This is a genomic window from Natranaerobius trueperi (assembly GCF_002216005.1).
GTDB lineage: Bacteria > Bacillota > Natranaerobiia > Natranaerobiales > Natranaerobiaceae > Natranaerobius_A > Natranaerobius_A trueperi.
The window spans coordinates 115,343-173,013 of record NZ_NIQC01000001.1; the positions used below are offsets into that span (position 1 = coordinate 115,343).

Below are 57,671 nucleotides of genomic sequence, written 5' to 3' on the forward strand. Positions count from 1 at the left end.
CCCTAATAAAAGTTGCACCAATAGTAATAACTTCAGGTTCTTGAGTAAAAAAGCTCATAATTTGAGGAGCAAATATAAAACTTATTCCTGCTATAGTAGCCATAACAATAGAACCTACTTTACTAGCTGTCCAACCACTTTTCTCTGCTCTATCAGGATTACTAGCTCCTAAGTTCATACCCACTAAAGTTGTAGTTGCTTGACCTATAGCTAAACCTGGCATAATAGCAAATTGGTTAACTTTCATCCCTATCGGAAAAGCTGCAGCTGCAAAACCTCCAGCTGCAGTTCTTGTTATCATACTAACTAATAATAATGTACTGATATTTCTACTTACACCTTGGAATGCAGTTGGTGTACCAATACGTAACATTTCTTTCATTTCAGGGATTGAAAGTCTAAAAACTGATTTGAATGTTAATTTAATAGCATACCTATTACTGTTTAGTGCCATCACTCCAAGGGAAGTACCGACAAACCTACTAATTACACTTGCAATCGCTGCACCTCTTACACCTAATTCAGGGAAAATCCAAACACCATAGATTAACAAAAAGTTACCTAATAAATTAACTATATTAACGATAGTGTTTATATAAAGGGGGGTTTTAGTATCACCAGCACCTTGGAAAATAGCTTTACACATAAAGTTACCTAAAAAGAAAACTATACCTGTAAAGAAGATTTGCATATACGGTAACCCAAGGGCTAAAACCTCAGGTTCAGCACCTAATATAAGTAATAAAGTTCTAGAGCTTAAGATTCCTAAAGGAGTCATCACCATTGCAAATAAAATCACAAGCATCATTGCTTGGCCTGCAGCACTCTCAGCTTCTTCAGTATTTCTTTCTCCTAATTTACGTGCAACAACTGCAGTAGCTCCGGCAGAAACAGCTAAAATCATCACTAAAATAATCATTATAACTTGCCTGCCGATCCCTACAGCTGCTATAGCTTCATGGCCTAATCCACTAACCATTCTAAGATCAGCCATACCCATAAATACATGTAATAGTGATTGAATAACAATTGGCCAAGCTAAATACCATACTCCACGTAAAATGTTTCCATGTAGTAATTTTTGTTCGCGAGAGATGCTTGGTTTAGGCAAAATTTTATCCCCCTTAAAATTTCAGGATGCTAATATAGCCATGAAACAAGTCTTCATGTAAAAAAATTAGACCCGATGTACGGGTCTAAAAATCGAATTCTTCAGGATCTTCTCGTAGGTCTAATCCTTCTCTCAAGTTTGTTGTTGCTTTATCAAGACTTCGTTTTATCATAGCTCTAAACAACGGATGTTTTCTAACACTTGAAATATCTCCATCACCTATTTTTAGTAAAGCATATACCACAGTTCGATATCTTTTAGATAATCCTCTTTTTTTATAAAAATCAGCTGTTAATAGTAAATTGCGTTTATAGAAATCTAAATTTGGTATAATCAAATGTTCGATTAACTTATTATGAATATTTTCTACTTCTTCTTGTGTGGCTATTGGTACAATATAGCCTTCACCATCTTTAGGTATATGAGTAACCTTAGACATCAATTCATAAACATATGGATGATGTAAAAACCAATTTTGAAAATCATAATACTCTGCTAACTTTTCTAGTTCTTTATCTAACCCTTTTTCATGTAAAACCCTTTGTAAGACGTCTTCATCTATTTTTGGTGTATACCCTTCTTCTTTTAACCACTCATCTGGCATGCACTGTCTCCAAAAACCAAACTCTGGTGGTTTAGATTTTTTCGAAGCATTCGTTATATAAAGCGCATCACAAAAAATAGATCTAGCATAATCAGTATCAACAGTGACTAGAGTATTATCAGATCTAAATTCTTTTAGCAAGTCATTATACATTTTAGTTGTAATTTTAAAATGACCCCAACAATCCCGAATACCACCTGAAGTATTTATCAAGTAATTAGCTACTAAAAGACCTTTACCTTCCCATCTTCTTGCAAAAAACACTAGTCTATTCCCAAAACCATCAATTTGAGAAACTGCTCCTTGATAAACTTCACCTAATTTATCTAAAACATTTTCTGTTTTTTGTTGTTTATTTTCTACACCTCTTAAAGTTAATCTATTAATCTGACGTTCAATGTTTTCTTTAAGAAATTGTCTATCTGGTTCAGCAAGTAACTCCTGTAGAGCTTCTTTACTTTCTGGATACTTTAACTCTCCAAGGGTAGAAACGGCCTTCGGTGCCAAACTTGCATCATCTGATAAAGCTACAGCTTTTAAAAAAGGTACTAGTAAAACATCATTTTCATAGACTGCATCTTCAAACATAGCATCTTGTGTAGCTACAGATAATTCAGTTAATTCAGTTAGGACTTGAGGTATAATTTCTGTGTTGTTCTTAAGTTGTTTATATAATGATTTCCTAGCATCTCTAATAGCTCTATCAGGATTATTAAAGATATCATTATATGAAAAGACTTCTGGCTTTAACCCGTGAAAATCCATTACTTTTAAAATATAGTTTTTATTTCTATCAGGTATCTTTGGATCAAATAACATGTTGAGTAATTTGTCTCCTAATTTCGAGCTATCTTCCATCATCATTAATATTTGACCTAAAAGGGACGCTTCTTTACTTGCTGCATTTCTTAATCTATCTGCAACAACAGGAAAAACATGTTTTTCTAATTTATTTAAATGCTCCATTATATTTTCTAGCCCTTCTTTACTGGTGCTATCATCATCTGTGATTTTGTCAATTAGCCTCTGCACTTCATACCTGTGCAAAAAGGTGTAATCGACTTTATCATGATTTGGTTGTTCTTGAAAAGATTGAGTGTTAGTCATAGTTTCTTCCTCTCCTTAAAATCAGACTTCCATGTTTAATTTTATACCTTCTCAAAAAAGATATCAATAGCCAATATAACGAGTATAGAAAGCTTTCGCTTCTTGTTGTGATTCAGCATTTTTCACCATTGCCCGACCATTTTTAAATAGTACAAGTTCTTTTCCTTCAGTCTTAAAGCTCAAATTAAATGGTGTTAGCCTTACTTCACCTAAAGGGGCTAATGTATCTTTTATTTTTTTTAAATTTAAGCCCATTTCAATACGAGGAAAAATCTGTACAGAACCTTCTCCGCACATGGTAGTTATCTCTGAACGACCTTTACCACGTAAGAATTCATAATCACTTAGTTCACATGTAGGACATCCGCTACGCCGTGAAATATCTATATTGTTATATGAATTATACCATAAATCAATACTAATTAGGCCTTGTTTTACATAATTTGATTGTAATAATATCTTCAATCCTTCTACTGTTTCATAATTACCAATAATACCTGTTGTAGCAGAAAGAACCCCGGCTGTTTCACAAGTAGGTTTACCATCAGCTGAAGGAAGATCTTCAATCACACATCTAAGACATGGGGTCTTATTTGGAATAACTGGCATCATCATCCCAGTAGTACCTATAGCGGCTCCATAAATCCAAGGGATATTTTGTTCATGGGAAAAATCATTTAATAAAAATCTAATTTCAAAATTATCAGTAGCATCTATTATTAGATCCACACCATCTAATATATTATAGATATTTTGATGATTAAGATCATCTATTACCTCTGTTAACTCTATCTCTTGATTAACTTGAGCTAAAAATCTTTTGGCAGCAGCCACTTTAGGAATTCGATCCAATACATCTTGTTCTGTAAAAATTATCTGTCTTTGTAAGTTAGATAATTCTACAAAATCTCTATCAATTAACACCAAATGCCCTATCCCGGCTCTTGCTAAATTATTTGCTATCACTGTTCCTAATGCCCCTAGACCAACAACCGCTACTTTACTATTAAGTAACTTCTCTTGGCCCTTTGTACCGATCTCAGGCATAATATATTGACGTGAGTATCGCTTCATGGCTAACCTCTCCTCATTAGACTTAATTTAAATGTACTATAGGGATTTAAGGTTGTCAAACTACATTTCACTTTACATAAATTGGCTCACTCATTTAGCTTGAACCATGCTATAATAGAATTTGTAATATATTAAAACTATGGAGGTGACTATTATGGATCCAATAAGTCACGTTGTTGTTAACAGTGCTTTTTATTCAGCTGTAAGCCAAGATAGTATTTCATTAGATAACCCAACCTTCTTAGCAACTACAATTGGGTCTTTAATCCCCGACGGTGACGGCATATTACAAATTTTCGGTGATATACCATATTTAAAACACCATAGAGGGGCTAGTCACTCCATACTCGGAGCAATCATATTATCTGCTTTAACTGCTTTGCCTTTATCTTTGTTGTTTTCATATAACTATCTATCCTTGTTTGGGTTTACTCTTTTAGGAGTGGGTAGTCACCTATTTCTAGACTGGTGTAACTCCTATGGTATTAAACTCTTATGGCCTATATCACCAAAAATGTATAGTTGTAACCTATTAATATTGATTGAACCTATCTTGATCTTGTTATCCATCACAAGTATATTAGGTTTTTCATATGATTATTTCTTTTTGGCTTGGGGCTCAATTGCGTTTATGGGAGTATATTTAATTAGTCGATACCTATCTCGTATTAACTTCGGTAATTATCTTTTTTCTTATTTTCAAGATAAAAATATTAATAAAATGGTTGTGTTACCCGCTTCAAAAAGCTTTTTTCACTGGGACTTTATTGTAGAGACTGACTATATAGTTTATGTTGGACAAGCACCTATCTTTCGTAGAGCTGTACGAATTAAAGAAAAACTATCTAAGAGAATTGAAGAAGAAATCGAGAATTCATTAATAAACAAAGCTCTAAATAGTAAAATAGGAAAACTTTTTCAAGAGTTTACACCACACTATTTAGTAAAACACCATAAAACTTCTGATAATAAACATTTAATTACTTTTATAGACCTTAGATATCATATCGGTGAAAGATTTTTACACCATGCAACTGTAAAATGTCACAACCAAGGTATGATAGAAGAAGAATTATTTCAACCGTATCATCCTAACCGTAAGGTTTACATGGAATAACCCGGTTCTAGAGTAAAAACTCAGACCGGGTTATTTTTATTCATATTGAACCTGTGTTCCATGAGGAATTAGGTTTACCCAAGTTTGACCTGGCTTAATATTTAATGGCTCTTCAGTATTGGCATTATAAAATTCTGTTTCGCTTCTGTGACTATCTTTTTCCCATGTGATTGGAATTTTCTTACCTTCTGATAAATAAACACCTTCCCCTTTACCTATTAAACCAAGTCTTAAACGACCAACATCATCAATAACCTCAGAGGTTACAAACTGAAAGATAAGATTATCTGCAACAACCTGCTTTTGGTCATGTTTATCAATATGTTTTTCTCCATTAACATACCTATAATAGCCGTCTTCTTTATACTTATATTCCACCCTGTTGTAATTACTATTATAGATAACAGTGACATTTTCTGTAGATCCTACACCTTCTAACTTATCAAATATATCTTCTTCTTGATAATCTACAAACTCTGATCTTTCTCCAACTGATCTGTATCCACGATCATTAGCTGCTTTTTGTATATTTTCTAATGTTGTATATGTATTATGAGGTGCACTACGTTCATCAGATCTCCAAAAAGCTCCTCCAGCTCCAAATTCATCAATGTTTGCCATACGATGTTCATTTATTTTGTTAATTACAGGTTGATATCCACCTACATGGGCATAAATAGAGTCATGTTCTAATCCTAATGTAATAAAATAAAATCTAGCTGATCGTACAGGACCAATATTTCCTTCATAATCTTTATTAAAAACTCCAAACAACCTACTTAACCCACCCTCTGCGGGGGCTTCATATACAACACAAGCTGCATTTATACCTGATTGTGGCCTTTCATTACTTGAGTTTCCTAATGTTACTGTTATAGGCCTATCTAAATTTTCATCTTTTTCATCAATAGGACTTCCACAATAAGAACATCTACTTATCTCTTCTACAACTTCCTTTTCATCTTGTTCTTCTTTTTCTTGACTGATAGTTTCATCATCTCTAGAAGGATCTACTGGTTCATCTTCTGAAAAAAACATATAACCAAAGGTAGTTATTAGTACTAATATAGCAACAGATATAATTATTGGTTTTGTTTTAACTGTTACCTTTTTTCTTCTTTTCCTTGTCAATTTCATCACCCTTTCTATTAGTTATAGGACCGGCTACTACACTATTATGTTGATAACTTTTAAAATTATTTTAAAATACTTCATTTGTATTAATTCAATAACATAAATACAAATTCCTGTTTTAAGTCATATCTTGACATAAACAAACAAAAAACCGGAGACATTTTGTCCCCGGTAAATTACTAATTACTAGCTAAAGCACTTAAAGCCATAGAAATCATTTTAGTTCTAACACTATCAGCCCTTGATGTTAATACTACTGGTACCTTTGCACCTAAAACAATACCTGCCATTGTACCACCTGATAAAAATGTAATGGACTTTCCAAAAATATTGCCACTCACTATATCTGGTACCAATAAAATATCTGCCTTTCCTGCAACAGGCCCAGTAATACCTTTATGTTCTGCTGCCTGTTCATCGATCGCGTTATCTAATGCCAAAGGACCATCAACAAGTGCACCTTTAATTTGACCACGATCTTGCATTTTTGAAAGTTTAGCACCATCTAAAGTCTCTTCCATTTTTGGGTTCACTGTCTCTACAGCAGCTAAAACAGCTGCCTTGGGCTCTTTTATACCTAAAGCTTTAAGAAAGTCAATTGAATTTTCTAGTATTTGTTGTTTTTCACTAAAAGAAGGTTTGGGATTAATTCCCCCATCTGTCATAAATAAGATCCTAGGATATGATGGAATATCAAAAGCTCCTAAATGACTTAATACCCTACCTGTCCTAAGACCATACTCTTCATGTAATACTTCTTTTAAGAAATCTTTAGTAGAAACTAATCCCTTCATAAGAAAATCAGCTCTACCTTGAGAAACTTCTTTAACAGCACATTCTGCTGCTTTTCTAGATGAAGAAGCTGATATAATATTAATACCTTTAGAAGAATCAATAGCCAACTCTTTTAGTAGTGATTGTATCTTCTCTTTATCGCCAATTAATGTAAACTCAAGATTCAACCCTTCTTCTTTTGCTGACTTAACAGCTTCTAGTACATGTTTATCTTCAGCCGAAGCAATACTTAACCTTTTTTTACCCATATTACGAGCTTTACTTATAATTTCTGAAAAATCACTAAAACTCATAGTACACCTTCCTTTCATAACTATTAATAAACTTGTGCTTCTTCTTTTCTAGTTAGTACTCGAAGAGCTCCTAATGCCAAGGCTTCTAATTCTCTTTCTCCTGGTACAACTTTAACAGGGGCTAAAAATTCAACACGGCGTTTTATCTTACCTGAAATATAGGATGAATTAGCCATTCCTCCAGTTATAACAATAGCATCAACTTCACCTTCTAAAACTGTGGCCATCGCTCCCACTTCTTTTGCCACTTGATAGCTCATTGCATCTAGGACTAATTTAGCTCTTTCTTCTCCTTTTTTAGCTTTTTCTTCTACTAAAACTACATCCTTTGTTCCCATATATGAGTATATGCCACCTTCTTTAACTACCTTTTTTACCATTTCTTCTTCTGAATATTTACCCGAATAGCACAATCTTACTAACTGATATGCTGGTAATGTACCAGTTCTTTCAGTAGCAAATGGTCCTTCATTATTAGCATTATTAACATCAACCATTTGACCTTTTTTATGAGGTGCAACTGATATTCCACTACCTAAATGACAAACTATTAAGTTAGCATCAAAATAGGACTTACTCATCTCTTCTGCTACTTCTCTTGCAACTGATTTCATATTTAAAGTATGAGACTGACTGATTCTCTCTAGTTCTTTCATGCCAGATAACCTTGCCACTTCATCAAACTCATCAACAGCCACTGGATCAACTATATAAGCTGGTATATTCAACTCACTTCTAAGACTATCAGCCATTATAGCTCCTAGATTAGAAGCATGCTCACCAAATCGCGCATTTTTAAGGTCTTCTACCATTTTTTCATTAACTTCAAATGTTCCACCTGGGATAGGCTTTAAAAGCCCCCCTCTAGCTACAACAGCATCTAGATCATGAAGATTCCAACCACCTTCTGTTACAGCATCTCTTACATGACCTAGCCGATATTCAAATTGATCAGCTAGCTTGTCATATTTACTTAATTCTTCACTGTTGTGGCGAACTGTTTTTTCAAGTTGAGAATCTTTGCCATCATAGAGTGCTATTTTAGTTGATGTTGAACCTGGATTTATAACTAATATTTTCATAATCAGTCCCCCTTAGACCATTCTTTAGTTAGCCAACAAAGTTTGATTGTAATTGTTGTACGGTATTAATCCTATCTTCAACTAACTTATCAGCAGCCTCTTCAGGTGTAATATTATCTTTTCTAGAGATTTCATACACATTAAGAAGAATATCATAGATACGCTCTGTTTTCTTTCTAATTCTATCCTTATTATGTCCACCAATCTCATCAGATACTTGAATCAATCCACCTGCATTTACAATATAATCAGGTGCAAATAAAATACCTTTATCAAATAACATACGTCCATGTTTTTCTTCTTTCAACTGATTATTAGCTGCTCCAGCAATTACTTGACAGTTTAATTTTTCAACAGTAAAGTCGTTAATTACAGCACCAAGTGCATTTGGACTAAAGATATCACATTCAAAATCATAGATAGCGTCTGGCTCAACCACTTCTACAGATCCATGCTTATCTTGTACTTCTTTAATGTTATCTTTACTAATATCTGTAACAACAACTTCTGCGCCTTCATCAATTAAAAAGTCCACTAAAACTTTACCTACTTTACCTAGACCTTGTATTGCTACCTTCTTACCTTTTAGACTATCACTTGAAAACTTTTCTCTAGCACTAGCTTTAATACCCATTAATGTTCCAAAAGCTGTATTTATAGCTGAATTTCCACTTCCACCAAATTCTTCAGGAAGTCCTACTACATAGTCTGATTCTCTATAACAATTTACAAAATCATCTGGCATAGTCCCAACATCTGTGCCAGTATAATAACGTCCTTTTAAAGTTTCAACAAATCTACCTAATGAGCGAAACATTCCTTCAGTTTTTTCTTCTGGGTCACCGATAACTACAGCTTTTCCACCACCAAAATCTACACCAGAAATTCCACATTTGTAAGTCATACCTTTAGATAGCCGTAATACATCTTCAAGTGCTTCTTCTTCACTTTCATAAGGTAGCATTCTACAACCACCTAAAGCAGGACCTAATGTAGTATCATGAATGGCTATTATAGATTTAAGACCAGTTGTTTTATCATAATTGAAAATAATTTGTTCATGATCATGTTTTTCCATTTCCTCAAAAACTTTTTTACTCATTAGAAATTCCTCCTTTTATTTAATTTAAATAATTCCCACAATTCAAACAATTTACAAGGTTCCTTGGTATGGAACACCGTTCCGAGAAAAACTTAAAAAAATTTATCATGAATTAATTATCTCCTCATGCCTATCAGGTGTAATTCTTGAAGTAGGACCTGATATACTAATAGCAGCAACTACTTCATTATCTCGAGAAAAAACTGGCACTGCAAAACAACTCAGACCTTTTTCTAATTCTTCTCTATCAATAGCATAACCAACTTCCTTAATTTTTTCTAGTTCTGTTTTTAAGTCGTCTTTTTTTGTTATAGTTGTGTCAGTAAATCTTTGTATGTTACTTTTAAATAGATTATTAGTAGTATCTGGGGAAGAATAAGCAAGAAGTACTTTACCTACACCAGAACAATGAGCTGGTGTTGTTGAGCCTATTGGTGGTGAAAAAGTTAGTAAGTGGTTTGTTTTAACTTTTTCTAAAACTACAACTTCAGGTTTTTCGCTTTCGTCTAGAATTGCTAGATGGATAGTTTCGTGCCATTGTTCAGATAATTCTTTCAAATAAGGGTAAGAAAGTTCTGTTAAAACTAACTTGTTTTGATACAACATACCAAGTGAAAAGTTTTTAACTCCTAACCAGTACTTTTGAGTGATTGGATTTTGATAGACAAAACCTTTTTCTTTTAAAGTGTCTAGCAACCTATGAGTTGTACTTTTATACACCCCTAATTTTTTACTAATTTGACTTACTCCAAGTTCTTGTTTATGCTCTAAAAACAAACTTAGTAAATCTAGTGATCTAGATACTGATTTGATTAGCTCTTTTTTAGGTTTTTCTTTTTCCATTTTTAAATCACCTTCCACTCATAAAATTATTTCTACGTGTATTCAATTATTCCTTTTAAAATAATTTTCTTTCCCCACTATGAGAGTTATAATTAATATTAAATAATTTTTTAAAGGATGGTTAACATGACTAAGATTTTAATAATCGAAGATGAACAGGGATTATCGAAAGTTTTAAATGCTTATCTTTCTAATGAAGGATACCGTGTAAAAACTGTCTCTGACGGAAAAACAGGTCTCACTGAATTTACCAATTGGGACCCTGATTTAGTAGTTTTAGATTTAATGCTACCTTATTTATCAGGTGAAGAGGTAGCAAAAAGTATTAGACTGAAAAAAGACACACCTATTATAATGCTAACTGCAAAAGGAAAAGAAGATGATCGAGTATATGGTCTTGGGATAGGTGCTGATGATTATCTTGTAAAACCTTTTAGTCAAAAAGAGCTTTTAGCTAGAATTAAGGCTATTTTAAGAAGAAAAGAACAATCTTCTAATAGAACACAACAAGATATTATTACAGTTAATAATTTATCAATTAATACTATTATTCATAAGATCTATTTAAATGATGAAGAATTAGTAGTTACACCAACCGAATACCATCTATTAAAGATATTTATGACTCACCCAAACCGGGTGTTCTCTCGTGAACATTTAGTTGAGATAATTTTTGGTTATATGTGGGAAAGTGAACATGATCCAAGAACTATAGATGCTCATATCAAAAATCTACGAAAAAAAATTGAACCCGATCCTAAAAAGCCTTCCTTTATCAAAACGGTACACGGACTTGGATATAAGTTTGGTGGAGTTAAAAATGAATAGGTTATTCTCTAGGCTATTACTAGGTTTTGCAGGAGTTTCTCTTGGCATTATTCTCTTTTTTGGTATCCTAACATCTTATAGTTTAAATTATCAGTTTAGTGAATACCTAAAAGATGTTAGACATGATGAACACCAAGGAGTTATCACACTTTTAAGAGATTACTATCTTGAAAACAACACTTTCGAAGGAATTTCAGCTCCATTAAATAATGTAGCACATTCTTCTGAAATGGAATTTCTACTATATATAGATAATGATTTGATTAACTCTACACTTGAAGATGGTCATCGTGGACCAAATCGTAGAAATAACGGAGGACATAGAAGACAACAACAAGACCAAAATGAAATCAATTTAGAAGAAATGACTACCTATACTTATCCGATAGAAGTAGATAACAATACTGTTGGAGAGTTAGAAATTGTCCATCAGTATCAAGTAACTGGTTTATTTAGACCTTTTGAGCATGCATTTAAAGAATCAGTTTTTAATAACATGATTATTTCTGGAATTATTACTTTACTCCTTGCTTTATTAATAAGCTTTTTAATTTCAGTATCAATATCTAAACCTATAAAAAAACTAACAAATTCAGTATACAATATGGGTACAGGGGACTTCAGTAAACGAGCTGAATTAGTTGGGCCACAAGAGATTAAAGATTTAGCACATCAATTTAACAAAATGGTTAGTAACCTAGAGGAGATGGACTTTTTAAAGACAAAATTTACTGCTGACATATCTCATGAATTAAGAAACCCATTAGCTTCTTTAAAAAGTTATGTTGAAGCTTTTCAAGATGAAATACTTCCTCCATCTAAAGAAAATCTACAAGCTGTATCTTATGAGATAAATCGCTTACAAAAGCTTATTGATGACCTCCATGAATTAGCTTTATTAGAAAGTAAAGAACAAGAGATTACCATGGAATATGTAAATTTAAATGATATTTTAAAAAAATTAAAATCGAGTGTGTTACCTAAAGCTAAAAACCAAAATATAAACTTTATAACTTCAGGACCTAATATCGAAGTTTGGTCAAATCCAGACATTCTACTTCATATCTTAGAAAACCTAGTAATAAATGCATTAGCAAATACACCATCTAATGGTGAAGTTATTGTCAGCTGGTATAAAAATAAAGACAATATTGAGGTTATTGTTAAAGACACAGGATCTGGTATAGAAAAAGAAAAACTTTTCTATATCTTTGAACGCTTTTATAGAAAAGAACCTGATCGCTCCCGAACTAGTACTAATTATACTTCAGGTAGTGGTTTAGGACTATCTTTAGTTAAAGAATGGGTAAAAAAGATTAATGGTGCAATATCTGTTGAAAGCGAATCAGGTATAGGTACTATCTTTACAATCTCACTTAAATCTTAAATATCTAATGATAGTTCATCATCACTCTCATCTTGATATGGTTCTAAATACTTTATTTCAGTTTTTTGAATAGACTCTTCAATTAATTCATCTACTGGTAATTTACTTTCTTCCCGCTCCGTATGAAGAAGTCTGGGGCGGGTTTTTGGATTTTTAGGTAAAAATAAAGTACAACAATCATCATAAGGCCTTATTGAGATATCATATGTTCCGATTTGTTCAGCAAGTTTCATAATTTCTTTTTTATCCATACCTGCAAGTGGCCTTAGAATAGGTAAGTTTACACCTTGACTTACAACATACATACTCTCTAAAGTTTGACTTGCTACCTGTCCTACGTTTTCTCCAGTTATTAAAGTTAGAGCACCTTCTTTTTCGGCCATTTTATTTGCTATTCTAAACATAAACCTTCTCATTACAGTAATTCTCATACTTTCTTCACATTTTTCTTGTATTGCTTTTTGAATTTCAGTAAAGTGATTAACATATAGTTTCATTCTTCCTCCATAATTAGAAACAACTTGAGCTAACTCTTCTACTTTTTTTAAAGACCGTTCACTTGTAAAAGGATAGCTATGAAAATGAAGTCCAACTACCTCAATCCCACGCTTCATAGCAAGCCAACTAGCAACAGGACTATCTATTCCTCCAGATAGTAATGATATACCTTTACCTGTAGAACTAACAGGTAGTCCACCTGGACCTTCTAATTTTTCACAGAAAACAAAAGTTCCACCTTCTCTTACTTCTACAAAAAGTGTTAGTTCTGGTTTCTTTACATCAACTTTCAAACCATTAACATTTTTTAAAATATGAGCTCCTAACTCTTTACTTAGTTCCATGGAGTTTTTAGGAAAAGTTTTATCAGCACGTCTACAGTCTACCTTAAAAGTTACAGTCCGATCTTTTAAAGCATTTTTTACGACTTGTAAAGCTGTTTCTCTAATTATTTCTAAATCTGATTTTACTTTCATTGCTGGACTTACTGAAACAATACCAAATACTTTAGTTATTCTATCTGAAACCTCTTTTAATTGATCCTCTTTACCATTTAGAGGGACAAATAGTCTTCCTTGAGACTTTTCAATTTTTTTAGTATCTATGTTTTTTAAAGTTTCTTCCATATTTCTAATTAGTAGATTTTCAAATTGAGATCTATTTTTACCTTTTAAGCCAATCTCACCATATCGCACTAATAAGTAATTATACAAAAGACTCACCTCCCATAACTTTTAAGTTCATTATAAGTTTTTATTATTTGTTCTGTGGCATACTCCAATTCTTTTTCAGTTGTTTTATATGAAAAACTAAGCCTAATAGCTCCTGATACATATCTTTTTGAAGTACTCATAGCCAGAAGTACTTGACTTTCACTATCTTTATTTGAAGAACAGGCAGATCCTGTTGATACGTATACACCTTTTTGTTCTAATCCATGAACTATAACCTCACCATTAATATCAGGAAAGGCAATTGCTAGGATATGAGGAGCAGATTTATCTGTTTTTTTAGGGTCTGGTCCTAATACCAATAATTCATCTCCTAATTGTTCTTTTAATTGTTTGTAAGCTTTTAATTTATATTCTGTTATTTTCTCAAACTGGTTTTTATTCTTAATAGCTTTTTCTAGAGCTTTACCTAGACCAACTATACCTTGAACATTTTCTGTTCCTGGTCTAATGTCTCGTTCTTGTCCACCACCGATTAACTGTGGAGTAATCATTGTATCAGGTGATATATATAATCCTCCAATTCCTTTTGGACCATGAAATTTATGAGCACTAACAGATAGTAAATGAACACCCCACTTTTCTGGATCGAGATCAATCTTTCCAATAGCTTGGACAGCATCAGTGTGAAATACTATGTTATAGCCTGATTCTCTTATAACCTTACCAAGTTCAGCTATTGGTTGCATAGTTCCTACTTCATTATTTACTGTTTGAACACTAACTAGTGTAGTATTCTTAGTTAGTTCAGATTGTAAATCTCTAGGATCTACCCTACCATTTTCATCAACTGGTAAATAACTAACTCGATAACCTTCAGCTTCAAGCTGTTTAAATACTTCAATAACCGAAGGGTGTTCTACTTGACTTGTAATTAAATGATCTCCCATACGTTTTTTTCTATATGCAGTTCCACGAATGGCCAAGTTATTAGCCTCTGTTCCACCTGAGGTAAAAATAAAATCTCCATTTTGTGACTTAACTACTTTTTTCATAAATTTACGTACCTTTTGTACATTATCTTCAGCATTAACTCCAAAACTATGTAATGAACTAGGATTACCAAATTTTTCGGTCATCACTTTATAAATAATATCAGCTACTTCTTTATCAACTTGAGTTGTAGCACTATTATCTAAATAAACTTGCATGATAAAAACCCCTTATATTTATAATTCATTATCTAATTATACAATAAAATTCATAAAATAAAAAATAAAATAATTGAATTTAATTCTCTTTAATGAAAAAAATAAGAAGTGAAATAATAATATTAAAAGATTGAGTAATAATATGTTTTACCGCAGGGGTTGTTGCTAGTATTTTCTTAATATTCCAGGTTATAGTTAATACACCTTTTACTCTGACTTAAAACAAATATACCCTATTAGATTTAATACAGCTTTTTCAAACTTATTGGTGCATCTATGCTCTCATAGCAGTACTTAAATGAATTAATAATAAGATAAAAATTGAATAAAGGAGACCTCTTAGGTCTCCTTTATCTATGTTAGCTCTTTTTTTGCACTTAAAGGCCAATCTGGTCGGGATAGAATTGCTCTTCCTATACCTACAAAATCTATTTTTTCTTCTTCAACAACTTTATTTGCATACTCAGGTGAAGTAATACCTCCTGCTACTATAACAGGTTTAGTTAAATTCTGATTTATCTCTTTTGCTACAGTAACAAAATAACCTTCAGTATTTTTTGATCCGCGATAACCACCGAGTCCACCAGATATATCTATAATATCTACTCCTAGCCTTACAAGTTCTTTTGCTATCCAGATTGCATCAGGGGTAGTTAAACCTTTTTCAAATTGATCTACGGCTCCTAAACGATATAACAAGAGTTTATCTTGTACTACTTCACGTATATCCTGAGCTATTTCAAATGATAATCTAGCACGGTTTTCTCTAGAGCCACCATATTTATCTTGTCTATGGTTAGTTAAAGGTGAATTAAATTGGTTCAGTAAATAACCATGAGCACCATGTATTTCTACACCATCAAACCCTGCCTTCATGGCCCTTTCTGCAGCCTTTATGAAATCTGTTTTTATTTCAGAAATCTCACCAATAGAAAGTTTTTTAGAATTTATTTCTTCCTTTCCTGGAATAGATATACCTGAAGGGGAAAAGGGCTTACACCTATGATAAGCTTCACACCCTGCATGACTCAGTTGAATTATAGCTACTGTTCCTGTACTTTTAATAGCAGACGCTAAACTAGATAGACCATCAATCATACTATCTTCTGCTATAGAAAGTTGTCTTTTACTAAATCTACCAGCCTCTGAAATGAAAGCATGCTCTACTATCACTCCACCAAGTCCTTCTTTAGCACGTTCATAATAATAATTAATCGTTTTATCAGTGACTTCTCCAGTAGGAGTAGCCTTTTCACTTGCCATAGGTGGCATAATAATTCTATTTTTAAATCTATAATTCCTTACTTTTTTTGAAGTAAAGAGCCCAGACATGTTTTCTCCCCCCAACCCAAAGTATATAAATTTGGTCACATGATAATTTTATCACAAGAAGTTTGTGTAGTATATTATATTGACCAAAAAATTCTCCTTTCATAATATATAATACCCGCTATGACTAGAGCATTTACTAAACTCTATGTTTTTCTAATTCAGATTGAAAATCTCCAGCCAGTTTTTTCAATTGTTCATTATAACTACTCATCTCTTTTATTCTATCAGAGTATTCACTAACATTTGAACTCATTTCTTGTGAAGCGGCACTATTTTCTTGTGCAATTGAAGCTAATGAATTTATACTTTCGAATACTTGGTTCATATTTTCAGTTTCCTTTGATAAACTTTCAACCATATCCGCTATTTTATCAGTTACTTCATTAATATGATTAGTTGCATTTCCTGTTTCATCAGCAGTATTCTGTAAAGTATTGGAACTTTTTTCTAAACGAGAAAATTGATCAGTTATATTATTAACTAATATATCCACTTCACTCACAAAATTTCGTAGATTATCACTAATAGTTGAAACAGCTTTACCGGAATTTTCGGCAAGTTTTCTTACTTCATTTGCTACAACAGCAAACCCTCTACCATGTTCACCTGCTCTAGCTGCTTCTATAGAAGCATTAAGTGCTAGTAAATTTGTTTGTTTTGCTATTTCTTCAACAGTAGTTACTATCTGTAGCATATCTTCTACTTTTTGTGCTAGCTCTTTACCTTGAGTATCAATTCCAGCAAATTGTTCTCTAATATTATCAATCTCTTTTGAAACACCAGTAACATCTCCATGAGCTGTTTTTAGGTTACTAACTGCATTTTCTAATAATTTTTTATCTTCAAGTTCTTCATCTGCTATTTTTTGAATGTTTTCTACATTAGTTTGTAAACTACTAACAGAGTTCTCCGTTTCTTCAGCTTGATGCATTGCCCCTTCAGATACTTCTTGAACCATAATTGATATTTCACCTGAAAGTTCCTTCATTTTTTCTCCGACATCTCCAAAACGCTCTGCAAACTTGTACAAATCATCAGTTCCACCTTTTAAGAATAACAGATCTGTTTTAATATTATTCTTAGCATCAAATATTTGTTCTGCAACTGTTTCTAAATTATCCCGTGTAGAGAGTCTAGTACTTTGAGAGAAATTTAGGTTTTTTAATTTTTCTATTTCTTTTGTTAATGTTTTTATAGGTGCTAACACAATTTTAGCAGCTAGATATATAACTAAAAAACTGATTGCTAAAATTATTAAAAGTTTTGGTTGAAAACCAGTTAATAATCCTACAGTAGTAGTTATAATAATACTACTTGCTGCAGAAATTTTACTTGCCATACCTTTAAAAATACCTAATGATAATACTTTACTTATCGAATATTTTTTCGTCCCTCCAACACTTTTTTCAGTTTTAATGATAACCTCTACATATTTTTTATCTTCTGATGTTTCATCTCTTTCTAATTCTTCTAGTTCAATTTTTTCATTAAAAAGATCTCCTACACCTTCCACTAATCCTAAAAAATAATCAAATAAACCTCTATGAGACACATATCTTAATTTAATAGTATTAGGTGCTAACTCTTCAGATTTTAACCCTGGAGGGTTAGCACCTTTTATCATTTTAGTTAACTGTCTATGTACTTCATCCATCATCATTAAAAATTCTTTAGCAGAGTTTTGAGCAAAATAAGATGGAAAATATTTTTTAAAAGACCATAGATTGTTTCTTCCCATTGCCCGAAAAACTTCTTGGCTACTTTTTCCTTCTAGTTCAGCTACTTTTTCTACTATACCACGTGCCTGATCATCTGACACGTCCATAGTGGGAGTGATAATTTCTTCACCATCCCATCCCATATCAGTAAGTACTTTAGCCACCTTATCTTCTCCAAATAGTTCTTTTAAACTATTAATCCATACTAAAACAACAGTCCCTTTCATACCCTTTCATACCCTTTCATACCCTTTCATACCCTTTCATACCCTTTCATACCCTTTCATACCCTTTCATACCCTTTCATACCCTTTCATACCCTTTCATAAATTTTACCTCCATTCTATCTTATTCACAATTATTACTTCTACAGAATCTATCTAATACCTGTTTCTTTTTAAAAATGATAATTATTTCTAAAAAGAAACAGCTTGGCTAACAGCCAAGTAATTATAATTTAAAATTTACTTAATTTTATTTTCGACTAATTCTTAAAACTTGAAATCGCATTAATAAGTGATTTATCAGCCAAATACCGACTAATCCCGTTAAAGCACCTACACTATCTATGATTACATCAACTACACTTCCACTACGTGTTGGGACAAAAGTTTGATATGTTTCATCAATAATAGCAAACCCCACTGTAAATATAAAAGCTTTTATCATGTTTAAGTTATTAACTGATACGAGTGTTTTATTAATAGCTCGATACATCAATATTTGAAGACCAGCATACCCAATCAAATGACCTAATTTAAGTGGAACTGGAAAATAATCGAGAAAAAAACTTCCGGACTGTTGTCCGGAAAGAAATAGTATTATTCCAATATAAATTAACACTGGTATATAATACTTTATAAAGTCTACCATCTTTTCTGAGGGTAGCATATAATACGCTCCTTATAAATTCTTTATACTATATTCTATATACTATATTCTATCCCTACCGAAAGCGATTTATCACTTGTATGAATAAATCTTTTGCAACTCCTATTTCCTCAACATTTAATAATTTAGAAACAATTAAATACACAGTCCCACCTGTTAATGTTGGTATAATCAACTTAAAAATCGGTATATCTGGTATGATCCATAAGGTAAGGTACATAGTTCCAATCATTCCCAGTACAGCTAGAAATATTCGTCCACTATTGTGAGCAAAAGTCACAAATCCAAAAGGTCCAATTAACCTTCGAACACCTATAAATAATAACGTAGTACCAGCTGTCATAGATAAGCTAGTAGCAAGGGCTAACCCCCCATGTCCTAAAGGACCGATAAGTAAGAAGTTAAATAGCAAATTAACAACCACCATACCCATTGCAACTCTCATAGGGGTTTTAGTATCTTGAAAGGAATAAAATACCCTACTTAATATTTCACGTAGTGATATTGAAAGCATTCCAAAAGAATAAAAAAGTAATGCGAATGCAGTACGTTGTGTTGCAAGGGTATCAAATTGGCCTCTTTCAAAAAGTACTCTAATTATAGGTTCACGCAGTACAATAGCTCCTGCCATCATTGGTAATACTAAAAAAACAATACTAGAAAGTCCAGTTATCATCAGTTCTTTTAATCTATACATATTTTTTTTCGTTACACATTCACTAAATGAAGGATACAAAACAGTAGCAACAGCCATAACAAATATTCCATGTGGTAAAGTATAAACTTTAGATGCATAGTTTAGAGCTGAAATACTACCTTCATCTAGATTAGAAGCTAACATCCTATCAACAAGTTTATTTAATTGTAACACCATATTTCCAAATAAAATTGGTGCCATTAGATATAAGCTTCTTTTTACAAAAGGGTGAGATAAGTTTAGTTTTGTAATCAATGGTGCCTTTAGAGAAATTGCTTTTGGTAGTAGTACAAAAAAATTCATCGAAAATCCAAGAAGTGTTCCAAAACTAACTATTTCAATTCCAAATCTAGAACCTAATACTAAAATAAAGAACATGATAATTATATTTTGATAAATCCCTACAGACACTGGGATAAAAAATTCATTATGAGAATGTAAAATTCCTTTTAAAACACCACCAGCTGCTAAGAAAATTATGACGGGAAGCATAATTCTTGTAAGTAAAATAGAAAGTTCTCTTACTTCACCTGTAAATCCAGGTGAGATTACAGAAACAATCTCTGGAGTAAATAATAAACCAAAACCTACAATGGCAGTACTTACAGCCACCATAATCTTAAAAAAGGTCCCTACAAAAGTACTTAACTCTTGTTTTTTATCTAATCTAGCTTCTGTATATAACGGTATAAAAGTTGTCGCTATAGAAGCTCCAATTGAAGCAAATAACATTTGTGGTATCACAATTGCAATTAAATATGCGTCTGTTTCAAAGGTAGCACCGAACTCTCTAGCAAGTGCCATTTCACGAAAAAAACCAAACATTTTACTTAATACAGACACTAAAGTTATAGTACTTGCTGCTTTAATAGCTTGTCCTCTTTTCAAAAATCCTCACTCTCCCGCTTATTATATAGAATCTATGATTTTTCTGATTTCTTGTTCTTCTCTAATTAATGCATAATAATGTACTTTTCTAAGAACTTCTTTTAACCAGGGACCTGAAGATTTATTAACTTTTCTCATGATTTTATCTCCACTATACTCTTTCTTAATATTAGCATATAGTCTAGTCAATTCTTCAAATATGGCTAAATCTCTCCTTAGCCCTTGTATAAAAGAAGTTTTACCTACAACAATTCTACCAACAAAATTACCTAAAAGAAAGTATTTTAATAACTTTTCATCACGTATCGTCACTAATTCTAAAGCATATAGTTCTTTTTTTGTCAGTTCTTTATGAGTTGAGTGAAATCCTCGATAAAATTGTTTCATAAAATTGAGAAATTTACTAGATACGGGATATACTTGTTTTAGGGTATGAAGATTTAAATTTAGAGTAGATAAAAACACTAAAGCCATGATTAAATCTTTATTAGAAATATCACTAAAATACTCTTTAAAAGGCTTAGAGGTAATTAATTTATTAATTTCTTTTGATGATCTTTGTATTTTATAAAAATCAGAGTTAAAACCATCTTCAAATATTGGTAGTTTATAACATACACCTTCATCATTTAATTTATAAAAAAACTCTAGGATCTTTTCAATATCTTTTTCTTTACTTATAACTCCCTCTATTTCTTGAAAAATACGTTCTTTTGAAACCTGAGAAAAATCAATTCTACTTTTCTGTAAAAGCGAATAAAAATGATCTGATAATATAAAACCATCAACTTGAAACCTAAATCCTCTAAGAACTCTAATTGGATCCTTTTTAAATATTATATCACTAACAGGTATAATTTGCTTTTCTTTTAAGGCAGATAAACCATTAAAAGGATCAATTATTATATTATCACTAAGTCCCTCACTGAAAAAATCCTTTAAAAATACCGCCATAGCATTAATGGTAAAATCTCTTTTAGCTAGGTCTTTTTTAATATCATCATCTACTAATAATGTAATTTCAACCATCGTACTATTAGTATCCTGCCCTAATTGTAATTGATAAACACCCCTTTTTACATCTAACGGGAAAAAAGTAATTTCTTTATTATTTAAAACCTCAATCACTTTTTTATGATTTTTTTTACAAAAAGCTAAATCTATATCTGATGGTGTCCTACTGCTAAGAATATCTCGAATTGTTCCACCTACTAAATATCCATTTTCAAGTATATCCTCACTTATTATTTCTTTTAACATAACTAACCCCTTCAAAAAAAAGCCTCCTTCAGAATTTCCCAGGAAATGAACTATGTGAAATCTCGTACCATTAAATAAAGGATTCACCTTCATCTTTTCCTAATAGGGTACCCAACTTATCTCTATCCTGTTTCCAAAGTTCATATGGGATTGGTAGAGTACATGCATAATATTTATGTTTATTTAGATATGATAATAATTCTTTAATTACTTGATAAAAATCAATCTTTTCAAGCTGTTCAAGTAACACCATGCAATTTACAAAAAAAGTAACTTCTTTGTCAAAGTTTTCGGTATTTTCTCCTATAAATGCTACCTCACCTTTAACATTTAATAAAAACCGATCTTTATCATCTATATTTTCAAACTGTGGGTTGGTTAACTCAGCAAAAGTAAAACCTTCCTGAAAGAATAATTCTCTACTAGTTTTATCTATTTGATTAGTAAACATTTCTTCTCTAATATCAAAGGTAGTGGTTATATTATGTGGTAGATCCTGATAATAAAAAATCATCCATCTAGAATGAAAATAAAAACCATGTTTTTCACCTACTTTTTGTGCTGGGTAATTATCTAAGTTTGTTACAAACCTAACAATATTTGCTCCTTCATAATTAGCTCTTTCTGTTAACCTACCAGTTAACTCACCACCAGCGCCTAAATTATGATAATCAGGTCTTACTCTCATGCCAGCTAACCAAGCTTGATTAGAAGTCTGAAATTTTAATAGACAACAAGCAACTATCTTATTACTTTCTTCTAATAAATATAATCCACCACGTCCCATTGTTAACCACCTATCAATAACATATGGTAGATAGTCATGATTAAAGTTATCACTAATTGACAATATTTCTTCTTTATCCTCTAATTGTGCTTTTCTAAAGTTATAAGATACTTTTTTCATAATTTCCCCCAATTAAAAATAGTTGAACAGGAATTCTCTTTTGTGAACAGAATATTAAATATATAACATAGTACGGAGTGATTTAATATGGTTAACATTTTTCAAAATACAACACCAACACAAAGGTTGAAACTCACTTCTTTAACAGATAAAGTAAAAGATTTTTTTCGTCCGGGTTCTATAGTACGTGCACAAGTTGTAAAATCTGAGGGTAATAAAGTTGTACTTAATTTAAATAACAACCTATTGCAAGTAAAATCCGAAATACCTTTAAAAGAAGGTCTTTGGATCTCAGGTAAAGTTCATACTGAACCTTTTGGTAGTACTTATCTAAAACTACTAGAAGACCCAAAAGAACTTATGATAGCTGAAAAAACAGAGCAGTTCATAAAACAACATAACTTTTCTAATGAAAGTCTTACAAAAGGCTTAGTTCAGACTGTACTGACATTAGGAGAAAATCCAACCTCACAGTTAATCACAGAATTAGAAAGCTACTTTACTTCAAATATGTTTGAAACAAATGATTTACAGGAAATAGCTTTTTTACACTTAAACCGTCTTCCTATAACTAAAAAAACTATTATGATGGCAAAAAAGATCCTAAATATTCAAGAAAATCAATTACCAAGTGAACTTTTTTTAATACCCGCACCAGAAATTACAGAAGATAATAGTTTTGATACATCTATTATGAAGGCATCTTTAGATAACTTATTTAAAATATTTTTTTCAAGTAGTAAAGAACAATCCACAACAATTTCTGATAACCTAAATACTGAACCCTTTGAACTACTAGAACTTACTAGAGCATTAAATGCTACTAATAATACTAATCAGTTTTGGGGATTTTTCTTACTACAAAGCGAACAACAAAAAACCCCAGGGGAATTTTATTTACAAAAGTTTAAAGAAAAAAACTCGAGTTACTATAAAAATCAATCTAAAAAACAAGATATTACTTTAGGTATTAGTATAACTCCTAATAATTTGGGACCTTTAGTTATCCGCGCCCATTTTCAAGATAAAGTTATTTCATTCCAAATAGCTTGTGAAAAAGATACAACCCAAGCTTTGATACAAAACAATCTTTCTTTTTTAAAGGATAGGTTACAAAAATCTAAATTAACCATTGCAAAAATAGATGTAGATAAAATAGACTTTTCTTATCAATCATACCAAACTGAACTTGCTAAAACACCACTTAAACCCCATGGTAATTTTGATTACTTAATTTAATGGAGGTATTTTATGTCTAATAAAACTAATAAAGCAACTGCATTAAAATATGATCCTGATAAAAATTTAGCCCCACAAATAGTTGCTTCAGGAGATGGTTATATTGCAGATGAAATTATAAAAATTGCTGAACACGAAGGTGTATTTATCCATAAAGACCCAAAACTAATTAATACCCTCTCTAAACTAAACCTATATCAGGAAATTCCTGAAGAGTTATATCAAGGAGTAGCTGAAATTTTAGCATTTATACATAAATTAGAAACACAAAGTTCTCTCTCTGAAGAGTAATTTTTGGTATTATTAAATTATTACAGATTGCATATTAATTATAAAGAGGGGGGGCCTAATATGAAATATATAATTATATTAACAATTCTTGTTTCAGGTCTCTTATTATTTACAGGCTTTATAGTCGAAGAAGATAAGGCTGAAATAGCTTTTTCAAAAGAACTTAAAAGTATTGAATCTGAAGTTTATACCTTTCAAGTTAATAATAAAACAGTACAAACATCAGATAGTGAGTTTCAATTGTCAGTAGAACCTTTTATAAAAGACCAAGAATTATATATATCAGTCTTTGACTTAGTTGATCTTATAAATAGGAGTATTTATTATGATGATCACATAATAGTAAAAGCTAAAAACAAGGAGTTTAGTTTTGATAGAGATACAAAGTTTATTCGACCATCAGATATATTTAAAATGTTAAACTATAGTGAAAATAAAAGTGGTGATCAAATTACTTTTTCAAAAAATGATGACGTTTCCTTTAATAAAATAGAAAAACATGATTTACCAACCATTAAAGAATCAGGTATTAAAACTAAAACTCAGGATGGTAATAACAAATTAGTAGTAATTACAAGTCGTGGTGAAAAATCAACTGGTGGATATAGCACCGAAATAACACAAGTTACAACTTTACCTTATGATGATAAAACTTTATTAGTTATAGCAAAAACAGAAGATCCTGATGATGATAAAATTCTACCTCAAGTAATTACTTATCCTCAAGATCAAATTATCATTGATTCTAAATATCAAGACTATAACTTTAAATTAATTGCTATCTAGACTATACCGCTCGTTGTGAGCGGTATTTTTCTATAGCTAGACTAATAAATATAATTAAAACCATATGTCCTAAAGTTCTTGTTATTATTCTAGTGATTGTATTATAAAAAAATGGAACTGGAAATATCCGAATTAGATTATGTGTATCAGGGTTTAATAACCAATAATCATTATCAAACATCCAAATATGGAGCTGATCATACCAAAAATCAAAACCTAAATAAAATATTATTCCTAAACTAGCCATAATTACAACTCCAATAAGACTACTCCATTTTGTTACTATAGCTGCAGAGAGAACTTTGTTATCTAAGTTAAGCTTTCTTTTAAAATAAATCACACTAAAATATCCAAAAGAGAAAAGTAATATAATACTTATCCCTAATATGATATATCCATTTTTAAAAAGTTCACGAACATCATCCATATGAATTAACTCTCGTTCAGTAAATAACTGTTCTTTTTCACCATCAATTACTGCAATAATATCTATATCATCTCTTGCTAGTTTTAAATACTCTAATATCTCACCTGTTATTCGATACAATTCAGGTTCCGTTATTTTAGTAAATTCAACACGATCAAGTTCTTCAAATTGTACTTTATAGTGAGAAAAATCAAAAACTACTAATGCAAAGTTAATAAAAAACACAACATTTAAAATAAATAGACCAGTTAAAAAAAGTAATATACCTTTTTTTCTTTGCTCTGAGGTTAACTTCAAAAGATCACCATCCATTTAATAAAATATCATAAATAAGAAAGGAATAACTAATTTTAATGTTACTAATCTACTTAAATGTAAAAGTGAAACTTTAATAGGATCATAACCCTCTTTTAGTGCTAAGCCTGTCATTACTGTAAAACCTGCAGGAGCACTAGCTAAAAAACATACAATATAATCCCAACCAGTAAGTTTATAAATACCATAGGAAACTAGTAAAGAAGAGCCTAAGGTAAATACTACCGAAAATAAAAGTGGTATTATAAGATCCCCAGAGAGAATTAACTCAAGTGTTTCTGGTGAAAATTGATTACTAACCATCAAACCTATCCCAACTAAAAACCAACTAAGTGTATGTGATGGTGGTACTTGTATAGGAATATCTAGATATGTTGCTACTACGATAAAGATTAGTCCCCCAACTAAACCACCTGCCGGAACACCTAAGTATATTAACAAACCACCAAATAACCCTGCAGCTACAAATGTAAGAACTAATCGTTCAATTCTAAGTGGAGGGTTTTTTTCACTTGTGATTGATTTTTTAAAATTATCTGTACCCATACTCTTGTTCTTTAACTGTATATATCTAATAATAGGTGGGAAGATCATCATAGTAGCTAGGATCCGAAATACATGAAATAGCACCATAGTAATTGCATCAGCCTGTGTATCATGGGCTAAAATAGTCATTTCAGGAAGTCCACCTATACTTGAACCTAATATACCCGTAACAATATCTAGTGGACTAATCATAGCAATTATATAACCAAATAATAAGGTGATTATAACTGCCCAACTTGAGATTATAATAGCCGGAAGTGCTATCAATCTAAGTGATCTAAAAGCATCTCTGTCAAACTTAGCACCTACCATAACACCAAGTGCAATTTGTAATAAAAAAACAATAGAATCTGGTAAGTATGGTAAGTCTATACCCATAATTCTAAGAGTTCCTACTATTAATATCCCTCCCAAGACGGGAGCAGCAGGAATGTTTAATTTGTCACCAATTTTCCATCCTAAAACACCTAGAGAATATAATAATAATAAACCAAAGATATTATACATAATATGGTCTCCTTTAATAAAACTCATATATTTTCTGATAGTGCATATAATCTTAAAAGTTCTGTTCTTTATTATTGTTTCGATATACTAAATGATTTTCCTTTTCTATATTTAAGTAAACACAAATTATTTAGAAACATACCCGTAAATCATTTTTTAAGGAGGTCAAAATAAAATGAACATAAAAATAGTTGACTATCATCCAAGATATCTTAAATCTATAAAAGAATTATTTCAAAAAAGTGATCTCTACTGGCCAGGTAGTCTTTTTCAAGGAATCACTTTATCAACTAAAAATATCATAGAATACATAGGATCACAAGATATAAAATTTCTGTTATTAGCAGTTAATCCAACAAAAAACAAAGTACTTGGTTATTTAGAGTACACAACTCATCCTGAAAAGTATCATACAGGATATATTTCACTCTTAAATGTTCATCCTGAATATTTGCGACAAGGTATCGGTAAACAATTACTAGAAAAAGCTATTTCTAAAACTGTAAAGCTTGGTTACTCGAGATTAGATCTACATTCTTGTAGTGGAAATTTTCGAGCTATTCCTTTATATAAAAAGTTAGGTTTTGCTTGGATAAATGAAGGAAAATCTACTAAACTTGAAAATTATATGCCATTAATATTAAATTTTCCACCTTTCAAACAACTTTTTTTCGAAAAAAAGTGGCAAGACATGCTACTCCCAAGGTCAGAGTTAGAAGAGGACCATCACCCTACAGTAAATAATGATATTCTAACATACAAGTTTAGGGACAATAGATCACAATTTGAAGTTTTGCTAGACAGAAAAGCTAAGGGGATTTCAGGGTTCAAAACGAAAAATTTTAACTGTAAAGTAGATATAGATCTCTTAGAAAATAATACGAAACAATTTTCTGCGAATTTAACCATAAATAAGTCTAATGTTAATATAAGTGAGTCAGAAATACTAACTTCTACCTCTGTTAAAGAATCTAAATATACTCATCTTTTTACCCCAAGAAAACATATAGTCAAAAATAAGGTTAATAATCATGATATTAAAGAACTGAATACAGATTTTCTTATAGAAAAACCGGATACTAATACTACACAATGTCAAGATATAAATATTACCCAAACTACAAAAATAAAAATTGATAATGGAGCTCCCTTTAATTTAACAACTCATAAAACATTAAAAGCTCCTCTAGAAATAAATCTAACCCCTAATCCTATATTGAATTTACAACCAAATAAACAAACTATTTCTTATCTAGAGATAAAGAATAATCATTCTTATATCAGAGAAATCCATTTACAAATACAATCATCAAAGGATATAGATCTTTATTTAAAGAACAACCGACATTATATTACTAAAAAAAGTGATAACACTATCTCTATAACTTTACTGACAAAAAATAAAAGTACTATCTCACTCCCCCTAATTATTTCAGGAAAAGACCCTGGTCTTAAAGAGCTGACTGTCACCGCCAGTACAACGCCTAGATTACTAGGTGTATGGTCTAACTGTAAGTTTAATAGAACTTTTACATTACCTGTTTTCAATGATAATAGTACAGTTGTTAATTATACTACTTCTAGTAGTTTCAGATTAGAAACTTCTAAATTGTTATTAGAAGTAGATAAAACTACTGGAGGGTATACTTTATACGATAAAGAACTTGTGCAGTTAAAAGAAAACACACAAGATGGTATTTTATTACAAGGTTCACCAGTTAAAATGGGTCCGCCTTTCTGGCCCCATGAATTTGATAAGTTAACTCCACAGGGATATATAGATTCAGATACAATTACATTAATATTTGATTCTAAAAACTCTCCTGGGGTTCAAGTTGCTACTCATTTAAAACTTTTAGCAACTGGAGAATTAGTAAAATGGGCAAGTTGTACAAATCATACTCAAAATAACCAATCCTTTGATCTCCAAATAAAAACTAAGGTACCTAAACATCCAAATATGAAAATAATAGCACCTTTAACTGATGGACCTCTCATTGAAGATTATTTACCAGGAAGTTTTCCAGTACCTAAATTAGATTTTCCTGATGCTAAAAATAAATTTAGAGATAATTATTATATTATAAGCTGTCAAGAAAAAGAAATCATCTGCGAGTTTCCAAAAGATACACACTTTTCTCTTGGTGATAATTATCTTCCGATAATTAAAGATAGAATTACACTTAAACCAGGTCAAAAACGAATTAGTCAGTCGTTAACCTATCATGTAAAATCTAAAAAAAGAAATCAACTAGTAAATGGAAGCTTACATAGATCTGGAGAAATAAGATTAACACCTGAAGTAAAAACAGTTATAACATCACCACGAAGTTTACAATGTTATTTAAAATTACGACGCCAAAAACCTTTTACTGGAATATATCATATATTTAATGATGATAATGAATTAATAAAAACAAAAAAACTTAGCATTTCACATACAGAAAAACCTATAGAAAAAATCACAATACCAGCAGAAAAACAGTTTAGTGCTTGTGCCAAGAGCTATACTATTCAATTAGTGGGCGATCGAAAACAATCATTTTTATTTCCTGTTATTCGGTTAGGCAATAATAAATATAATGTCTCTATAGAACAAAAAAATGATAAAGTTCATATTAATAATGGTACTATTTCATATAATATAGCACCTAACTTTGCAGGGTCAATTATAAAATTACAAGACAAAGATAAAAATCTGTTATATTCAACATATCCTGATAAAAAAAGTTTTTCTTGGTTTAGACCATTTTTAGGAGGGATAACTCCATTTATCCATACTATTAATGAAGATCTGTCACAAAAACAGTTATTAAATGTAACTCCTACTACAAATCAGGCGACAATAAACTTACTACAAAGAACCTTTCAAGGCTCAACATTTGATTATTATTTATCTGATAGCAAACTCATCTTATCAGTTCAATATTATACACTACCTAAAAGTAACTTATTATATTGTCTACTAAAGGTTACTAACTTAAATAGTAAAGTTGAAGAAATAAATTTTGGAACGATGGTATCATTAAATATTAATAATGAACAAGGTGAATTTCACCCGTTAGATAAAGATCCTTTTATATTTCCTAGAACTTATCCTAAAACTTATTTAACCAAGGATTTTTGTAGTATCAAAACTCCAAATAAAGCTTTAGCATTACTCGCTTTTGGACATAAAATAACTCTTATAGATAGTGCTAGTGATGGAAATGTAATTAGTGTGAATAACACAAAGGTTATTGAACCAAACACTACTAAATCTCTTCAATTACTCTTAGCTTTTACAAATACAATACAAGAAGCGAATATCTATAAGCATTTATTGTGGAAAATGTTTTAATTATTAACAATAAATACACATAAATTCCACAAAATACCTTAAGATATCCACAATGTTTTCCACAAAATGTTCACAAATATTAACACCCGGCCTTTTTTACCGATTTATTAATCGGATTACGGCCGGGTGTTTTTCAGCCATTCAATTAAGTCAGGAATAGTTGTTACTACATCTAAATCATTTGTTAATCTTTCTAAAGCTTTTTTTGCTTGTCCTTTAGTGTAATCACTTATATTCTTTGAATCAATTTTATATAACACAACAGGTTTATTTTGTCCTACAGCATATTCTAACAGTTCTAAATTTCGTAAATTACCATTTCCAAAAGGAACAGGAGCTAATACAACTACATCAGCTTCTGATACGGCTTTTTTGCCTCTTTTATAACTATCATCATCAATCGTAGAAAATGGCTCACATACTACAGAACTAAAGCCTAATTCGCCTGCTTTTTCATAATCAGAATCCCCAAGATTAACTACACCTAAACTTACCTGGCAGTTTTCTGTATATAAAGAAGACATTATCTCTTCTCCTTTACCACCACCGCCAATTATATGGACCTTAAGTCCTTTTAAAGGTAACTCTTTTTTCAAGGTTTTTACATCTTGTTTTTTAGGTGGTAGGGTTACCATAGGTGATCCTGTAACTGGATTTTTAATAATAGCAACCTCTGTATCATAAACTTTACCTAAGTTTTCTTCTGTTAATACTTCATGAGAAGTTCCGTAAGTAACTATTTCACCATTATCCATTAATATTAATTCTTTACAGTATTCTGAAGCTAAATTTAAGTCATGCAATACCATTACAATAGTTAAATTAGCTTCATTATTTAGCCTTTTCAGTAAATCCATCAATTCTTTTTGATAACCCATATCTAAAAAAGTAGTAGGTTCATCTAGTAATAATAATTTCGGAGTTTGTGCAAGAGTCCGTGCTAATATTACCCTTTGCTTTTCTCCTCCAGAAAGTTGAAACATTTTTCTATCTCGTAAATGCCAACAGTTAGTTTGTTCCATAGCCTGTTTTACAATTTCCTTATCTTTAACAGACATACGAGAAAATCTACTCTGATAAGGAACTCGTCCCATAGCTACTAGTTCACTAACAGAAAAATTAAAGTTAATAGTATTTTCTTGAGAAACTACTCCCTGTTTTTGCGAAAGTTCTTTTATATGATATGAAGATAGTTCTTTATCATCAAGGGTTATAACACCTTTTTTAGGCTCTAGATAAGATGTTAAATTTTTTAAAAGTGTACTTTTACCTGAACCATTAGGTCCAAGGATTCCAACAAAATTACCGGGTTCAACTTTAAAAGAAAGGCCCTTTAGTACTTTTGAAGACGGGTAACTAAATGATATATTATTAACTGAAATAGATACTGACACTAGCTCTCACCCCGGCTTAAAAATAAAATTGACCACGCTTTTGTTTTAATAAAATTAAAAAGAAAGGTGCCCCAATAAAGGCAGTTACTATCCCTACAGGAATTTCTGATGGACCAAACATAGTTCTAGCAAACACATCCATCCAACAAAGCGAAATACTTCCAAGTAACATAGAACCTGGAATAATCACTCTGTGATCAGGCCCTAATAATAACCTAGTAGCATGAGGTACAATTAATCCAATAAACCCAATCATACCACTTACTGATACACTAGCTGCTGTAATTAATGATGCAGCTATTAATAAGATTTTCTTGACCTTTTCAACAGGTATACCAAGATAAGTAGCTGATTCCTCACCTAATAAGATAATATTTAAATCTCGAGAAAAGAAATATATAATAACACCTGCTATTAAAAGATACGGAAACAAAATCTGAACATGGTTCCAGCTAGCTAGATTAAAGCCTCCAGAGATCCAAAAAAAGATACCTTGCATATCCTCACCTGATATCAGCATTAGAAAAGAAATAACTGCTGATAAGAAAGAACTAACTACTACTCCAGCTAACAATAAAGTAACAGGCGGGACCCTCCCCCCCACTCGTGCTAGTGAATAAACTACTATAAGTGCCAACATTCCTCCAATAAAACTAAAACCAGGTAACCCAAAAAATTCTGGTAACATAAGACTATTTAACCCTTGAAGTAATAGAAAAATACTTGCTCCTACAGCCGCACCACTCGATACACCTATTGTAAAAGGGTCTGCTAATGGATTTCTTAAAAGTCCCTGATATGTAGTCCCAGCTAAAGATAATGCTGCACCTACCATTAAACTTAAGAGTGTCCGTGGTAACCTTAAGTTGATTACTATATTTTCATGACCTTGTGACCAGTCCTGTTCTACAAAAGTCGATAATCCGGGTAAGTATGATGTTATTATTCTATAGGTATCTATAATAGTAATATCAGCTACACCAATTGCAGTAACTATTCCAAAGGTAAATAGTAAAAGACAAAATAACATTATAAAAAAAGTAGTACGTTTAAATAACATAATACTCCTCCAGCCCAATTACTCATGGAGTAACTCAAATAATTCAAAAGCTCCATCTATAATTCGTGGTCCAGGGCGACTTAATAAGTCTCCATCAACTTCAACTACTTTATCTTCTTTAACGGCAGTTAACTCAGAAAGTGCTCCCATATCTTCTAATACATTCGTATCAGGAAAAGTTGTTATAATATAATTAGGATCTTTCTCTATTAAAATTTCTTGGTTTAGTACAAAATAACCTTCGTCCTTTTTTGATGCTATATTATTAGCACCAGCTAATTCTATAACTTCTGACATAAATTCACCGTCTCCTACAGTATATAACGAATTAGTATCTAACAAGAGAAATACTGATGGGAACTCATCTATTTCTTGTGTTTTTTCTATTAAATCATCATGTTTACTTTCAAACTCATCTAATAGTTCTGCTGCCTCTTCGGTTTGATCAAATAATTCACCTAATGTGTCAATCATCTCTAAAATTTCATCAATATTTTTTGGGTCATAAACCATGGTGTCAATATCCATTTCAGCTAATTTATCTTGAACTTCACCCATGGTCTCACCAGCACCCATTAATACAATATCAGGTTCTAGTGAAACAATCTTTTCAACATCTAAATCCATAGCATCTCCTACTTTAGGTTTTTCTATTGCTTCAATTGGGTAATCACACCAGTTAGAAACCCCTAAGATATTATCTTCTAATCCCAGTGCATAAACTATTTCAGTTAGATTTGGCATCATAGTAACAACTGTCTCTGGTTGATTTTTAAAAGAGACTTCATTCCCAAGACCATCTGTTACAGTTTTAATACTATCAGTGTCTACTTCATCTTGCCCATCACAAGCAATAATAGTAACACTAGCAATCACGATTATAATGACCATAACAAAAAGTTTCTTATGTAACACTCGCCCTCACTCCTTAATATAATTGTTATTTCTTTACTTTTTATAAATCATATATTATTATAGCAGTATCTCACATTTTGAGCAATCAGAGGTGATCTAATGACAATGATCGATAGCTTTATCAGAAATTTAAAACCTTTTAAACTTTGGCTTAAACTTTCTACATTAATTTTTTTTGGAAGTGCTTTAGTATTTGGAGTATTTTCCTTTTTATTTCCAGATGTTATCATTAATGCTTTTCATGGATATTTTGGTGAAATAGAACAAATGGGTGACAAAATTTTTGGAACTAATCCGTTCTATGGTACAGCGGTTCTATTTTGGAATAATTTTACTGCTGTATTAGTCATGATATTTATGGGAATTATCTTAGCTCTACCGACTTTCTTTGCTTTATTAGTAAATGGTGGTGCCCTTGGAGTACTAGCTTCAATTCTAACACTACAAGGTGAAAATCCCCTTGTTTTCTATGGCCTTGGGATCTTACCGCACGGAATTTTTGAAGTCCCGGCAATTTTAATAGCTGGTGGTTTAGGACTAAAAATAGGTTATCAAATATTATTTCCTCCTGAAGGTATAAATCGTGGTTCAAATTTAAAAAATAATATCAAGGCTGGAATCAAAATACTACCAGGTATCATAATAATGTTAGCAGTAGCGGCGGTGATAGAAATCTTTATCACACCCTTTATGCTTGGGTTAGTTGCAGAAATCTAAATCAGGAGGGATACTGTGGAAAATAACATTACAGCTAATAAGGTGAGATCTGCATATGGTGGCGAAAGTCAAGCTTATATGCGCTATCAAGTTTGGGGACAAAAAGCAAAAGAAGAAGGCTATCCTAATATAGCTAGACTATTTAAAGGTATAGCATATGCTGAAGAAGTTCATGCTAATAATCATTTCAAAGTCTTAGGTGATTTAGAGGGTGATTTTCTAGTAGCATCAATGGCAGGCTTTGGCCTAAAGGATACTAGAACAAATCTAGAAGGAGCTAAAGCAGGAGAGGATTTTGAAATCCATGAAATGTATCCAGCTTATTTAAGGATTGCAGAAATGCAAAATGAGTCTCAAGCAAAACAAAGCTTTAAATGGGCATTAGAAGCTGAAAAAGTTCATAGTACTCTATTTCAAAAAGCTATTGAAGCTGTTGATAATAACACTGATCTTGAATTTGATGAAGTGAGTATTTGTGGTCAATGTGGATTTACTACAACTGAAGGCACACCTGAAAAATGTCCTATTTGTGGTGTTAGTAAAGAAAGGTTTAGAACTTATTAGAAAATTAGCCCCGAAAATTCGGGGCTCTTTTATATCTTCTACATAATATATCTCTTGTTCAATTAACATATTATTAAATTGATCTAGAAAATATGCAAATAGATAACTTCTTCCATTTAGAAGTAATGTCGGATACCGTAATTTTGTAGTCATAGGTAAACTATTCAAAGAATCTACCTTATACTGATAATACTCAGAGCTTACTTCTGAAAAGTTAGAAACAAATAGGTGATAAGTCAAGTAAAAATTAGGATTGATTGTTTCTAGAAAACTTAAATAACTTGTGTCATTCTCAATAATGACAGTTCTACTATCTTCATTCCAGTAAACCTTTGTACCTAATACTTCTGCAACTTCACGTATTGGTATCATCGTTCTTTCATTAATTATCATTGGCTTCGTACCAAGATTTATAGGTTCACCATTTAAATAACTAGTATTACTATCTAAATAAATCTGTATTTCATTATGTAATTTATTGATTTTAATAGGTTCATCTGGACCACCATAAGATATTTGAGCTCCTAGAGCGTCTCCTAAAGCCTTGATAGGGATAAGTGTACGTCCATTATCTACTACTGGAGGTACATCTAAGGTCAGATGACCCCCTTTAACATTTACATCAATTTCGTAAGGGTCATAATAAAACAAAAGCTCTTTTTCGTTTATATTTTGTGCCCAATCTTTTGCTTTTATCTCTACTAAATTGTCACCAGGTTCTAAGTCTAGATTATATTCAAAACTTTGATTTTCATTTATATTTACATCTTCTCCATTTATTTTTAATGTTACACCTTGTGAATACATATCAAATGACAAATCTTCTACTCTTCCACTTAATGTATAATGTGATGTATCAACTTCTTTTTCTGTATTAGTATCACAGGAAAATATCAATTCTGGTGGTTCTCTATCGATAGCAACCAATTGTGAGGTGTTCTCCCAGCTATTACTCGCAAAAGGATCCTCACCACTAGGTAAGCCGTATACATCTAAAAAGTAAAATCCACTTTCTAGAGTAGCTCCATCACTTGTTTCACCTTCCCATGGGTAGCTCAGAGTTCTAGGTCTTTTTAAGTTGGTTCTATTATATAATGTGTCAACTTGGTTTTGGTTTTCATCATACAATACAACTTCTAACTCTTCCATAGGTTCAAAAAAATTAATATTTATTTCACCAGTTTGGTTATCACTTACTGTCAAGGGGGATACTTCTAAGTCTAAAGATTTATTTACCTTTCTTAAATCTTTAACTGCCATAAAAGGTATTTCAAGACTTTCTCCACCTGTAACATCTTCTATTTCAATAGTTCCTTTATATTTTCCTTTTGGCAAATCTTCTGCATAAGCTTTTAAATCTATGTCTATATTCCGTTCAGCGCCACCTGGAACTGTAAAGCTACTGACACTGGGATCTATTATTAGGTTATAATGACTGTTTTCAAAGTTAATTCTTGCTCTATAACGCCTAGTTCGTCTACTAGTATTATGTATAGTTAATGATTCACTATCTTCATACACGTTTTCTCTTATATCAATAGCTTTGAAATTTAAACTTCCAGGTGTCACAACTGTATCAGTTGTTAATGCATCATAAGTTCTAATTTCTCCTGCCCCTTGGGTACTAAGCTCATAACGCTCACCAAGACTGTTTGTTAAAGGCTCAGATGTATTCATTAAAGCTGCTTTTATTTTTTCAGGTGACCAGTGACTATGCTCCTGTTTCATAAGTGCTATACTACCAGAAACAAAAGCAGCTGAAACAGAGGTACCTTCTGACCAAGAATAGTCTCTAGCTAGCCATGTACTAAGAACCTTCTTTCCTGGTGCTACTAAGTCTGGTTTTAACGTTTTTGCACTAGAATAGCCTCTAGAACTGAAATCAGCTATCCGAGAGCTTGTCCGCATACTAGCCCAAGATGATCCACTATTTATTTGATTTTTTATATTTAACCCTTCTTCTCTAGGTATAGATATAGTCGGTATGTAATCACCTGGCTCCACAAGAGATCCATAAAACATCCCTGGTTCATCGTTATATATAATAACAGCTTTTGCACCAGCTTCTTTTGCGTTTTGTGAAATTTCTCTGTAAGTCGCATTTCCTCGTTCCACTAATGCTATTTTATTATCTACTTTACTTTTTCCGAACCAAGTAGTAAAATCCCTATAACTTTCACCACCTGAAATATGTACAATTTTTTTTGTTAAAAAATCCGGCGCTGGAGAGTATAACATAAGCTCACCAAAGATTGTGCCGTTAACATTTGGGGCATTAATTCTTACTTGATCTGCCCCTTTACCTGAAGCACCCACTGTAATTATCGAGTCCTCATAATCTTCAAAGTGATCAGGATAATCTAGTGTATTGTCACCAGGGCCATTATTCCCTGCAGCTAAGACGACACTTATTCCTTGTTCTACAGCCGATTCTAAAGTCTTTGCTATTAATTGTCCCACATGGGGATCACTCGATCCAAAACTCATGTTAATCACATCTGCTGCGTTAGGAAGACCTCTTCTTCGATTACTAACTATCTGTTCTAATGCAGCTAAAATATCGTCTGTACTACCTTCTCCCCTAGAATCTAGTACTTTATAAGCTAATATATTTGCATCAGGAGCTACCCCTTGCAAATCTCCATCCCCAGCTATTAGTCCAGCAACATGAGTTCCGTGTCCTTCGTCATCTAAAGGATAACTTCGCCGATTCACATAATCATAACCATCTACTACTTTATAACCCGAACCAAAACCTCCACCAAGGTCAGGGTGTTTATAATCCACACCTGTATCTAAAATAGCTACATTTACTCCATTCCCTCGAAGCGAACCATAAGGTCCTAGATCCCAGCTATCTTCAACCTTTAATTCAGGATACACCCGATGTCCTTTTGCTTTTACCTTACCAACAGGATATACCTTCTTAACTTGTGGTAATTGAAACAACTTATCTAAATCTCGTTTATCTACAATAGCTGAAAAACCATTTATAACTTCTTTGTAGTTATGTTTGATTTCAATATCTAAATCTGTAATACTTTTTTTAAATTCATCTTGTTCTTTTTTGATACGACTCTCATATTGATCTTCCATAGAACCTAAAAACTGTTCATCTTTTTCATTTGGATGGTTTCTCATTTGAGTTTCTATTGAATCAGTTTGCAGTTTTATTACTAAATTAAGTGGCTCATTTAATTCTTCCTTACTTTCAACCTCATACAATTTAAGTAGGTCATCAACAGAGAAAGCAGCTGTTTGTTCCTCTGTATTACTTTTTTCTTCAAAAATAGATTCATCTTCAATTTCTTTACTACTTACATCTTCTACACCAACTAATACAGTAGATACCATTAAAACTGATAAAGTTGTTAACAAAAATCCTTTATAAATTTATATCACCTCCCGTTTGAGGCTACACATTAATTGTGAATTATAATTTTCTGTGTCTCGTTTTCATACTCCACATAAGCACCCAATTGTTCGTTTATAAAACGAAGTGGTACCATAGTTCTTCCTTCTAATAATTCAGGAGCCACCTCTAATTCCATTTCTTTATCATTTACTTTAGCCGTATCACCTTCTAGTGGTAAAGTTATCTCCTTTTTATCTAAGAGAATAGATACCTCTTTTTCTTCACTTAAATAGTCAACATCAGCACCCATTGAATCTGCTATAAATCTCAAAGGAACCATTGTTCGCCCATCAACAATATAACTTTCTACATCCATACTGATAGTTTCTGAACCTACCTTTAGGGTATCAGAACCAACTTTTGTTGTAATAACATTTTCATTTTCGTAACTGTTGTTTGGATTATCATTTTCATCATCTTGATTTTCATCACTATTTTCAGTCTCGGGTTCAGATAGTTCATGTTCTTTTAATAGTTCAAATAAATCTTCTTGTTTAAAGTCCATTTCACCTAAAGAAACTCTTTCTATATCAAAGGTTTCTGAAAAACTTAGGTTAGAGGAAAATTCGTGTCTAACAACACCATATGACATAAATATATGACTTGTATCTGGTATTTCTCCAAAATAATCAGAATACCAAGCCTCAAAAGTTGGCTCCACAGGTACCCAACCATATCCTTCTACATAAAACTCAGCCCAAGCATGGTACTGACCATCTTCTGGTCCTGAGATGTAATAACCAGATAGTCTTCTAGCAGGAATACCCTCTGCTCTAGCGAGTGCTACAAACAGATCTGAATAGTCAGCACAAACTCCCTTTCCTGTTTCATAAGCTTCTAGAGCACCTACATTTCCAGGTGGCACATATTCTAAGTAGTCTTTAACCCAATCAAATATTTTAGAAGCTTTTTCAATAGGTCCCTGTGCACCTTCCACTACTTCCGATGCTAATTCTTCAATAGTTTCATTATCTGATTGTGAAACTTCATCAGAAGAAGTGTATAATTTATAAAATTCACTTTCTCTATCATATGGTTTTGGGTCCATAGCATCTAGATCGTAATAAGTTTCAAAGACAACAGTTTCATTTTCTACACTGATCTCCCAAGTCTCTCCTGGTTCTAGTTCATCCTTTGTGAAAACCAATAGTTCATTTCCGATCTCAAACCAGTAATCATCGATATTATAACCTTTTTGATCTTTTTCTAGATGCTCATCTAAAGTTATTACCTCTTCTGGTTTAGGATCTATATCATAGTCATAATGAAATTGATAAATGCCATGATTTAAAACCCTAGGCGCCATAAAAACAAGGTCTTCTTGTGTTTTATCTGTTTCATTTTCTAGTTTAAACTCTTCACTAAAACGATATATCTCAGGATTTTCTAATGTAAAATGTTCTTCTTCATCCCAACCTAAATAAGGGATTTCATAAGCTTCGTGATAATATACACCTTCACTGGTTCCTATATATAGTGAAGTTGGTGGTTCAAAATGTACATCTAAACTTTCTACTCTATGGTTAATATCATTTACTAAATCCCAATCATCGTCTCTATTTGATGAATAGTAAATACCCGACTCTAAAGCCACAAGGACTTTATCAGGATCGTTCTCATATGTTGTAATATCTACCACTCTAGGAAAGTAATCTTCTTCACTACCTATTAAACCAGTATTAAATGCTTCAAAACCTTCACCTGCATCCTCTGAATAATAGACGCCTTTTCCAAGTGTACCAACCCATACTTTCCTTGGATTTAGGGTAGGTACTTCTAATTCTGAAATTGCATATTCTTTATCATCAATTATCTTTGTAAACTCACCGTATGACCCATATTTTTCTTTAGTCTTATCTTCATCTGCTTCTTCATTTTCAAAGTTTTCATGATATCTATAAACACCAGAATAACCACCTGCATATAACACAGTTTGACCAAGATCCGAATCATAAGAGATATTCAGATATTCAATAAAACTATCAGACAATCCGATCTGTTCCCATGTTTCTCCTCTGTCTTTGCTTCGATAGACACCTTCATTTGTTCCTACCCATATTTCATCACTATCTTTTGGGTGTACACTTATTTGATAGATTTGATTTACAAAATTAGATAAATCAATTTCTTCAAGGTTAAAATCCCAATCTGAAATATACATAGTATCATCTTTAACAAAATATAATTGTTCATCATCATCTTCTTTTTTGTTTTGCCAGAGATGAATTGCGTCTGGACGACTTGTAAACAGTTCAGACCACTCATTTCCACCATCTAGAGTAAAGAATACTTCAGCATCTGATACAGCAACTACATTATCAGGGTTATTTTTAGATACTATTAAATTATTAATATAGGTAGTTAAGCCTTCATTAAGTACCCTAAAGTCCTGTTCTTTTAGATTTAGTGATACTATACCTACATCACTTGTTCCCAAGAAAAATCGATCTGGGTCGTCTTGGTCTTTTAGTATAATGTTAAATTCTTTATTTTGGAGATCTTTATGAACAGTTTCCCAGCTATCTGCTCCTGTAGAACTTCTTTTTACACCTTCTCCTTCTGTTGCAATCATAATGTGGATAGGTGATTTTGGATCCATCCATATATCATGAACAGGAATCCCTAAAAAACCTGAATGATCCCAGTTTACACCACTGTCATAAGAACTATATATTCCGTTTGTTGTACCGATAAACATTATATATGGGAATGCAGGATTTACTGATATAGATAATACTTCACCTACATAGTCATTAGAAAGCTTTGTCCAGTTCAACCCCCTATTGTCACTACTCACTAACCCTTTATCCTCAACTGCTAAAAACACAAACTCAGGTTTATTACTATCTATTAGTCCTGCAGTCACATTTTTACCTTCATAACCTATTAAGGTAAAAGATCTACCACCTGTTCGAGATATGTAAGCACCCTCTTCTGTTCCAACTAATATAGTTTCTCTAAAGATAGGATCTGAAGCCCTATCTATAAAGTTAACCTTTTCACCTTTAAGATCACCCTCAAAAAAATCCCAAGTAACTCCACCATCTTCAGATATATATAAACCATCATTTGCACCAAGATAAACTTGGTCTGGATTTTGTGAACTAACAGCTATATCATTAATTTCATAATCGGATACACCAAGGTGGTACCAATTCTCACCTTTATCAAAACTTTTAAACAACCCCTCTGGAGTTCCTACATAAATATCGTTGGGGTTATTTGGGTCTTGTGCAATAGAAGTAATTTCTCCGCCATAAGGACCACCTGAACTACGCCAATCAGAGATAATCCATCCATCTTGATCACTCGCCATCACTTCATCTATATCAGATACAATACTATTACCTAAAGCTAATATAATTAAAGTTAACCCCAGAATATAATAAATTTTATTGGGCACAGTATTCCCTCCTAACAATAAAAACGCCAAACCATTAAAATATATTCGTATATATTCGCCAATAAAGAGTATAATCCTTTTCTAATGTGATTTAAATAAAACTTTTACAATAAACTTAGGTATTTTTAGACCACGTTTCATCCTTTTAGGATCAGTTACTATTCTATAGAACCATTCAAGCTTTAAGTTTTGAGCCCATTTAGGTGCTCTTTTAACTTCTCCTGATATGACATCTAAGCTTCCGCCTATTCCCATGCTAACATTTACTGATAACTTATTTACATGTTCTGTTAAGAATAATTCTTGCTTTGGACTTCCGAGAGCTGTAAATAAGATACTAGCCTTTGAAGAATTAATATCTGATATGATTTTTTCTGTATCGTGAAAATATCCATTATGATATCCAGAAATAGTTATATTAGGATAATCCTCTTTAATTTTATCAACAGCTTTTTTAACTACATGTTCTTTACCACCAAGTATATAGACACCTACAGAAAGTTGTTGTGCTTGCTTTAGTAGTTTATGCATTAAATCAATACCAGTTACTCTACCTTCTAGTTTATAACCTTGTTTTTTTAGTGCCCATACAACACCATTACCATCGGGTATTAATATATCAGCTTGATTTAGTGCCTTATTCAATTCTTTATTTTCAAGGCTTGTCATTACCTTTTCGGGATTTTGAGCAAATATTAACCTAGTTTTTGGATCATTGTTTAAAATCCATGAATCTGTACAAGATAGAACCTTTTCATAAGTAACTAAATCAATCGGACAATCAAATAAAAAAGCTCGTTTAATGTTATCGTTCATTATTACACCCCATATACCTATCAATATTATCATTATTTAAAAGATGTTCCATTAAACATTCACATGTAGGGGATAGTACTCTATTTTTGTGATATATTACATAAAAGTTTCTATTAGGTACGATATCTTCTACTGTGAAAGTACTAAGATTATCATGTGTTTCAATACTTAAATCAGAAATAAAAGAAACCCCTATTCCCTGCCTAACTAAATTCTTGACTCCTTCTAGGTTGTCCATCTCACAAACTATATTTAAATCTTTAATATCTTTTCCTCTTTCCTTTAAGGCAGTTTCAAATGTTTTTCTTGTTGCAGAACCATGTGATCTAAAAATAAAAGGTAAGTGTAAAATATCACCTAGATAAAGTGCTCCGTTCTTTTGATATTTAGCTTCTAGCTCTTCCTTCCAAGGAGAAGATGCAATCAGTACTAAAGTATCAGATAGTAGCTGTTTAGCACTTACCTTATCAATATCTTTTAATGAACCAACAAACCCCAGGTCTGCTTCATATTGTGAAATCCGTGTAAAAACTTCTTCTGTATCATATATATAGATATTACACTTAACTCTAGGAAATTGTTTTTGAAAAGGCGCTAATAATTTTGGTAGTAGATATATTCCTGGAGTCTGGCTAGCTTTTATATTTATCTCTCCACCGAAATCTTCATTATATTGTTCTAAGTTCTCTCGAGCTCTATCTTTCAACCCGAGAATATCTTCAGCATATGGATAAAATTTTTTTCCTGCCTCTGTTAACACTGTCTTACGATTACGCCTTTCAAAAAGCTTGACACCACAATCATTCTCAAGTGCTTCCATATGAGCACTGACTGTAGGTTGTGTTAGATATAATCTCTTTGCCGCCCTAGAGAAATTCCCTTCTTTAACTACAGTAGTAAAAACTTCTAATTGACGAAAATCCATATAGATACCTCCTAAAAACACCACTATAGATAAATCCTATATTTCTATTTGAATGTATCGATAATTCCTTTTTCTATAATGCTTAACTTAAAGTTATAATAAATCTAGATTCCCTTATATATAAGACGATACAAGTACCATTTAAGTTTCAATTTAAACCTAGAAAGGAGACTGAATTTATATGTTTCTTGTAATTACCTTTCCCACAACTCATAATGCTTTACACTTTGAAAAAATACTTAAAAAAAATAATATTAAAGGTAAATTAATCCCTGTTCCAAGAAAGTTAAGTTCTAACTGCGGACTTTGTGGACGCATTGATAACGATAAAGATTTGGATTTAATACTCACACTTTGTAAGGAAAATAATATCACTTTTGACAATGTCTTTAAAGTATTCGATGATAGATCAAAAGAACCTGAAAAAATTCATTAATAAAAAACCGGCCAAACGGCCGGTCATTTATTTTATTAGTAAAATCCATTTCGCGCAAATAGTACTGCTCCGATCCCAAAGCCTGCACTTAATAAGTAAATAAACAGAACTGTTTGTTTATGACTTAAACCTAGCCCTAATAATTTATGATGAAGATGTTCTTTATCTGCTTGAAAAATCGGTTTTTTAAACTTATACCTTCTAACAATAGCAAAAAAAGTATCTAAAATAGGAACACCTAATACTAGCATAGGAATAATAAATGTCACCATGGTAACACCTTTTAAAAGTCCCATAACAGATAAACCCGATATCATGTATCCTAAAAATAATGATCCTGAATCACCTAAAAATATTTTAGCAGGATAAAAATTATATTTAAGAAAACCTATCACACTACCTAATAAGGCTAATGCAGCTATAGCCACTACTACTTGTTGGTTGATTAAAGCAATAATAAAGAAAGTAAACAGTGCAATTCCAGAAACACCTGAAGCTAAACCATCTAACCCATCTATTAGGTTTAAAGCATTAGTGGCTCCAACCATCCAAAAAATAGTAACTGGAATACTTAATGCACCTAAATAAAATAAACCATCAAATGGATTAGTTAGGAACTCTACCTGATTACCAAAAGAAATAAACGATAAAACAGCTATAATTTGACCAATAAGTTTATTTATGGGAGATAGCCCACGAATATCATCTATAATCCCTACTAATAATATAATCAAAGCACCTAGTAATAAACCTTGAAAATTCCTTTCTAAAGGAACATATAATATTACAGTTGTTAGAAAACTTAAAAAAACGGCCGGACCGCCTAGTCTAGGCATAACACGACTATGTACCTTTCTAGTATCAGGATGATCAACAGCCCCAACCCAATATGAAAGTTTTCTTAAAAGTGGTGTTAAAACCAAACTTAATAATATAGCTGTTAAAATCACTTTTACGTAGAGCTCCAATTCAATAACCTCCAACATATATTTTTACATATTTTTTCCTGCCAGAGATTAAACTCTGACAGGATCTTATTAATCTTCAATTAATTGATTAATTGCTTCTTCTAACTCATCCTCATCCGCTAAATAATACCAAATACCACCGATTTGTTCACTTTCACCTGGAAGTATCTTTGGATCCATATTATCCCAATCTATCTGATAAAAGTTTCGACCGTAGTTCATCAGTTCAGTAAGTTCAAAATCAGTTGAAACATTTTCAGAAACCTCATTCATAAGATCGTTAATTTTAGTTACAGAGCTAAATTGTAACAGCTCATCAATAGTCGCTTGAAGTAGTTTTTGTTGTCTTCTTGCTCTTCCAATGTCCCCTTCTGGGCCACCTCTGTAACGTACATATTGTAATGCTTCTTTTCCATTTAAAACTTGTTCACCTGCTTTTATATTTATAACATCCTCCCCACCATAACTTGACCAGTACATATCTCGTTCTACATTTAATTTAATACCACCTAGAATATCGATACTATTTTTAAAACCTATCATATTCACACGTACATAATTATGAATTGGAATATCTAAAAAATCCTCAACTGTCTCAATAAGATAAGACGTTCCCCCATATGCATGGGCATGATTAATCTTTTCTTCACCTCTACTAGGAAGTTTTACTTTTGTATCTCTTGGGATAGAGATTAATCCAACATCTTTTGTATCTTTATTATAGCGTGCTAACATTATTGTGTCAGTTCTTCCAGAACTATCTTTAGTATCTACTCCTACTAATAGGACATTTAAAATATCTTCTTCACCTTCTTTAGGATCAGGTTGGGGTTGCTCTCTATCTCCAGCGGGATTCGAGTTTTCTAAACTAGTATTAACACTAAAGTATAGGTCTGCTACACGATATCCTAAATATCCAGTAAACAAAAGCAAACAAATTAAAACGACAATTCCAGAACGTTTTATTTTTGTTGACATATGATTCACTCCTCATCCCACACAAATAAATTTTTCTTCAATATGAATATGCAATATCCTTTAGATAATATCTACCAACTTTTATACTACATCAATACGTAAGACATTCCATTTTCGGTAATACCTTTTCGTGATAAAGCACCTTTTGTATCTAAAATAAAAGGTGGGTGAGGATTTGCTACCATCTGATCTCTGATATTACCATAATCAAGATTATCAAACTCATCTTGTCTAGTCAAAAATACTAGGGCATGTGCATCTTTAACACAGTCATGTAAGCTGTTAACTTGTCCAGGTATGACATCAGACTTAACTTCTGGATCATAACAACTCACTTGTTTTGTTCTTTTCTGAAGTGACCGTACTACCTCTAAGGCAGGACTTAATCTATGGTCACTTGAATAGTCTTTCATAGCCAAACCAAGTACTGCTATTTTACAGTTTTCGATATCCTTACCTGCTTCTAAAAGCTTTTCTTCAATACGGTTAACTACTTGTAATGGTCGGTTATCATTTATTTTTCTAGCTGTAGCACTCATCTCTATAGATGCACCTACTTCCTTCGCTTTTGGAAGTAAATAGTAATAAGCGTTGGGTATACAAAAACCGCCTACCCCTGGTCCTGGTCTCAATAAATTAACCCTATGATGAGTATTAGCAAGATCAATAACATGATGGATATCTAATCCAAGTTGTTCACATATACTTGAAAATTCATTTACCATAGCTATATTAACATCTCTAGAGAGATTTTCAAATACTTTAGAAAGTTCAACAGCCTCTATAGATGGTGATGAAACAATCTTACCACCATCGTTAAATAACGTCTTTAATAGCTCTTCAGATCTAATACGACTTTTATCAGTTACCCCAGCTACTAATGTTGGCATATCACTAAATTCATGGAAAGCCTTACCTTCAGCAATTCGTTCAGATGAATAAGCCAAATCAAAATCTACACCGGCAGTAAACCCACTTTCCCTTTCTAGTATTTCACGAACAATTCCTTCTGTAGTGCCTGGAACCACAGTACTTCTAAATAACACTAAATCGTCTTTTTTAAGGTTTTTTCCTATCTCTTTTGAAACCTTTTTTATTGGTTCATAATCTACCTGGCCGTTGTATACAGGGGCTCCTACAGTAACTACTATATTATTAACATCACTTAGTGAACTTTCACAATCAAGTGTTGGTTGATACCTTGTAGAATCTAATTCTTCTTGTAGAATTGTTTGAATACTCTTACCTTGATAACTTTCTAAGTGATTTGTATAACCATTCTTAAGTTCTTGTACTAAAGATTTATCTATATCTACACCGTATACAAAAAAACCTCTCATAGCAAAGCTTAAAGCTAATGGAAGACCTACATATCCTTGTCCGAATACGGCAATTTTATCTTTAGTCATTATTGGTTTTAGTTCATTTCTATCTAGTTCTGTCATTTACAAGTCTCTCCTTTATCAACAAACATAGTTAAATAACTAATCTCTAACCTCATTTATATAATAATCAATACAAACAATCAAGAGTTAATTGCACGGTAAACTTAGTTTGATCTGCAAGATGTTTACTATTTGCAAGTAACTTACCTACTATATCGTCATACTCTTCATTGATTTTATCACTCAAATCAATTAACTTTTCACTTGTAATTTCATCGAAATCAACTAGCTTGTTTTCTTGTTGCATTCTTTTAAAAGTACTCGCTACCTTAGGCTGATAAGAAAGACCAATAGTAGGAACACCGCTTTTCATTGAAAAAATTGCACCATGTAACCTCATACATAAATTGATATCCATTTCACTAAAGATACCTAATAACTCTTTAGGAGTACCTTTATGAGTAAAAATATCTGTGTTTTCACTATATTTCATGTTATATCGAACCAGTTCACTTACTTCAATATCAGGCTTATATTGCATTGGTATGAATAATATCTTATACCCTTTTTTTGTCATTTCATCTAAGTATACTGCTATTTCATTAATAAAGTGATTATCATTCCAAGGTCGTAAACTAACACCTAACCATTTCTGATCTTTATTAAATTCTTTATTCAATACATTTGTTAATAATTTTTTTGAATCTTCCTTGTTATTTTCTAATGCAAAAGCTGGATCTGCTGTTACTCTTATTTGTTCTTCAGTTATACCTAAATCTATTAAAACTTGTTGTGATTCTTCATCTCGTACTGTTAAGACGTCTACCCTACGTACAATGTTACGAATTAATATTTTACTTAATGGGCGATATATCGGACCGACCCCTTGTGCATAAAAAACTACTGGTTTTTTAAATAATTTTGCTAATAAAACTCGTGATAACCAATAAGGTACAACTCGTGGGTGATTATCTTGTAATAATCCTCCACCACCACTTATAAATAGTTCACCATTTTTTATTGTTTGAATAACTCTATCCATACCAGAAAACATCCGACCAGTAAACTCTGAAACTACGCTATGTTGTTTTTCTGTTTTTTTCGGATCTTTTGATAAAACTGTGATATCAATATCCATTTTTCTTTTTTGGGCTTCAGCATGTAGACTATCAACTATTGCAGATAGAATAGCTTCATCACCAGTATTATCAGCTCCGTAATATCCGTGAATTACAATACTTTTTCCCATAATTTCTCCATCCTTTTTACTCGCTCGTCCCAAGAGTGTTGTTCGGAAAACTCCCGTCTCATCCGCTTTATTCCTGGTAGCATACCTTCTTTATGATAATTTTCTTCTCTTTTTATAGCAGCATCTATTTTAGCTAAAAACTCCTCTTTAGAATCAGCTAAGTATAAATAGTCAGTAAAACTTTCAAGCTCACGTAAGTTAGTAGCTACAACTGCCTTTCCACCAGCCAAATATTCATAGACTTTAACTGGGTTTACCCGTTCTGTTAATTTATTTTTTTTGAATGGACAAATAGCTACATCAAAGGTTTCAAGGATCTTAGGTAAGTTTTTATAGTTAATAAACCCAGGAAAATAAACATTATCTTTTTCTTTCAACCTACCTATATCAACACCTAAAGGTCCGATCATAAAAATCTTAAAATCTGGTCTTTTATCTGCTATATATTCTATTAAAGAAAGATCTACCCAGTCACCTATACCACCCACAAACCCAATTTTTGTATCATTTGTAGTTAACTGTGCTGCTAGCTCTTTATTAACCCCTGATTGTTCTAGACTCTCCTTATCTGGACCATGAACTTTTTTTTCATCAACAGCAAAATGATCCACTTGTGCTCCATTTGGTACTAAATAACAATTAGAGTTAAATTCTTTTTTCTCTTCATATAGTGCATGTGCAGTTGTAAAAACTAGATCAGCTTGACGCAAAAGTCGAACTTCTAATTCTCGTACAATTTTTTCATTATGTCCTGTAAAAGATGCATGACAATCTACACAGTCATAAATCACCTGACTTGTTGGAAAAAATTTTATTAAGTCTACTGTGTTAGGTAATGTAGTTAAAATAATTGGATCTTTAAATCCTAGCTTTTTAGTTGCTATTTTCCGTAATTTTTTACCTAAAGAGCGCTGATTTATAGGATTAATCCCTTTAACTTTACTTTGAAAAGGAAGTGTTGGTTTAGGTGAATATAAACTAAGATTTTCTAATTCTTGATGTTTTCTTAAACCAGAAAACCACTTTTTAATAGCTTTTGGTTTTTTTAAAGGAGCAAGAATAGAGTACGGTGGTTCAACATATAAAACTCTATTATTTTTACTAAGTCTACTTACAGTTTGTTGCGGGCGAGCAAATACATAATCCCAATCAACTGCACTAAAGTATATAATATCTTTATTTTTAATCATTAATTCATTTCCTCCTCATCAAGCAAAGGCTCGAAAATACTTTTAAATTCATCTAATGTCATATCTTTAGTTACCCCAAACCTAAATAGTCGTTGAGGATGGGATTCTTCTGTAACATAACCTTCTCTTACTAAAAAAGTTCCTTCATATTCAGCATCTACAACCCAATTCTCTATTTGTGTATCCCATGCCCCAAAAGGATAGGCAAAATAGTTCACTTTTCTTTCTAACAATTGTTCTAAAACTTCCTTTGACTCTTCTAATTCATTTTGTATTCTATTTCTCCATTCATGATCTTGTTCATCTTCTTTTCTTTCAGTAAAAGGTACATGAGATACAGAATGGCTTTCAACTTTTATACCCGCTTCTTCTAATTCTAAAAGCTCATCATCAGTTAAAAAGTCATATCCCTCATCTGATAATTGATTAATTCTTTCAGTTATCATAAATAATGTAGCATCAAAATTATATTCTTCTAATAAGGGAAAAGCCTTCGTATAGGTACTTCTATAACCATCATCAATTGTAATTAGTACCGGACGTTTAGGTAGATGATCATCATCTCCGGTTTCTACAAAAGTTATTACATCATCAACATCTATAGATTCAAAATTATGCTCTTTCAGAAATTTTAACTGTTCTTCAAAGTCATCTGGTGTAATAGTTGCGCTTGTCTGTGGATCATCAGAAAAATGATGATACATAAGTACTGGTATTTTAATATCATGATTTTTATCTTCAACTTGTTCAGTTGAATTATCATCAGTTAAGATTAGTCCACTACCTATTACTAACAAAGCGATTAATAAACCGCTTAAAAGCCACCATCTCATATTATTCCTCCTTACAACAACCCTTCTTGTTTTAGAGTTCTAGTTAGTCCATCAGTGAGAGAATATCTAGCTGTAAACCCTAATACTTCGTTTGCTTTATGAGAACTAAAAAGGCTACGCTTGATATCTCCAGGCCTTTCATCTTGATAGCTATACTTAAGGTTCATTTTAGTAAGTCTACCTATGGTTTGAAACAGTTCATTAATAGAAATTTCACTACCATAACCAATATTAAATACTTCACCACTACCATGATTTAGGGCAAGTAAATTAGCCATAGCAGCATCTTCAACATATACAAAATCTCTAGTTTGGTTCCCATCACCATGTATCTGTAAAGTTTCATCTCTTTTTATTGCATCTAAAAATACTGCTACTACACCACCATCTGCTCCTGGCAGTTGCCCTGGTCCATAAACATTAGCATAACGTAGGACTGTATAATCTAACCCAAAGTTTTCATAATAACTTCTTAAATAACTTTCAAAGGTATATTTACTAATTCCATAAGGTGATAATGGATTTTTAACATGCTCTTCTTTTAATGGTAACTCAACTGGGTTACCATAAACTGCAGCGCTAGAAGCATACACTACTTTTTTAGTACCACACCGTACTGCTTCTTGTAAGACACGTAAACCACCAAGTAAGTTAATCTTCGCATCTTTATCTGGTGCTTCTAAAGATTTACTTACACTTACCTGAGCTGCCATATGAATTACCCATTTAGGTGATTCATCAAAAAATATATCAGATAAGTCTTCTGTAACAGATCTTTTATAGAAAATTGCTTCTGTTGGAATATTATCAATTAACCCAGTAGAAAGATCATCTAATATCACAACCCGGTAACCTTCTTTTAATAATAATCGTGAAACATTTGAACCGATAAAGCCGGCTCCCCCTGTAATCAGTACAGTCATAAATATCCTCCCGTTCTTAATTACACATATTCTTGATATAGTTCTAAAGTTTTAGATACCACTTTTGAAAAATGGTAAGATTCATTTACTTTTATTTTCGCATTCTTTGAGATATATTCACTCAAATCTTTTGATTCAAAGATTCTAGTTAATGAATCAGTTATTTTCTCTGAATCTTCTTTAGGTATTAATAACCCATTTTCGTTATCATCTATTAATTCAAATACTCCACCTACTTCAGTTGCAATGATTGGGACACCAGCTGACATAACTTCGAGTAGTATTATTGGAAGCCCTTCCATAAGTGAAGATAAAACAAATACATCTGCTAATTTTAATAATTTAGCTACATCTGTACGATAACCCGTAAATATAACTTGATCTCTAATTGATAAATCACTTGCTAATTGTTGTAGATTCTTTAGTTCAGGTCCATCCCCTACTAATATTAGATAATACGGCTCATTAGTTTTTTTAGATTCTAAAAACTGTTTAAATCCTTTTAGTAGATTAGCTTGTCCCTTTACAGGAACTAACCTTCCAACTGACATAACTATTTTTGCATCATTAGATATATTAAACTCTTCATATAAATTGTCTATTTCTGTATTTACTACATCAAATTTTTCTGGGTAAACACCATTTGGAATGTGAGTAATGGAATTTTCATCAACTCCATCTTGTAAAAGTTCATTTTGTAAGCTATGTGATACAGTTATAAAATGATCAACTTGCTTTCTAAGAGATTTTTCCATGTACGGATACACATATCTTTTCCAACTATTTTTGTAGTCATGGTAAATAGATGAATGAACAGTTGTAAATAAAACTGGTTTAACTTCAGATATCATAAATTTATATGCTAGTCTACCAATAAAATTAGCACGCACACCATGGGTATGGAAAATATCTGGTTTTTCTTCTGCTATATATTTTATTAATGGTGAAATTATTTTTAAATCAAATATACCATTCATAGAAAAAACTCTTAAAGGAAGTCCTTTTTCTCGCGCTTCTTCTGTCAAGGGACCTTCCATTAATGATATTAAGGTAACTTCTACATTGGGGTAATTATTAAGTTCACAAATCAGGCTAATAACCTGATCCCGTGAACCACCACCTTCACTTCCACTTATTAAATGAAAGACTTTCACTTACATCTCCTCCCCCTTATCTGAGGCTAGATCACCTTGATAGATTAACGGTATAGCATAAAGGACCCCAACTAAAATCCAAAAATAACTACCTACAACTAAAACTTCAAAAATACTTGCAGTTCCATTTTGAATAATGACAGCAAAAAGACCAGCGATTATACCCTTAGTAAGGTCTATTGCAAAAGGATCTGTTAATCTTTTTAAATTTTTATAGGCTTGTTTAAATATACTTATTACCAACCATAAAAAAATACCAAGTCCAGTTATTCCAAGCTCTGCACCTAGTTTCAAGTAGTGATTATCTACCCAAACAGCACCTGGCATATCATGGCGAATAGCTACTGTGTCACCAAAAGAACCAATGCCTGTTCCAAAGATTGGGTTGTCTAACATACGTAAAAATGCCTCTTTCCAGTAATATAAGCGTCCTGCTTCAGCACTTCGTGCTAAATACTCTGGGCTAAACGCATGAAACAATCGTCCTGTTACAGTTTCCGGAAGAATAAAAGGCATAGCTACCAAAGCTACTACAAATAAAATGATAAACCGTTTATCTTTAAGTACTAATAATAATCCCAAACCTACTAATAAACCAATCCAAGCCCCTCGTGAAAATGTAAATATAAGTGTTAGCCCCATAATTATACTAATAATTAAATATAAACTACGATTAAGTAAAGAACCACCCCTACGTAAAAAAAGGCTCATAGCTAACGGAATAAACATAATCATGTAACCACCTAATGCATTGGGGTTACCAATTGTAGAAAACACTCTTGTTCTGATATTTTCCATATCTCTATCAATCCAATTAGCAGGTGTTTCAAAGGCAAAGATATATTGAACTATACCAAATAGCGCTACAAAAGTAGCTGCTATTAACATATATTTTATTAGCTCTTCAAAAAAGTCTTTATCTTTAATACCTTTTAAAGAATAAAACACTATTAGGTACCATAAAATCATCTGTCCCATGACACGAATTCCATCTATAGCTACAATGGGTGGAATTCCATTTATTATCACAGTTATAAAAGAAAAAACTAACAAAATAATGTAAGGTAGATCACTTTCAGTCTTTTCATAAAATGATCTTTTCTCATGTTTGTATAAAGCTAGTACAAAGACTATACCTGCTAGCATTAAGGCATCATTCCAACCACTTGCTAATAAAGAAGGTAGTCCGAAGTTTCTAAAGAAAAAATCGAATAATGAAAACAATGATAAAACTATAAGTATAGTTGAAAGACCTGTAGCTAAAATGTTTAATCTGTTATCAGAAAGTTTATGTGTTATGTTCATATTTATCAAACCTCTTTTCACCTTAGATATCCCTTTTTTACTGATTTAATTTTAACTAATGGGTATTTAAAAAGCAAGAATAGCTTACATAAAGTAGGTAAAAAACGGACTGAGAATTTCCCAGTCCGTTCTAACTTACTTCTTATTTATTACTTAATGTCATACTCTCCTCTAACCATAATAACAGCATCATTTCTTACAGAGATTCCTCTTCCATCATCTCTTGCAATTAATAAAGAATGGTTTTGAGGAATATCTTCACCATCTTGAATATCTACTCCTGCTGTAAGGTCAGCCAAACCACCACTAGTAGTTGCAACCGCACTTCCACTACCAGCTCGTAGAATCATTTCAGAACTAGCACCACCAATGATAGTATCACCAGCACTTACCTGTACTACCTCAAATTGATCAGACCCTTCAATATCTAGTAGCTCCTCAAGTTCTTCTAGCTCATCTAATTCATCTAAATTAGCTAGACGTTCATCTAGTTCAGTTTTAAGTTCATTAATCTCTTCAAAAATTTCTTTCTCTAGTTCATCTCGTAGTTCTTCTTTCATAACATCATTTACATAGCTTTCTGTTACTAGAGGGTCTTCTTGTGAGCCTGGGTCTGAATTGACATCTGCTAAAACAGCTTGTCCTACAAATAAGCCACCTAAAATAACGACTGTCAATAATAAAGCTACCTTTTTTGTCATATGTAAACTCCTCCCGTTAAGTACTTATACTTATTTTAACCTATAATGGTAATCTAGGACAAGTGACAAAATTAGCAAAATAATCTAGGAAATTGTGTCTAATTTAGTACCCTCTTTCATTATGTCAATAAACACCCTCGCTAGGTTGGGATCAAACTGTCTCCCACTACACCTTTCTATCTCTTTGAATGCACTTTCTTTTGGCATAGATTTTTTATAACACCGTCCGGATACCATTACATCATAAGAATCAACTATTGCAATAATACGTGACAAAAGTGGAATCTCATCACCTTCAATACCATGGGGATAACCTTGTCCATCCCATCTTTCATGATGATATAAAATACACTCTGCTATTGGAGCAATCTCTGGAGCAGATAACGCAATTTTGTAACCTGTTTCAGGATGTTTTTTGATAGTTTTCCATTCTTCAGTTGTTAATGACGTTTTCTTTTTTAAAATAGTTCTAGCAATAGTTACTTTACCAATATCATGAAGTTTAGCTAAGATTGATAGTTTTTGTAATTCACTCAAAGGTAAGTTTAAAGCTTCTCCGATTTTAACAGATAAAACTTCTAACCTTTTACTGTGCCTTTCTGTTTCATAACTTTTTTCTCTTAGGGTTTTTAATAATGATTGTAAAATATCACTTCTAACCTGTTTACTTTTAAGTAACTTTTTTTCATACATTTTATCTTCTGCTTCTTTAATTAATTGGTGAACAGAAATATGTGCTAAGTCTTTAGTTGCAACACCTAGTGACATACTTGGTGGAATATGACTTAATTGTTTTTGTTTCATATTATCTTCTATCCGATTTGCTATATTATTTGCTTCTTCTATTGTTGTTTTAGGTAGGAGAACTATAAATTCATCACCACCGAAACGTGCAATAACATCTTCTTTTCTACATGATTCTCTAAAAGCTTCAGCTGCTTTTAATAATAACTTATCACCTTCAAAATGACCAAAGGTATCATTAATTAACTTCAAACCATTTACATCACCTAAAATAATACTTAATGGAAGCTGTCTAACTGTATCTAAACGATAAAGTTCTTCATTAAAAAACCTACGATTATAAAGGCCTGTGAGTTCATCATAAAAACTTAAAAAGCGAATTCGTTCCTCAGCTTCCTTTCTTGCTGTAATATCACTAATGTGACCTTCTAAATGGTTTAGTTTACCCTCTTTGTAAACACCTATCCCCTTTTCTTCTAACCACTTTATTTGACCTAATACATCCTTTATTCGATAAATTAAATAAAAAGGCTTTTGGTTTTCAATTGCTCTAGTCACTTGTTTATTTATCGTATCAAGATCTTTTTCTAAAATTAGATCAGTTAAGTTTAATTTTCCTTCTAAAAAGTCACTTTTATCATAACCGGTCAAACTTTCAATGTCCTGATTTAGATAGATCATACTATAACTTTTATCATAATGACATAAATAGATAACACCAGGGATATTTTCAGCTAAATTTCGAAACTTTTCTTCACTTCCTTTAAGATCATTTTCTGTTTGTCGTCTATCTGTAATATCTTCTGCAGAACTTAAGATTCCTTCTATATTCCCTTCACTATCTGTCAATTTTGTATTCCGAAAATGAAATAAACGCTTTTGTTGATTATAAGTAAGAACATAACTTTCTAATTCACTGAACTTATCTGAATTAATAAAATTCTTATCATCAACATCAGGAAAAAATCTTTCAAACCAATTTTCACCGATTATATCTTCAAAGTTACAACCTAATAGGTCACATCCTTTTTGATTAATATATGTAACTTTGCCATCACTATCGACTGCTAATAACATTACACCTGCGATATCTAAATATTGTTTAAATCTATTACGTTCTTCTTCTAAACTTTTCTCTACATTTCTTTGGGATATTTGTGCTGCAATTAACTGTTTTTGACTCTCTTTTAATCTATCATGAAATAAACCAACAATTACTCCAAGAAATAAGTAAAAAAAGAAACTAGTTATAACATTAGATAGAATATATTGATCTGGGTTTACAAAATAATAGATCAAAATAATAAAACAACTAAAAAGACTAATTGAAAATCCACCTCTAACACCAAACCAAATAGCTGAATAGATAGTAAGTATACCACCACTAATAGTTACATAGGGAAAAGAAAAAAACTCTAATAAAACAGATATTATTATAATTATAGCACCAATAGCTATTAGTGCTAATTTAGTACTATCACTTTTTTTAAATAAGTACATACCCCTACCCCCGCAAAAGAAAAGTTTGAATTTTTTTGTAGAACTTCTAACATAGATATCTACTAACCTCTAAAAAAGAAGATTAGTTCTTTTTTTGTAACCGTCTTTGAAAGAAAATGAATATAGGTAGTGGCACAACTATCCAGGCTAAACTTTTAATAAGAGAGTTTTGAGCTTTGATTCTCTCTCTATCTTTATGGTCACGAACTACATTTTCATAGTTTTCTCTTAATTCTTCATCAGATAATTCAATTTCTGTTTCATCAAATCTGTTAATCTGTCTATTAACATAGTCATCAAAAGTTTGATAGTAAGGTTCTGGTGAAACCATATCGGCAGTAGACATAAATACTCCTACACTTCCTCCGATAGTCATCATAAGTGTTACAAATAATACTAAATATATATATACATTTTTAATCATATCTTCTCCTCCTTCTTGGTTAGTCCCTTTAATACCAGCTATTGCAAAAATAACTAAAAAAACTAAACCTACAAAAATAACTGGAATAATTATACTAGCTGTCATTTTTATCACCTCTTATATAGCTTGTCTTACATATGTTTTAAAATACTGCAGGTGTTCTAGGTTAGTAAAAAGAAATAGTTAATGTGATATTCACATTAACTATTATATTCTATCAAGTCAAGGATCAATTTACCTGGGGGTATTTTAATGAAAAAATTCTTTATTTCTTTACTAATTATCTTAATTAGTTTATTTATTCTATTCATATCTCAATATGATTATCCAAAAGAAACAACTGATAAAGGCTTAAATAAGTTACCAGAACCTGAAATTGAATCAAAGGAAGATAAACAACATTCAATTACAATTGCAGCTGTTGGTGATGTAATGGGACACATGCCACAAGTATATAGTGCACACAGCCCAGAAACTGATGAATATGACTTTACTGATCATTTTTATCCAATAAAAGATAATATACAAAATGCAGATCTTGCTTTTTGTAACCTTGAAACCACTTTAGGTGGTGAAGATAAAGGCTATTCTGGTTTTCCTATGTTTAATTCTCCTGATTCATTAGCAAAAGCACTCAAAAAAACAGGCTTTGATATAGTATCTACTGCAAA

At 31.9% G+C, this 57,671-nt stretch carries 47 protein-coding genes and 1 pseudogene (2 of these 48 running past the window's edge); 11 read left to right on the top strand and 37 right to left on the bottom strand.

What is annotated here, in order from left to right; all coding sequences use genetic code 11:
* The 3 genes from CDO51_RS00550 to CDO51_RS00560 form a co-directional block, all read right to left on the bottom strand.
* On the bottom strand, positions 1 to 1,111 hold the 5' portion of the coding sequence (locus tag CDO51_RS00550) for an MATE family efflux transporter (protein ID WP_089022352.1). It extends 317 nt beyond the left edge of the window; the window shows 1,111 of its 1,428 coding nt (coding positions 1-1,111); it begins with the start codon at positions 1,109 to 1,111; its stop codon lies off the left edge, out of view.
* An 85-nt stretch (positions 1,112 to 1,196) separates the two neighbouring features.
* Entirely contained in the window at positions 1,197 to 2,822 is a 1,626-nt protein-coding gene (locus tag CDO51_RS00555) for a hypothetical protein (RefSeq protein ID WP_089022353.1), read from the bottom strand.
* 63 nt (positions 2,823 to 2,885) lie between these two features.
* Positions 2,886 to 3,896, bottom strand: a complete 1,011-nt coding sequence (locus CDO51_RS00560; RefSeq protein WP_089022354.1) for a ThiF family adenylyltransferase — start codon at positions 3,894 to 3,896, stop codon at positions 2,886 to 2,888.
* A 154-nt stretch (positions 3,897 to 4,050) separates the two neighbouring features.
* On the opposite strand from CDO51_RS00560, the gene CDO51_RS00565 reads away from it, so the two are divergent.
* Positions 4,051 to 5,013: a metal-dependent hydrolase gene (locus CDO51_RS00565; RefSeq protein WP_158212251.1), complete on the top strand. Its 963-nt coding sequence runs from the start codon at positions 4,051 to 4,053 to the stop codon at positions 5,011 to 5,013.
* Between the two features lie 36 nt (positions 5,014 to 5,049).
* On the opposite strand, the gene CDO51_RS00570 is transcribed toward CDO51_RS00565, so the two are convergent.
* The 5 genes from CDO51_RS00570 to CDO51_RS00590 form a co-directional block, all read right to left on the bottom strand.
* Complete coding sequence (locus tag CDO51_RS00570; RefSeq protein ID WP_158212252.1) at positions 5,050 to 6,144, bottom strand: DUF3048 domain-containing protein; 1,095 nt, start codon at positions 6,142 to 6,144, stop codon at positions 5,050 to 5,052.
* A 182-nt stretch (positions 6,145 to 6,326) separates the two neighbouring features.
* A complete protein-coding gene (locus CDO51_RS00575; protein WP_089022357.1) occupies positions 6,327 to 7,235 on the bottom strand; it encodes a bifunctional enoyl-CoA hydratase/phosphate acetyltransferase in 909 nt (302 codons plus the stop codon).
* A 23-nt stretch (positions 7,236 to 7,258) separates the two neighbouring features.
* Entirely contained in the window at positions 7,259 to 8,317 is a 1,059-nt protein-coding gene (gene buk, locus CDO51_RS00580) for a butyrate kinase (RefSeq protein ID WP_089022358.1), read from the bottom strand.
* A gap of 28 nt (positions 8,318 to 8,345) precedes the next feature.
* On the bottom strand, positions 8,346 to 9,419 hold the full coding sequence (locus CDO51_RS00585) for a Leu/Phe/Val dehydrogenase (RefSeq protein ID WP_089022359.1): 1,074 nt from the start codon (positions 9,417 to 9,419) through the stop codon (positions 8,346 to 8,348).
* A 105-nt stretch (positions 9,420 to 9,524) separates the two neighbouring features.
* Complete coding sequence (locus tag CDO51_RS00590; RefSeq protein WP_240503444.1) at positions 9,525 to 10,280, bottom strand: IclR family transcriptional regulator; 756 nt, start codon at positions 10,278 to 10,280, stop codon at positions 9,525 to 9,527.
* A 108-nt stretch (positions 10,281 to 10,388) separates the two neighbouring features.
* On the opposite strand from CDO51_RS00590, the gene CDO51_RS00595 reads away from it, so the two are divergent.
* Both CDO51_RS00595 and CDO51_RS00600 read left to right on the top strand, forming a co-directional pair.
* Entirely contained in the window at positions 10,389 to 11,090 is a 702-nt protein-coding gene (locus CDO51_RS00595) for a response regulator transcription factor (RefSeq protein ID WP_089022361.1), read from the top strand.
* Positions 11,083 to 12,477 (top strand): sensor histidine kinase, encoded by a 1,395-nt coding sequence (locus tag CDO51_RS00600; RefSeq protein ID WP_158212253.1) that lies wholly within the window; start codon positions 11,083 to 11,085, stop codon positions 12,475 to 12,477. Before CDO51_RS00595 ends, CDO51_RS00600 begins: the two co-directional genes overlap by 8 nt.
* Here the strand turns inward: CDO51_RS00600 and thiI are convergent.
* The 8 genes from thiI to CDO51_RS00640 all read right to left on the bottom strand — a co-directional run bounded on the left by thiI (position 12,474) and on the right by CDO51_RS00640 (position 22,550).
* Positions 12,474 to 13,688: a tRNA uracil 4-sulfurtransferase ThiI gene (gene thiI, locus CDO51_RS00605; RefSeq protein ID WP_089022363.1), complete on the bottom strand. Its 1,215-nt coding sequence runs from the start codon at positions 13,686 to 13,688 to the stop codon at positions 12,474 to 12,476. The genes CDO51_RS00600 and thiI overlap by 4 nt on opposite strands.
* A gap of 5 nt (positions 13,689 to 13,693) precedes the next feature.
* Positions 13,694 to 14,857, bottom strand: coding sequence for a cysteine desulfurase family protein (locus CDO51_RS00610; protein WP_089022364.1), 1,164 nt, complete (start codon positions 14,855 to 14,857; stop codon positions 13,694 to 13,696).
* Positions 14,858 to 15,211: 354 nt separating this feature from the next.
* Positions 15,212 to 16,189, bottom strand: coding sequence for an oxidoreductase (locus CDO51_RS00615; protein WP_089022365.1), 978 nt, complete (start codon positions 16,187 to 16,189; stop codon positions 15,212 to 15,214).
* 136 nt (positions 16,190 to 16,325) lie between these two features.
* The gene (locus CDO51_RS00620) at positions 16,326 to 18,134 is read right to left on the bottom strand and encodes a heme NO-binding domain-containing protein (RefSeq protein WP_089022366.1); all 1,809 of its coding nucleotides are present in this window, start codon (positions 18,132 to 18,134) and stop codon (positions 16,326 to 16,328) included.
* A 247-nt stretch (positions 18,135 to 18,381) separates the two neighbouring features.
* On the bottom strand, positions 18,382 to 18,798 hold the full coding sequence (locus CDO51_RS00625; protein ID WP_089022367.1) for a VanZ family protein: 417 nt from the start codon (positions 18,796 to 18,798) through the stop codon (positions 18,382 to 18,384).
* 55 nt (positions 18,799 to 18,853) lie between these two features.
* Complete coding sequence (murJ, locus tag CDO51_RS00630) at positions 18,854 to 20,383, bottom strand: murein biosynthesis integral membrane protein MurJ (RefSeq protein ID WP_089022368.1); 1,530 nt, start codon at positions 20,381 to 20,383, stop codon at positions 18,854 to 18,856.
* A 21-nt stretch (positions 20,384 to 20,404) separates the two neighbouring features.
* On the bottom strand, positions 20,405 to 21,658 hold the full coding sequence (locus CDO51_RS00635) for a tRNA nucleotidyltransferase/poly(A) polymerase family protein (protein WP_158212254.1): 1,254 nt from the start codon (positions 21,656 to 21,658) through the stop codon (positions 20,405 to 20,407).
* 55 nt (positions 21,659 to 21,713) lie between these two features.
* Positions 21,714 to 22,550: a GNAT family N-acetyltransferase gene (locus CDO51_RS00640; RefSeq protein WP_089022370.1), complete on the bottom strand. Its 837-nt coding sequence runs from the start codon at positions 22,548 to 22,550 to the stop codon at positions 21,714 to 21,716.
* Positions 22,551 to 22,637: 87 nt separating this feature from the next.
* Here CDO51_RS00640 and CDO51_RS00645 point away from each other — a divergent pair, with 87 nt between their 5' ends.
* From CDO51_RS00645 to CDO51_RS00655, 3 genes are read left to right on the top strand one after another with little or no spacing between them, the layout of a single operon-like run.
* Complete coding sequence (locus CDO51_RS00645; RefSeq protein WP_089022371.1) at positions 22,638 to 23,789, top strand: flagellar hook-length control protein FliK; 1,152 nt, start codon at positions 22,638 to 22,640, stop codon at positions 23,787 to 23,789.
* A 12-nt stretch (positions 23,790 to 23,801) separates the two neighbouring features.
* On the top strand, positions 23,802 to 24,080 hold the full coding sequence (locus tag CDO51_RS00650) for an EscU/YscU/HrcU family type III secretion system export apparatus switch protein (RefSeq protein WP_089022372.1): 279 nt from the start codon (positions 23,802 to 23,804) through the stop codon (positions 24,078 to 24,080).
* A gap of 60 nt (positions 24,081 to 24,140) precedes the next feature.
* Complete coding sequence (locus tag CDO51_RS00655; RefSeq protein WP_089022373.1) at positions 24,141 to 24,866, top strand: protease complex subunit PrcB family protein; 726 nt, start codon at positions 24,141 to 24,143, stop codon at positions 24,864 to 24,866.
* 1 nt (position 24,867) lies between these two features.
* Here the strand turns inward: CDO51_RS00655 and CDO51_RS00660 are convergent, their stop codons facing one another.
* Positions 24,868 to 25,590, bottom strand: coding sequence for a TIGR01906 family membrane protein (locus CDO51_RS00660; RefSeq protein WP_158212255.1), 723 nt, complete (start codon positions 25,588 to 25,590; stop codon positions 24,868 to 24,870).
* 15 nt (positions 25,591 to 25,605) lie between these two features.
* Positions 25,606 to 26,661, bottom strand: a complete 1,056-nt coding sequence (locus CDO51_RS00665; protein WP_158212256.1) for an AbrB family transcriptional regulator — start codon at positions 26,659 to 26,661, stop codon at positions 25,606 to 25,608.
* 175 nt (positions 26,662 to 26,836) lie between these two features.
* Here CDO51_RS00665 and CDO51_RS00670 point away from each other — a divergent pair, with 175 nt between their 5' ends.
* Positions 26,837 to 30,001: a GNAT family N-acetyltransferase gene (locus CDO51_RS00670; protein ID WP_089022376.1), complete on the top strand. Its 3,165-nt coding sequence runs from the start codon at positions 26,837 to 26,839 to the stop codon at positions 29,999 to 30,001.
* 116 nt (positions 30,002 to 30,117) lie between these two features.
* Here CDO51_RS00670 and CDO51_RS00675 read toward each other — a convergent pair whose 3' ends face one another.
* From CDO51_RS00675 to CDO51_RS00685, 3 genes are read right to left on the bottom strand one after another with little or no spacing between them, the layout of a single operon-like run.
* Complete coding sequence (locus CDO51_RS00675; RefSeq protein WP_089022377.1) at positions 30,118 to 31,395, bottom strand: heme ABC transporter ATP-binding protein; 1,278 nt, start codon at positions 31,393 to 31,395, stop codon at positions 30,118 to 30,120.
* A 16-nt stretch (positions 31,396 to 31,411) separates the two neighbouring features.
* On the bottom strand, positions 31,412 to 32,455 hold the full coding sequence (locus CDO51_RS00680) for a FecCD family ABC transporter permease (protein WP_240503445.1): 1,044 nt from the start codon (positions 32,453 to 32,455) through the stop codon (positions 31,412 to 31,414).
* Positions 32,456 to 32,473: 18 nt separating this feature from the next.
* Complete coding sequence (locus CDO51_RS00685) at positions 32,474 to 33,370, bottom strand: ABC transporter substrate-binding protein (RefSeq protein ID WP_089022378.1); 897 nt, start codon at positions 33,368 to 33,370, stop codon at positions 32,474 to 32,476.
* A gap of 99 nt (positions 33,371 to 33,469) precedes the next feature.
* Here CDO51_RS00685 and CDO51_RS00690 point away from each other — a divergent pair, with 99 nt between their 5' ends.
* Together CDO51_RS00690 and CDO51_RS14540 are read left to right on the top strand one after the other, a co-directional pair.
* Positions 33,470 to 34,087 carry a stage II sporulation protein M gene (locus tag CDO51_RS00690; RefSeq protein ID WP_089022379.1) on the top strand — a complete coding sequence of 206 codons (618 nt, stop codon included), beginning with the start codon at positions 33,470 to 33,472 and terminating at the stop codon, positions 34,085 to 34,087.
* Positions 34,088 to 34,102: 15 nt separating this feature from the next.
* On the top strand, positions 34,103 to 34,651 hold the full coding sequence (locus CDO51_RS14540; protein ID WP_089022380.1) for a rubrerythrin family protein: 549 nt from the start codon (positions 34,103 to 34,105) through the stop codon (positions 34,649 to 34,651).
* 306 nt (positions 34,652 to 34,957) lie between these two features.
* Here the strand turns inward: CDO51_RS14540 and CDO51_RS14865 are convergent.
* From CDO51_RS14865 to CDO51_RS00715, 4 genes and pseudogenes are all read right to left on the bottom strand, one after another.
* A pseudogene (locus CDO51_RS14865) lies at positions 34,958 to 38,005 on the bottom strand (S8 family serine peptidase); the annotation flags it as partial.
* Between the two features lie 68 nt (positions 38,006 to 38,073).
* The gene (locus tag CDO51_RS00705) at positions 38,074 to 41,469 is read right to left on the bottom strand and encodes a stalk domain-containing protein (RefSeq protein ID WP_089022382.1); all 3,396 of its coding nucleotides are present in this window, start codon (positions 41,467 to 41,469) and stop codon (positions 38,074 to 38,076) included.
* 81 nt (positions 41,470 to 41,550) lie between these two features.
* Entirely contained in the window at positions 41,551 to 42,285 is a 735-nt protein-coding gene (locus CDO51_RS00710; protein ID WP_158212257.1) for a WecB/TagA/CpsF family glycosyltransferase, read from the bottom strand.
* Complete coding sequence (locus tag CDO51_RS00715; RefSeq protein WP_089022384.1) at positions 42,275 to 43,210, bottom strand: selenium metabolism-associated LysR family transcriptional regulator; 936 nt, start codon at positions 43,208 to 43,210, stop codon at positions 42,275 to 42,277. The genes CDO51_RS00710 and CDO51_RS00715 overlap by 11 nt, the downstream gene beginning before the upstream one ends.
* Positions 43,211 to 43,391: 181 nt before the next feature.
* Here CDO51_RS00715 and CDO51_RS00720 point away from each other — a divergent pair, with 181 nt between their 5' ends.
* Positions 43,392 to 43,646 (top strand): putative Se/S carrier protein, encoded by a 255-nt coding sequence (locus tag CDO51_RS00720; RefSeq protein ID WP_089022385.1) that lies wholly within the window; start codon positions 43,392 to 43,394, stop codon positions 43,644 to 43,646.
* Between the two features lie 35 nt (positions 43,647 to 43,681).
* Here CDO51_RS00720 and CDO51_RS00725 read toward each other — a convergent pair whose 3' ends face one another.
* From CDO51_RS00725 to CDO51_RS00780, 12 genes are all read right to left on the bottom strand, one after another.
* Positions 43,682 to 44,614: an MraY family glycosyltransferase gene (locus CDO51_RS00725; protein WP_089022386.1), complete on the bottom strand. Its 933-nt coding sequence runs from the start codon at positions 44,612 to 44,614 to the stop codon at positions 43,682 to 43,684.
* Positions 44,615 to 44,683: 69 nt separating this feature from the next.
* Entirely contained in the window at positions 44,684 to 45,592 is a 909-nt protein-coding gene (locus CDO51_RS00730; protein ID WP_089022387.1) for an LCP family protein, read from the bottom strand.
* 86 nt (positions 45,593 to 45,678) lie between these two features.
* A complete protein-coding gene (locus CDO51_RS00735; RefSeq protein WP_205842035.1) occupies positions 45,679 to 47,037 on the bottom strand; it encodes a nucleotide sugar dehydrogenase in 1,359 nt (452 codons plus the stop codon).
* Between the two features lie 67 nt (positions 47,038 to 47,104).
* The gene (csaB, locus tag CDO51_RS00740) at positions 47,105 to 48,226 is read right to left on the bottom strand and encodes a polysaccharide pyruvyl transferase CsaB (protein ID WP_089022388.1); all 1,122 of its coding nucleotides are present in this window, start codon (positions 48,224 to 48,226) and stop codon (positions 47,105 to 47,107) included.
* Entirely contained in the window at positions 48,208 to 49,416 is a 1,209-nt protein-coding gene (locus tag CDO51_RS00745; protein ID WP_089022389.1) for a glycosyltransferase, read from the bottom strand. Before CDO51_RS00745 ends, csaB begins: the two co-directional genes overlap by 19 nt.
* Entirely contained in the window at positions 49,416 to 50,249 is an 834-nt protein-coding gene (locus CDO51_RS00750) for a polysaccharide deacetylase family protein (RefSeq protein ID WP_089022390.1), read from the bottom strand. Before CDO51_RS00750 ends, CDO51_RS00745 begins: the two co-directional genes overlap by 1 nt.
* Before the next feature lie 11 nt (positions 50,250 to 50,260).
* Positions 50,261 to 51,172 (bottom strand): NAD-dependent epimerase/dehydratase family protein, encoded by a 912-nt coding sequence (locus CDO51_RS00755; RefSeq protein WP_089022391.1) that lies wholly within the window; start codon positions 51,170 to 51,172, stop codon positions 50,261 to 50,263.
* Positions 51,173 to 51,192: 20 nt separating this feature from the next.
* Positions 51,193 to 52,326, bottom strand: a complete 1,134-nt coding sequence (locus CDO51_RS00760) for a glycosyltransferase (RefSeq protein ID WP_089022392.1) — start codon at positions 52,324 to 52,326, stop codon at positions 51,193 to 51,195.
* Positions 52,327 to 53,631, bottom strand: coding sequence for an O-antigen ligase family protein (locus tag CDO51_RS00765; protein ID WP_089022393.1), 1,305 nt, complete (start codon positions 53,629 to 53,631; stop codon positions 52,327 to 52,329). It abuts the gene before it with no gap.
* Positions 53,632 to 53,780: 149 nt separating this feature from the next.
* Positions 53,781 to 54,332, bottom strand: a complete 552-nt coding sequence (locus tag CDO51_RS00770) for a hypothetical protein (RefSeq protein ID WP_089022394.1) — start codon at positions 54,330 to 54,332, stop codon at positions 53,781 to 53,783.
* A gap of 84 nt (positions 54,333 to 54,416) precedes the next feature.
* The gene (locus CDO51_RS00775; RefSeq protein WP_089022395.1) at positions 54,417 to 56,576 is read right to left on the bottom strand and encodes a diguanylate cyclase; all 2,160 of its coding nucleotides are present in this window, start codon (positions 56,574 to 56,576) and stop codon (positions 54,417 to 54,419) included.
* 82 nt (positions 56,577 to 56,658) lie between these two features.
* Positions 56,659 to 57,105 carry a hypothetical protein gene (locus tag CDO51_RS00780; protein ID WP_205842036.1) on the bottom strand — a complete coding sequence of 149 codons (447 nt, stop codon included), beginning with the start codon at positions 57,103 to 57,105 and terminating at the stop codon, positions 56,659 to 56,661.
* Between the two features lie 147 nt (positions 57,106 to 57,252).
* On the opposite strand from CDO51_RS00780, the gene CDO51_RS00785 reads away from it, so the two are divergent.
* On the top strand, positions 57,253 to 57,671 hold the 5' portion of the coding sequence (locus CDO51_RS00785) for a CapA family protein (protein WP_089022396.1). Its footprint extends 769 nt past the window's final position; 419 of the gene's 1,188 nt are visible here — the first part of the coding sequence; the start codon lies at positions 57,253 to 57,255; its stop codon lies off the right edge, out of view.

Bases quoted from the DNA above. Each gene is read 5' to 3' on its own strand.
- CDO51_RS00610 (WP_089022364.1), bottom strand. From the start codon at position 14,857: ATGCAAGTTTATTTAGATAATAGTGCTACAACTCAAGTTGATAAAGAA.
- CDO51_RS00670 (WP_089022376.1), top strand. From the start codon at position 26,837: ATGAACATAAAAATAGTTGACTATCATCCAAGATATCTTAAATCTATA.
- CDO51_RS00665 (WP_158212256.1), bottom strand. From the start codon at position 26,661: ATGTATAATATCTTTGGTTTATTATTATTATATTCTCTAGGTGTTTTA.
- CDO51_RS00690 (WP_089022379.1), top strand. From the start codon at position 33,470: ATGACAATGATCGATAGCTTTATCAGAAATTTAAAACCTTTTAAACTT.
- CDO51_RS00655 (WP_089022373.1), top strand. From the start codon at position 24,141: ATGAAATATATAATTATATTAACAATTCTTGTTTCAGGTCTCTTATTA.
- CDO51_RS00735 (WP_205842035.1), bottom strand. From the start codon at position 47,037: ATGACAGAACTAGATAGAAATGAACTAAAACCAATAATGACTAAAGAT.
- CDO51_RS00565 (WP_158212251.1), top strand. From the start codon at position 4,051: ATGGATCCAATAAGTCACGTTGTTGTTAACAGTGCTTTTTATTCAGCT.
- CDO51_RS00585 (WP_089022359.1), bottom strand. From the start codon at position 9,419: ATGAGTAAAAAAGTTTTTGAGGAAATGGAAAAACATGATCATGAACAA.
- CDO51_RS00680 (WP_240503445.1), bottom strand. From the start codon at position 32,455: ATGTTATTTAAACGTACTACTTTTTTTATAATGTTATTTTGTCTTTTA.
- CDO51_RS00620 (WP_089022366.1), bottom strand. From the start codon at position 18,134: ATGAAAGGGACTGTTGTTTTAGTATGGATTAATAGTTTAAAAGAACTA.
- CDO51_RS00650 (WP_089022372.1), top strand. From the start codon at position 23,802: ATGTCTAATAAAACTAATAAAGCAACTGCATTAAAATATGATCCTGAT.
- CDO51_RS00745 (WP_089022389.1), bottom strand. From the start codon at position 49,416: ATGATTAAAAATAAAGATATTATATACTTTAGTGCAGTTGATTGGGAT.
- csaB (WP_089022388.1), bottom strand. From the start codon at position 48,226: ATGGGAAAAAGTATTGTAATTCACGGATATTACGGAGCTGATAATACT.
- CDO51_RS00755 (WP_089022391.1), bottom strand. From the start codon at position 51,172: ATGACTGTACTGATTACAGGGGGAGCCGGCTTTATCGGTTCAAATGTT.
- CDO51_RS00555 (WP_089022353.1), bottom strand. From the start codon at position 2,822: ATGACTAACACTCAATCTTTTCAAGAACAACCAAATCATGATAAAGTC.
- CDO51_RS00780 (WP_205842036.1), bottom strand. From the start codon at position 57,105: ATGACAGCTAGTATAATTATTCCAGTTATTTTTGTAGGTTTAGTTTTT.
- CDO51_RS00715 (WP_089022384.1), bottom strand. From the start codon at position 43,210: ATGGATTTTCGTCAATTAGAAGTTTTTACTACTGTAGTTAAAGAAGGG.
- CDO51_RS00640 (WP_089022370.1), bottom strand. From the start codon at position 22,550: ATGAAAAAAGTATCTTATAACTTTAGAAAAGCACAATTAGAGGATAAA.
- CDO51_RS00600 (WP_158212253.1), top strand. From the start codon at position 11,083: ATGAATAGGTTATTCTCTAGGCTATTACTAGGTTTTGCAGGAGTTTCT.
- CDO51_RS00775 (WP_089022395.1), bottom strand. From the start codon at position 56,576: ATGTACTTATTTAAAAAAAGTGATAGTACTAAATTAGCACTAATAGCT.
- CDO51_RS00710 (WP_158212257.1), bottom strand. From the start codon at position 42,285: ATGAACGATAACATTAAACGAGCTTTTTTATTTGATTGTCCGATTGAT.
- buk (WP_089022358.1), bottom strand. From the start codon at position 8,317: ATGAAAATATTAGTTATAAATCCAGGTTCAACATCAACTAAAATAGCA.
- CDO51_RS00615 (WP_089022365.1), bottom strand. From the start codon at position 16,189: ATGTCTGGGCTCTTTACTTCAAAAAAAGTAAGGAATTATAGATTTAAA.
- CDO51_RS00595 (WP_089022361.1), top strand. From the start codon at position 10,389: ATGACTAAGATTTTAATAATCGAAGATGAACAGGGATTATCGAAAGTT.
- CDO51_RS00625 (WP_089022367.1), bottom strand. From the start codon at position 18,798: ATGCTACCCTCAGAAAAGATGGTAGACTTTATAAAGTATTATATACCA.
- CDO51_RS00770 (WP_089022394.1), bottom strand. From the start codon at position 54,332: ATGACAAAAAAGGTAGCTTTATTATTGACAGTCGTTATTTTAGGTGGC.
- CDO51_RS00730 (WP_089022387.1), bottom strand. From the start codon at position 45,592: ATGTCAACAAAAATAAAACGTTCTGGAATTGTCGTTTTAATTTGTTTG.
- CDO51_RS00560 (WP_089022354.1), bottom strand. From the start codon at position 3,896: ATGAAGCGATACTCACGTCAATATATTATGCCTGAGATCGGTACAAAG.
- CDO51_RS00765 (WP_089022393.1), bottom strand. From the start codon at position 53,631: ATGAACATAACACATAAACTTTCTGATAACAGATTAAACATTTTAGCT.
- CDO51_RS00645 (WP_089022371.1), top strand. From the start codon at position 22,638: ATGGTTAACATTTTTCAAAATACAACACCAACACAAAGGTTGAAACTC.
- CDO51_RS00750 (WP_089022390.1), bottom strand. From the start codon at position 50,249: ATGAGATGGTGGCTTTTAAGCGGTTTATTAATCGCTTTGTTAGTAATA.
- CDO51_RS00575 (WP_089022357.1), bottom strand. From the start codon at position 7,235: ATGAGTTTTAGTGATTTTTCAGAAATTATAAGTAAAGCTCGTAATATG.
- CDO51_RS00720 (WP_089022385.1), top strand. From the start codon at position 43,392: ATGTTTCTTGTAATTACCTTTCCCACAACTCATAATGCTTTACACTTT.